Origin of the sequence: Phenylobacterium sp. Root700, assembly GCF_001429025.1 — a bacterium.
Lineage (GTDB): Bacteria > Pseudomonadota > Alphaproteobacteria > Caulobacterales > Caulobacteraceae > Phenylobacterium.
Genome location: NZ_LMHT01000026.1, coordinates 1 through 40,953 on the forward strand (window position 1 = coordinate 1; position 40,953 = coordinate 40,953).

At 67.9% G+C, this 40,953-nt stretch carries 42 protein-coding genes; 17 read left to right on the forward strand and 25 right to left on the reverse strand.

Going from position 1 to position 40,953, the window contains the following annotated elements:
- Positions 1–80: 80 nt before the first annotated feature.
- Both ASE02_RS13595 and ASE02_RS13600 read right to left on the reverse strand, forming a co-directional pair.
- Positions 81–536, reverse strand: a complete 456-nt coding sequence (locus ASE02_RS13595; RefSeq protein ID WP_056735078.1) for an SRPBCC family protein — start codon at positions 534–536, stop codon at positions 81–83.
- A gap of 87 nt (positions 537–623) precedes the next feature.
- Positions 624–1,409 (reverse strand): pseudouridine synthase, encoded by a 786-nt coding sequence (locus ASE02_RS13600; protein ID WP_056735079.1) that lies wholly within the window; start codon positions 1,407–1,409, stop codon positions 624–626.
- Positions 1,410–1,481: 72 nt separating this feature from the next.
- Here ASE02_RS13600 and ASE02_RS13605 point away from each other — a divergent pair, with 72 nt between their 5' ends.
- Both ASE02_RS13605 and ASE02_RS13610 read left to right on the forward strand, forming a co-directional pair.
- Positions 1,482–1,835, forward strand: coding sequence for a helix-turn-helix transcriptional regulator (locus ASE02_RS13605; protein ID WP_056735080.1), 354 nt, complete (start codon positions 1,482–1,484; stop codon positions 1,833–1,835).
- On the forward strand, positions 1,832–2,308 hold the full coding sequence (locus ASE02_RS13610; protein ID WP_056735081.1) for an SRPBCC family protein: 477 nt from the start codon (positions 1,832–1,834) through the stop codon (positions 2,306–2,308). Before ASE02_RS13605 ends, ASE02_RS13610 begins: the two co-directional genes overlap by 4 nt.
- 140 nt (positions 2,309–2,448) lie before the next feature.
- Here the strand turns inward: ASE02_RS13610 and ASE02_RS13615 are convergent, their stop codons facing one another.
- From ASE02_RS13615 to ASE02_RS13655, 9 genes are all read right to left on the reverse strand, one after another.
- Positions 2,449–2,730, reverse strand: a complete 282-nt coding sequence (locus ASE02_RS13615; protein WP_056735082.1) for an RNA-binding S4 domain-containing protein — start codon at positions 2,728–2,730, stop codon at positions 2,449–2,451.
- Entirely contained in the window at positions 2,727–5,261 is a 2,535-nt protein-coding gene (locus tag ASE02_RS13620) for a helicase-related protein (protein ID WP_056735083.1), read from the reverse strand. Before ASE02_RS13620 ends, ASE02_RS13615 begins: the two co-directional genes overlap by 4 nt.
- A 51-nt stretch (positions 5,262–5,312) precedes the next feature.
- A complete protein-coding gene (locus ASE02_RS13625; protein ID WP_056735084.1) occupies positions 5,313–5,603 on the reverse strand; it encodes a type II toxin-antitoxin system RelE/ParE family toxin in 291 nt (96 codons plus the stop codon).
- Positions 5,600–5,848, reverse strand: coding sequence for a type II toxin-antitoxin system ParD family antitoxin (locus tag ASE02_RS13630; protein ID WP_056735116.1), 249 nt, complete (start codon positions 5,846–5,848; stop codon positions 5,600–5,602). The genes ASE02_RS13625 and ASE02_RS13630 overlap by 4 nt, the downstream gene beginning before the upstream one ends.
- Positions 5,849–5,919: 71 nt before the next feature.
- A complete protein-coding gene (locus tag ASE02_RS13635; protein ID WP_056735085.1) occupies positions 5,920–7,743 on the reverse strand; it encodes a DUF885 family protein in 1,824 nt (607 codons plus the stop codon).
- A gap of 78 nt (positions 7,744–7,821) precedes the next feature.
- Positions 7,822–8,955: an ABC transporter permease gene (locus ASE02_RS13640; protein ID WP_056735086.1), complete on the reverse strand. Its 1,134-nt coding sequence runs from the start codon at positions 8,953–8,955 to the stop codon at positions 7,822–7,824.
- The gene (locus ASE02_RS13645) at positions 8,952–9,869 is read right to left on the reverse strand and encodes an ABC transporter ATP-binding protein (protein WP_056735087.1); all 918 of its coding nucleotides are present in this window, start codon (positions 9,867–9,869) and stop codon (positions 8,952–8,954) included. Before ASE02_RS13645 ends, ASE02_RS13640 begins: the two co-directional genes overlap by 4 nt.
- On the reverse strand, positions 9,866–10,840 hold the full coding sequence (locus ASE02_RS13650) for an HlyD family secretion protein (protein WP_056735088.1): 975 nt from the start codon (positions 10,838–10,840) through the stop codon (positions 9,866–9,868). Before ASE02_RS13650 ends, ASE02_RS13645 begins: the two co-directional genes overlap by 4 nt.
- Positions 10,837–11,481 (reverse strand): TetR/AcrR family transcriptional regulator, encoded by a 645-nt coding sequence (locus tag ASE02_RS13655; protein ID WP_056735089.1) that lies wholly within the window; start codon positions 11,479–11,481, stop codon positions 10,837–10,839. The genes ASE02_RS13650 and ASE02_RS13655 overlap by 4 nt, the downstream gene beginning before the upstream one ends.
- Before the next feature lie 243 nt (positions 11,482–11,724).
- Between ASE02_RS13655 and ASE02_RS13660 the strand changes: the two genes are divergently transcribed.
- Both ASE02_RS13660 and rpmB read left to right on the forward strand, forming a co-directional pair.
- Positions 11,725–12,294, forward strand: coding sequence for an OmpA family protein (locus ASE02_RS13660; protein WP_056735090.1), 570 nt, complete (start codon positions 11,725–11,727; stop codon positions 12,292–12,294).
- 359 nt (positions 12,295–12,653) lie between these two features.
- Entirely contained in the window at positions 12,654–12,953 is a 300-nt protein-coding gene (gene rpmB, locus ASE02_RS13665) for a 50S ribosomal protein L28 (protein WP_056735091.1), read from the forward strand.
- Between the two features lie 64 nt (positions 12,954–13,017).
- Here rpmB and ASE02_RS13670 read toward each other — a convergent pair whose 3' ends face one another.
- The 5 genes from ASE02_RS13670 to ASE02_RS13690 all read right to left on the reverse strand — a co-directional run bounded on the left by ASE02_RS13670 (position 13,018) and on the right by ASE02_RS13690 (position 20,398).
- Positions 13,018–13,986: an esterase-like activity of phytase family protein gene (locus ASE02_RS13670; protein ID WP_056735092.1), complete on the reverse strand. Its 969-nt coding sequence runs from the start codon at positions 13,984–13,986 to the stop codon at positions 13,018–13,020.
- Positions 13,983–15,932 (reverse strand): cobaltochelatase subunit CobT, encoded by a 1,950-nt coding sequence (gene cobT / locus ASE02_RS13675; RefSeq protein WP_056735093.1) that lies wholly within the window; start codon positions 15,930–15,932, stop codon positions 13,983–13,985. Before cobT ends, ASE02_RS13670 begins: the two co-directional genes overlap by 4 nt.
- 132 nt (positions 15,933–16,064) lie before the next feature.
- Positions 16,065–18,185 (reverse strand): ATP-binding protein, encoded by a 2,121-nt coding sequence (locus tag ASE02_RS13680; protein ID WP_082602066.1) that lies wholly within the window; start codon positions 18,183–18,185, stop codon positions 16,065–16,067.
- Positions 18,186–18,298: 113 nt separating this feature from the next.
- Positions 18,299–19,303 (reverse strand): cobaltochelatase subunit CobS, encoded by a 1,005-nt coding sequence (cobS, locus tag ASE02_RS13685; RefSeq protein ID WP_056735095.1) that lies wholly within the window; start codon positions 19,301–19,303, stop codon positions 18,299–18,301.
- A gap of 84 nt (positions 19,304–19,387) precedes the next feature.
- Positions 19,388–20,398, reverse strand: coding sequence for an AraC family transcriptional regulator (locus tag ASE02_RS13690; protein WP_056735096.1), 1,011 nt, complete (start codon positions 20,396–20,398; stop codon positions 19,388–19,390).
- 148 nt (positions 20,399–20,546) lie between these two features.
- On the opposite strand from ASE02_RS13690, the gene ASE02_RS13695 reads away from it, so the two are divergent.
- Positions 20,547–21,416, forward strand: a complete 870-nt coding sequence (locus ASE02_RS13695) for a TauD/TfdA family dioxygenase (protein ID WP_056735097.1) — start codon at positions 20,547–20,549, stop codon at positions 21,414–21,416.
- Here the strand turns inward: ASE02_RS13695 and ASE02_RS13700 are convergent.
- Both ASE02_RS13700 and ASE02_RS13705 read right to left on the reverse strand, forming a co-directional pair.
- Entirely contained in the window at positions 21,413–22,084 is a 672-nt protein-coding gene (locus tag ASE02_RS13700; protein ID WP_056735098.1) for a CDP-alcohol phosphatidyltransferase family protein, read from the reverse strand. The two genes, ASE02_RS13695 and ASE02_RS13700, sit on opposite strands and share 4 nt — an antisense overlap.
- Positions 22,081–22,479 carry a hypothetical protein gene (locus ASE02_RS13705; protein WP_056735099.1) on the reverse strand — a complete coding sequence of 133 codons (399 nt, stop codon included), beginning with the start codon at positions 22,477–22,479 and terminating at the stop codon, positions 22,081–22,083. The genes ASE02_RS13700 and ASE02_RS13705 overlap by 4 nt, the downstream gene beginning before the upstream one ends.
- A 124-nt stretch (positions 22,480–22,603) precedes the next feature.
- On the opposite strand from ASE02_RS13705, the gene ASE02_RS13710 reads away from it, so the two are divergent.
- Both ASE02_RS13710 and ASE02_RS13715 read left to right on the forward strand, forming a co-directional pair.
- Entirely contained in the window at positions 22,604–23,569 is a 966-nt protein-coding gene (locus tag ASE02_RS13710) for a phosphatidate cytidylyltransferase (protein WP_056735100.1), read from the forward strand.
- Positions 23,569–24,207 carry a 1-acyl-sn-glycerol-3-phosphate acyltransferase gene (locus ASE02_RS13715; RefSeq protein ID WP_056735101.1) on the forward strand — a complete coding sequence of 213 codons (639 nt, stop codon included), beginning with the start codon at positions 23,569–23,571 and terminating at the stop codon, positions 24,205–24,207. The genes ASE02_RS13710 and ASE02_RS13715 overlap by 1 nt, the downstream gene beginning before the upstream one ends.
- A 23-nt stretch (positions 24,208–24,230) precedes the next feature.
- Here ASE02_RS13715 and ASE02_RS13720 read toward each other — a convergent pair whose 3' ends face one another.
- Entirely contained in the window at positions 24,231–24,884 is a 654-nt protein-coding gene (locus ASE02_RS13720; RefSeq protein ID WP_056735102.1) for a J domain-containing protein, read from the reverse strand.
- A 53-nt stretch (positions 24,885–24,937) separates the two neighbouring features.
- On the opposite strand from ASE02_RS13720, the gene ASE02_RS13725 reads away from it, so the two are divergent.
- The 4 genes from ASE02_RS13725 (at position 24,938) to ASE02_RS13740 (ending at position 29,027) form a co-directional block, all read left to right on the forward strand.
- Positions 24,938–25,213: a BolA family transcriptional regulator gene (locus ASE02_RS13725; protein ID WP_056735117.1), complete on the forward strand. Its 276-nt coding sequence runs from the start codon at positions 24,938–24,940 to the stop codon at positions 25,211–25,213.
- Between the two features lie 96 nt (positions 25,214–25,309).
- On the forward strand, positions 25,310–25,816 hold the full coding sequence (locus ASE02_RS13730) for a 2Fe-2S iron-sulfur cluster-binding protein (RefSeq protein WP_235536696.1): 507 nt from the start codon (positions 25,310–25,312) through the stop codon (positions 25,814–25,816).
- Positions 25,813–26,766 carry a xanthine dehydrogenase family protein subunit M gene (locus ASE02_RS13735; protein ID WP_056735103.1) on the forward strand — a complete coding sequence of 318 codons (954 nt, stop codon included), beginning with the start codon at positions 25,813–25,815 and terminating at the stop codon, positions 26,764–26,766. The genes ASE02_RS13730 and ASE02_RS13735 overlap by 4 nt, the downstream gene beginning before the upstream one ends.
- Positions 26,763–29,027 carry a xanthine dehydrogenase family protein molybdopterin-binding subunit gene (locus tag ASE02_RS13740; RefSeq protein WP_056735104.1) on the forward strand — a complete coding sequence of 755 codons (2,265 nt, stop codon included), beginning with the start codon at positions 26,763–26,765 and terminating at the stop codon, positions 29,025–29,027. Before ASE02_RS13735 ends, ASE02_RS13740 begins: the two co-directional genes overlap by 4 nt.
- Here the strand turns inward: ASE02_RS13740 and ASE02_RS13745 are convergent.
- The 5 genes from ASE02_RS13745 to ASE02_RS13765 all read right to left on the reverse strand — a co-directional run bounded on the left by ASE02_RS13745 (position 29,024) and on the right by ASE02_RS13765 (position 33,675).
- A complete protein-coding gene (locus ASE02_RS13745; protein WP_056735105.1) occupies positions 29,024–29,401 on the reverse strand; it encodes a response regulator in 378 nt (125 codons plus the stop codon). The genes ASE02_RS13740 and ASE02_RS13745 overlap by 4 nt on opposite strands.
- A complete protein-coding gene (locus ASE02_RS13750) occupies positions 29,398–30,654 on the reverse strand; it encodes a sensor histidine kinase (RefSeq protein WP_056735106.1) in 1,257 nt (418 codons plus the stop codon). The genes ASE02_RS13745 and ASE02_RS13750 overlap by 4 nt, the downstream gene beginning before the upstream one ends.
- 77 nt (positions 30,655–30,731) lie before the next feature.
- Positions 30,732–32,021 carry an HlyC/CorC family transporter gene (locus ASE02_RS13755; RefSeq protein ID WP_369818564.1) on the reverse strand — a complete coding sequence of 430 codons (1,290 nt, stop codon included), beginning with the start codon at positions 32,019–32,021 and terminating at the stop codon, positions 30,732–30,734.
- On the reverse strand, positions 32,018–33,130 hold the full coding sequence (gene aroB, locus ASE02_RS13760) for a 3-dehydroquinate synthase (RefSeq protein ID WP_056735107.1): 1,113 nt from the start codon (positions 33,128–33,130) through the stop codon (positions 32,018–32,020). The genes ASE02_RS13755 and aroB overlap by 4 nt, the downstream gene beginning before the upstream one ends.
- Positions 33,127–33,675, reverse strand: a complete 549-nt coding sequence (locus tag ASE02_RS13765; protein ID WP_056735108.1) for a shikimate kinase — start codon at positions 33,673–33,675, stop codon at positions 33,127–33,129. Before ASE02_RS13765 ends, aroB begins: the two co-directional genes overlap by 4 nt.
- A gap of 69 nt (positions 33,676–33,744) precedes the next feature.
- Here ASE02_RS13765 and ASE02_RS13770 point away from each other — a divergent pair, with 69 nt between their 5' ends.
- The 3 genes from ASE02_RS13770 to lepB all read left to right on the forward strand — a co-directional run bounded on the left by ASE02_RS13770 (position 33,745) and on the right by lepB (position 36,891).
- Complete coding sequence (locus ASE02_RS13770) at positions 33,745–35,046, forward strand: hypothetical protein (RefSeq protein ID WP_235536697.1); 1,302 nt, start codon at positions 33,745–33,747, stop codon at positions 35,044–35,046.
- Complete coding sequence (locus tag ASE02_RS13775; protein WP_056735110.1) at positions 35,043–35,954, forward strand: site-specific tyrosine recombinase XerD; 912 nt, start codon at positions 35,043–35,045, stop codon at positions 35,952–35,954. The genes ASE02_RS13770 and ASE02_RS13775 overlap by 4 nt, the downstream gene beginning before the upstream one ends.
- A 94-nt stretch (positions 35,955–36,048) precedes the next feature.
- Positions 36,049–36,891: a signal peptidase I gene (gene lepB, locus ASE02_RS13780; protein WP_369818565.1), complete on the forward strand. Its 843-nt coding sequence runs from the start codon at positions 36,049–36,051 to the stop codon at positions 36,889–36,891.
- On the opposite strand, the gene ASE02_RS13785 is transcribed toward lepB, so the two are convergent.
- Complete coding sequence (locus ASE02_RS13785) at positions 36,888–37,730, reverse strand: hypothetical protein (RefSeq protein ID WP_056735112.1); 843 nt, start codon at positions 37,728–37,730, stop codon at positions 36,888–36,890. The two genes, lepB and ASE02_RS13785, sit on opposite strands and share 4 nt — an antisense overlap.
- Positions 37,731–37,926: 196 nt before the next feature.
- On the opposite strand from ASE02_RS13785, the gene ASE02_RS13790 reads away from it, so the two are divergent.
- Genes ASE02_RS13790 through ASE02_RS13800 form a run of 3 tightly spaced genes read left to right on the forward strand, consistent with a single transcriptional unit; the run spans position 37,927 to position 40,899 of the window.
- Entirely contained in the window at positions 37,927–38,889 is a 963-nt protein-coding gene (locus ASE02_RS13790; protein WP_056735113.1) for an acetyl-CoA carboxylase carboxyltransferase subunit alpha, read from the forward strand.
- Positions 38,890–38,932: 43 nt separating this feature from the next.
- Positions 38,933–39,853 (forward strand): N-acetyltransferase, encoded by a 921-nt coding sequence (locus tag ASE02_RS13795; protein WP_056735114.1) that lies wholly within the window; start codon positions 38,933–38,935, stop codon positions 39,851–39,853.
- A gap of 50 nt (positions 39,854–39,903) precedes the next feature.
- Positions 39,904–40,899 (forward strand): nitronate monooxygenase family protein, encoded by a 996-nt coding sequence (locus ASE02_RS13800; RefSeq protein ID WP_056735115.1) that lies wholly within the window; start codon positions 39,904–39,906, stop codon positions 40,897–40,899.
- The last annotated feature ends 54 nt before the right edge of the window (positions 40,900–40,953 follow it).

The window sequence follows — 40,953 nt, forward strand, 5'->3', positions numbered from 1 at the left end:
TCGCCGGCTTCGTCAGCGCCAAAGCCGACGCAGTTGTGTGAATCCCGTAGCCCAGCGGGGGAGGATCTGGTTGTTCGGGGTTAGCGCGCCAGGTAGGCGGCGAGGTTGCTGAGCAGTTCCTTGGTGCCGTGCTCGCGGAACTCCGGCTTGTCGTGGCCGTCGAAATAGGCGCCTTGCTCGGTATAGATCAGCCGGGTGCGTTCGCCGTCGGCTTTGAACTCGACCGTGGCGATGGAGACCGAGATCCGCGTCTGGTCCATATCCATCGTGTAGCTGAACGCGATGCGCCGATCGGGGACGATCTCCTGGTAGACGCCGTCATAGGTGTAGAGCGCGCCGCCCTCGGGGCCGCCCTTGTTCAATTCGCGCCCGCCGACCCGGAAGTCGAGCTGATAGCCGGGGTCCGGCTTGGCCAGGTTGCCAAACCACAGCGACTTGGCCTCCAGCGAGGCCCAGGCGGCGAACACCCGCGCCGGCGCGGCGTCATAGGTGCGGTCGATGACGAAGGTGGCGTGGCTCACGGTGCGTTCGGTCATCGTCTTCTCCTGTCAATTCGCTTAAGTGTTCACTTAAGTATGTGGTCGCGAAGAATTGGTCAAGCGACCGCTTCAGCGTTTTGGAGGTCAGGCCGGGCGGTTGTGCGCGACCGAGGCCTTCAGGAGCGCCGCGCGTTCCTCGGTCGCCAGGGGGCGCCAGCGGCCTTCGGGCAGGTCGCCCAGCAGCAACGGGCCGATGCGGACGCGCACCAGATCGACCACCCGCAGTTCGACCGCCTCGGCCATCCGCCGGATCTGGCGGTTACGGCCTTCCTTCAGGACGATGTTCAGCTTTTGATCGTGGATCTGCCTCACCTTGGCGGGGCGTAGCTGGCGGCCGTCGAGTTCAAGGCCATGGCGCAGCAGCTCCAGCTTTTTCGGAGTGATCACCCCGGTCAGCAGGACCATGTATTCCTTGTCGATGTTGGACTCCGGCCCGATCAGGGCCTTGGCCAGCACGCCGTCCTCGGAGAGCACCAGCAGGCCGCGAGAATCCCGGTCTAGCCGGCCCAGCGGCGCCAGGTTGTTATCCGCGCCCGGGATGACCCCGTTCTCGCCCCAGAGGGCGTCCTTGGTCAGCAGGCTCGAGGCCTCGATCTGATCGTCCTGCGGCAGGGATGAGACGATGCCGATCGGCTTGTGGATCACCACGCTCAGCATGGTCTCCAGGATCGCCTGGGCGCTGTCGTTCAGCACCAGGGTCTGGCCGCTCTCGATCTTGCGGCCGGCGTCGTCGACGCGTTGGCCGTCGATGAAGACCAGGCCCTTGCCGATCAACGCCTCGGCCTCGCGCCGAGAGCAGACGCCGCTCTGCGCCAGCCACTTGTTCACGCGTTGCGGTTCGGGGTCGTTGTAGGTGCGGGTCCAGGCCATGGCCCTGCATACGGCCCGCGCCGACGCTCGCCAAGCGCTTGCGGTTCGATGCCTGTGGTGATACTTAAGCGTATGCTAAACCAACGGCCCAATCTCGATCTGCTGTTCCAGGCCCTGGCCGACCCCGGTCGTCGCGGCATGGTGGAGCGTCTCAGCCTCGGGCCGGCGTCGGTCAGCGAGCTCGCCCAGCCGCTCGACATGACCCTGTCGGCGGTGGTGCAGCACCTGGCCATCCTCGAGGCCAGCGGCATCGTCCGTTCGGAAAAGGTCGGCCGCGTGCGCACCTGCCGGATGGAGCCCGGCGTGCTGAGCCTGGTCGAGCAATGGGTCAATGACCGCAGGACAAGCTGGGAGCGCAAGCTGGACCGGCTGGGGGACTTCCTGGCCGCCACCGCAGATCCGCAGGACGAAGGGAGCAAGTCATGACCGAACGCAGCGTGGCCCACGCCACCATCCACCTCGAGCGGGTCTATGACGCCGCCCCGGCGCGGGTGTTCGCCGCCTTCTCAGATCCGGCCGCCAGCGACCGCTGGTTCGTGGCCGCCGAGGGCTGGGAGATGACTGAATACGACCACGACTTCCGCGAGGGCGGCCGCGAGACCGGTCGCTTCGCCGTCAAGAAGGGCGACCCGGTCATCTACAACCAGACCCATTATCACCAGATCGTCCCGGACCAGCGGATCGTCTACGCCTACACCATGGCCCAGGAAGACACCCTGATGTCGGCCTCGATGCTGACCTTGGAATTCAAGGCCGAGGGCGGCAAGACCCGGCTGCTGCTGACCGAGCAGGGGGCGTTCCTGGACGGCGTCGACCAGCCGGCCAACCGCGAGGCGGGCTGGAGCGAACTGCTCGACAGCCTTGGCCGTGAGGTTCGTGGGGAGCTGGTGGGGGCCTGAGGCCATCATTTCCAAGATCGTCATCACCGGGCTGGTCCCGGTGATCCATAGACGCCGACCTTGCAGGCAAGGCCCGATGGACCGTGTTTATGGATGGCCGGCACGGGGCCGGCCATGACGAGCCTTGAGGGGAATAGGGGCTAACCCGCCTCCAAGGTCGAATAGAGCGCCCGCGCCTCGGCGGGCGGACCGCGGCGTTCGCCCAAGCCCTCGACGGTGACGGCGATCAAGCGGCCGCCGACTGCGAACACCAGCCGGTCGCCGACCTTCAGCGCCCTGGCGCACTTGTCGATGCGGGTCTCCGCGCCGGCGCGGGTCAGGCGGACCTTGCCCTCGTCCAGGTACTTGGCGGCCAGCGAGCGGGTCTTGAAGAACCGCGCGCGCCACATCCAGACATCGGCGCGGCAGGCGTCGTCGCTCATGCGCGCACGGCCTTGGCCTTGCGCCGCCGACGTGGGCGGCGGGTGGGAGCAGGCTGATCCTTCAGGGCCGCCAGGGCGGCGAAGGGCGAGTTGGGCGGCGGCGGCGTCACGGCTTGCGGCCTGGGCTTTTCGTTGCGACGCCGCCAGATCATCGGCTCGCCGTCCTTGGGCTTGGTGGTCGGCGCGAAGTTGAGGGCGCGCAGGATGTCGCGGGCCTCGCTATCGGACCAGCCAAGCTCCTCGCGGGCCTGGTCGGAAAGCTGACCCTGTTTCGGTGCGGCCCGCAGCAGATCATCCAGGCGTTCCAGGGCCTCGACCGGCACGGCGTGGCGACCGACCGCGCGCAGGCCGAAGGCGGCCAGAGCGACGGGCGGCGGCGGCGGATCGGGCAGCCGGCTGACGCTGCTCGGGGCAGGCCGCCAATCGCGTCCGGCGAAGCCTTGGGCGAAGGCCAGGGCCTGGGGTTTCAGCAGGGCCGGCAGATAGAGGCTGAAGTGGCCAAGCCGCACGCCCAGCGCCTTGAGGCCGCGTCGCTCGACCTGGCTCAGCGCCTTGGCCTCGACGCGCACCTGGTCGCGGTCGAGCACGCCGCCGGCCTCAATCAGCCGATAGGCGACGCCCCGCGCCAGGCCCTTGACCTTGCCGCTGGAGAGGGCGGCTTCGAGCCGGCGCAGGACGCCCAGCCGCTTGACCGCCTCGGCGGCGAGGAAGGCTTCCAGCCGCCGCGCCGCCCGCTCGCGGGCCGGGGCCGGGCCAAGCTCGCCATAGAGCCGGACCTTCGGGGCGAACGGCGTGCCGCCGGCGATCGCGCCCGCCGCCTCGCCATGCCAATGGACCACGCCGTCGGGCGTGAAGGTGAAGGCCTCGTCGGGCTCTGAGGCCAGCTTGCCGAGGCGCTTGGCGATCTCGGGGCCGACCGCGGCGACGGCGGCGGCGCGCAGGGCCTTTTCTTCCAGAACCGAGGAGCCTTGGGCGGGTTCGAAACTGACGCCCAGCAGCTTGCCGACATACTGCCCTTCGACCGTGACCGCGCCGTCGCTGGCGACCCCGGCCAGCATCTCGCTGCGGACATTGAGCGCGCGCATCAGGGCGCTGGTTCGCCGGTCGACGAACCGGGCCATCAGCTTTTCATGCAGGGTGTCGGAGAGCCGGTCCTCCAGCAGCCGGGTCCGTCCCTGCCAGCCGGCGGCGTCGGCCAGCCAGTCGGGGCGGTTGGCGACATAGGCCAGGGTGCGCACGCTGGCGAGCCGTGCGGCCAGGGTGTCGATCTCGCCGTCGGTGCGGTCCAGGTGGCGGTATTGTCCGGCGATCCAGTCCTCGGGGACCTTGCGGTTGCGGCTGGTCAGCCAGCCGAAGAACTCGCGCACCAGGCGGATGTGCTCCTCGCCGGAGGTCTTGCGGAAGTCCGGGGTCTGGCAGACGTCCCACAGCTTGATCAGCGCCTGGCGGTCGCGAACGCAGCGGTCGATGACCTCAGGTTCGCCCGCCACCGCGCGCAGGGTCTTTTCGTCCAGGGCTTCGGCCGAGAGCTTCAGGCCTTCGCGCGACGGCGGCGCGGCCAGCGAGCGGATCAGGTTGGGCAGCGAGGTGAAGTCGAGCTTGGCGTTGCGCCATTCCGCGCCAGCGATGGCGTCGAACCGGTGTTCCTCCACCGCCTCGATCAGGTCGGCGTCCATGTCCTCGCACTCGCCCGTGACGCCGAAGGTCCCGTCGCGGGTGAAGCGCCCGGCGCGACCGGCGATCTGGCCGATCTCCTGTGGGTGCAGGAAGCGGGTGCGCTTGCCGTCGAACTTACGCAGGCCGGCGAAGGCCACATGGTCGACGTCCATGTTCAGGCCCATGCCGATGGCGTCGGTGGCGACCAGGAAGTCGACCTCGCCGGACTGGTAGAGCGCGACCTGGGCGTTGCGGGTGCGGGGACTGAGCGAGCCCATGACCACGGCGGCGCCGCCGCGCTGGCGGCGGATCAGCTCGGCGATGGCGTAGACCTGGTCGGCGGAGAAGGCGACGACCGCCGAGCGGCGCGGCAGCCGGGTCAGCTTCTTGGGACCGGAATAGGTCAGGCGCGACAGCCGCTCGCGGGTGACGATCTCGGCGTCGGGGAGCAGCCGGCGGATCAGCGGCGCCATGGTCCCGGCGCCCAACAGCATGGTCTCGTACTTGCCGCGCGCGTGCAGCAGCCGGTGGGTGAAGACGTGGCCGCGCTCAGGATCGGCGCAGAGCTGGATTTCGTCCACCGCCAGGAACTCGACCTCGCGGCTCAGCGGCATGGCCTCGACGGTGCAGACGAAATACTGCGCCCGAGCCGGGACGATCTTCTCCTCGCCGGTGATCAGGGCGACGGAGGAGGGGCCGCGCAGCTTGACGATGCGGTCATAGATTTCCCGCGCCAGCAGCCGCAGCGGCAGGCCGATCATGCCGCTCGCATGGCCCAGCATCCGCTCGACGGCGAGGTGGGTCTTGCCGGTATTGGTCGGGCCGAGCACCGCCACCAGTCTCGGCGGCCCCACACCCGAGGAACGAGCACTCATACCAGGGAAAATGGGGCGGGAATCGCTCTGCGGCAAGCGGGGCCGCGGTCGTTACAGGTGTCGGTCGAAGTCCATGCGCTGGTGGAGGATGCGGACCACGTCGAGTTCGTCGCCACGCAGGCGGTAGAAGATCACGTGCGAACCCGCCGACAGCTTGAAGTACCCAGGCCGGACATGGTCGCAAGGGCGGCCTCGCCGTGGATCAGCGACAGCGCCTTCGATGGCCCGCTGAATGTCACGAATATAGTTCTCAGCCTGGGCGGCGCCCCACTGAGTCTGGGTATGGTCCCAGATGTTGTTCAGATCGCTCGCCGTCCTTGGCGACAGGACATAACGGTTCATCGCGCCGATGGGGCGCTGCGCTTGCTGGAGATGAACTGGTCAAAGTCGAAGGGCGTCGAGGCGCCGCTCTCTTCACCCTCGACGAGCGCTGCTCGAAGTGAGCCGAGTTGCGCTTCTCGTTCTTCAAGCAGGCGCAGGCTGGCCCGGACGACTTCGCTGGCCGAGGCATAGCGGCCCTTGGCGACCTCGGATTCGATGAAGCTGGCGAAGTGCTCCCCGAGGCTGATCGATGTATTTTTGCCCATGGCGACCATTGTACCAAAGATTGGTAATTTGGCCTAGTCCGGCGACGGCTGGCCGCCGCCGGACCCACGGTCTACCTCGCCGAGGCGATGTAGTTGTCGATCACCTGGTCCAGCACGGTCAGCGGCGTGCCGCCGGCCAGCAGGCCCGCATCGTGGAATTTGCGGATGTCGAACTTGCGGCCCAGCGCCTTCTTCGCGCGCTCGCGGCCGTTCATCCAGGTGATCTTGCCGACCATGTAGCTGCACGCTTGGCCTGGCCACACGCAGTAGCGTTCGATCTCGGTGATGGCGCTGCTCTCGGCGTCGCCGATGTTGTCGACGAAGTACTTCACCGCCTGCTCGCGGCTCCAGCGTTTGTGGTGCATGCCGCTGTCGACCACCAGGCGGACGGCGCGGAACATGGCGTCGTGGATCATGCCGATGTGGCCGAGTACGTCGTTGTCGTACATGCCCATCTCGACCGCCAACTGCTCGGCGTAGAGCGCCCAGCCTTCGCTGTAGCCGGAGAAGCCGATCACCTTGCGGATCAGCGGCAGGTCGCCGGCCTCGTTGTTGAGGGCGAGCTGCAGGTGGTGGCCGGGAAGCCCCTCGTGATAGGTGAGTGTCGGCAGGGTCCAGGCCGGCACCTCGGCGGTGTTGCGCAGGTTGATCCAGTAGATCCCCGGGCGTTTCCCATCGAGCGTGGGTGAGTAGTAGTAGCCGCCCGGCGCCCCGGCCTCGATGGCTGGGGGCACGCGGCGGATATCCAGCGGCGCCTTGGGAAGCTGGCCGAACCACTGCGGCAGCTTGGCGCTCACCACCTTCACCTGCTCGTTCAGACGGGCCAGCAGCTCTTCCTTGCCCTTGTCGGTGTTGGGATAGATCTGCTTAGGATCGGTCGCCATCGCGCGATAGCGCTCACCGACGCCGCCCTTGGTGTAGCCGGCCTTCCTCATCAGCACGTCGGCCTGGGCGCCCAGGCTGGCGACAAGCTCGAGCCCGGTCTTGTGGACCTCGTCGGGGGTGATGTTCGAGGTCGTGTAGTTGCGCAGGCCAAGGCGGTAATACTCGTCGCCGTCGGGCAGGCGCCAGCAGCCGGCGTCGTGTACCGCCTTGGCGCGCAGGCCTTCCAGCAGGGCCGCCTGGCGGGCCAGGGCCGGGCGGATTTTCTCGGCGTAGAGGCCCTGGGCCTGCGGCGCCCAGGCGCCGGCGATGTTCTTTTCCTTGGTCCGCCGCTCCAGGCTGACGACGACGGGCGCCTTGTCGGGCTCGGAGGCCAGGAAGGCCTTGAGCTGGGTCAGGGCCTTATCGAGGACGAAGTCGGGCGGCGTGACGCCCAGGGCCACGTCGTGACGAACCACGTCGACCTCCTGGTCGAGCAGGCGGCCGAAGGCCTCCACACGGGCCATATAGGCGTCGGCGTCGGCCTTGGTTTCGATGGTGTGCTGGGTGTCGAGGAAGTCCGGCATCTGCTGGTAGGCGCCGGTCAGCTGCGACAGCACATAGGGAGAGTTCACGCCCTGGCCGCCGTACTGGAAGCGCCGGTTGCCTTCGTCCTGGGTCGCCAGCACGAACTCGACGGTGTCGTAGTTCACCGCGTCCATACCGGAGAGCTGCTTGCGGTCGATGGCGCGCAGGGTTTTCAGGTCATGGGCGGTGTTGGCTTTGTTTTCGGCCAGCGCGGTCAGCGAGAAGTCCGACAGTTCCGACTTGGTCCAGGCTAGGTCGCCCTTGTCGAGACCCAGCATGGTCGGCAGCTCCGGGCTGCGCCGGAAGGTCTGGGCCATCGACGTGTCGAAGAAGGCGTACATCTTGGCGGCCTCGCCCGTGGGCGCGGCGGCGAGGGCGATCTTTGGAACGGCGGCGGCCGCGCCGAAGGCGGCGGCGGTCGCCAGGAGTTCACGGCGGCTTTGCATCGAAACGGGTTCCCCAACGGCGTAACAGTTTGAATCGCTGTTACACTGATCGCGGCCGGGGCTTCCCGTTAATTCGCGCTAATCTAGCGTGCGCCGGTAGCGCGCCATGGCCAGCGCCGTGACCACGCAGACGAAGGCGACCAGGGCCAGCAGCTCACGCCACATGTCCTCTATTCCCTGGCCCTTCAGCAGGGCTCCGCGAACAACGCGGAGGAAATGAGTGACGGGCACGATCTCGCCTAGCGCCTGGGCCCAGGCCGGCATGCCGCGGAACGGGAACATGAAGCCCGAGAGCAGGATCGAGGGCAGGATATAGAAGACGCTCATCTGCATGGCCTGCAGTTGGGTCTTGGCGACGGTCGACATCAGGAAGCCGAGGGCCAGCGAGCCGATGATGAACAGGCTGACGCCGAGCGACAGGCCCAGCCAGCCGCCGATCATCGGCACGTCGAACAGGAAACGCGCCAGCAGCAGGATGATCGCCGTCTGGATCAGGCCGACCACCACATAGGGCGCGAGCTTGCCGACCATCACCTCGATCGGTTCGACCGGGGTGGCGAGCAGGCTCTCCATCGTCCCGCGCTCGGCCTCGCGGGTGACCGACAGCGCGGTCATCATCACCAGGGTCATGGAGAGGATGACGCCCAGCAGGCCGGGCACGATGTTGTAGGAGGTGACGGCCTCTGGGTTGTAGCGCCGGTGGACCAGGACCTCGAACGGCGGCGTGGCGGCCGCCTTCGGCGCTAGCGCGCCTTTCATGTCGTGGGCCAGGGCCTGGGTAGGCAGGGCGGCCAGGGCCGCGACCGCCGCGCCGGTGGCCGAGGGATCGGTGGCGTCCACCTCGACCAGCATCTGGGCCTTGTCGCCGCGGGCCACCCGGCGGGTGAAGTCGCCGGGGATGGTGATGGCGAACTGAACCTCGCCGCGCCGCACCATGTCGTCCAGCTCGGCCGGGGTGCGGACCTGGGCGACCAGGTCGAAATAGGCGCTGTTCTTCAGGGCCGAGGTGATCGACCGGGCGAAGATGGTGTCTTCCTGCACCAGCAGGGCGGTGGGCAGGTGGCGCGGCTCGGAATTGATCGCATAGCCGAACAGCAGCAGCTGTACGACCGGCATGGCCAGCATCATGGCGTAGGTCAGTCGGTCGCGGGTGAGCTGCTTGAACTCCTTGATCATCACCGCCAGGACGCGGTTCGCCGAGAAGCCGTTCATTGGAAATTGTCCTGCGAGGTCTCCATCAGGCGGATGAAGACGTCCTCGAGGCTGGGCTCGATTTCCGTCCAGCGGTAGGGCGCGCGCCGATAGGGGGCGATGGCCGCCTCCAGCGCCGCGCGGTCGGTTCCGGACACGTGCAGCGATTGGCCGAACGGCGCGGCCATGTCGACGCCGGGCAGCTTGCCGATCTCGCCCGACAGCCGGTCGGCGCCTGGTCCTTCGCCGTTGAGGGTGATCAGCTTGGTGTCGGCGATGACCTGCTGCGCGGTCCCCCGCGCGATCAGCTGGCCGTAGCTGATGTACGCGATCTCGTGGCAGCGCTCGGCCTCGTCCATATAATGAGTGGAGACCAGCACGGTCAGGCCTTCGGCGGCCAGGGCGTGGATCTCGTCCCAGAAGGTGCGACGGGCCTTCGGATCGACCCCGGCGGTGGGTTCGTCCAGCAACAGCAGGCGCGGTTCGTGCAGGGTGGCGGTGGCCAGGGCCAGTCGCTGCTTCCAGCCGCCCGACAGCGATCCGGCCAGTTGCGCGCGGCGCTCGGTCAGGCCCAGGCGCTCCAGCGCCTGGTCGACCCGGTCCCTGCGCCGGTCCAGCCCGTGGACGCGGGCGGAGAACTGCAGGTTCTCCTCGACGGTCAGGTCCTCATAGAGCGAGAACTTCTGGGTCATGTAGCCGGCGCGCCGCTTGATGGCGCTCGCCTGCGTAATGATGTCGAGGCCCAGGCACCTGCCCGCGCCGCTGTCGGGGGTCAGCAGGCCGCAGAGCATCCGCAGGGTGGTGGTCTTGCCCGAGCCGTTGGGGCCCAGGAACCCGCAGATCTTGCCTTCCTCGACCTGTAGCGAGACGTCCTGCACGACATGCTTGTCGCCGAAGCTCTTGTTCAGCCCCCGGACATCGATGGCGAGGGTCACCGGACCGCTCCGATCGGCTGGACGTCCACCGGTTGGCCGGGGTTCAGCCGGACCGAGGGCTTGGCTTCCACCAGATAGACCAGCCGGTCGCGGACCTCGCGGCTGTAGATGACCGGCGGAGTGAACTCGGGCCGGGGGCTGATGTAGGTGATCTGCGCGCTCATTCCGGCCTGGCAGCCGTCGCAGCTGAACTTGACCGGCGCGCCCAGCCGGTAGCTGGAGATCGCCGGTTCAGGCACGAAGAAGCGCAGCTTGATCCTGTCGTCCGGCAGCAGGGCCAGGATCGGCTGGTTGGCGGGCGCCCATTCGCCTTTCTGGAAGAAGACGTCCTCGACGCGCGCGGGGCCGGGGGCGGTCGGCGCGATGTCGGCCAGCCGGGCGTCGGCGGCGGTCAGCGCGGCCCCGGCCTGCTGCACCCGGCTGTCGGCCGCGCGGATCTGATCCTCGCGAGACCCGAGCGCTGCGGCCTGGCGCTGGCGCTTGGCCGCCGCCACCTGGGCCTGGGCGGCGTCATAGGCGGCCTGGGCGTCGTCCAGCCGCGCCTTGGCGTAGATGCCCTTCTGCACTAGGGGGCGGATGCGGCGCAGGGTGGAGGCCGCATCCCGCGCCGTGGCCTCGGCGGCGGCGACATTGGCGTCGAAGACCGCCAGTTCGACCGGTCGCTGTCCCTTGCGGGCGTCGGCGGCTTGGGCCTGCGCGGTGTTGACCTCGGCGCCGGCCTGATCGCGCTGGGCCTTCAGTTGAGCCGGATCGACCACGAACAGCCGCTGGCCCGCGCTGACCTGATCACCACGCTGGACGAAGACCTGATCGACCCGGCCGGCGACCGGCGCGGCCAGATAGAGCGCCTCGCCCTCGATGTAGCCCGACAGGGTCGATGATCGCGAAAGGCGCGGCACGGCCCACAGCACGACGATCAGGATCAGGGCGAGCAGCAATAATCCGCCGACCAGCAGGCGTTGTGGCTTCATGACGCAGCTCCGCTTTTGGTGAGCATTCCGCGCAGCCAGAGCTCGACATGCTGCTCGGCCAGGGCGGGGATATCGATCGGCTCGGCGCCGACCGGCAGGAAGGTCTCGCGCCAGACGACGCCGACCAGCAGCGGCGAGATCAGCGAGATCGCATGCAGGCGCGGATCGCCCGGCCGCAGCTCGCCGCGCGCCTGGGCCGCGGCGATGGCCTGGGTCATGGCGGCGAGCGCCGGCCGCACCAGTTGGTCGTGCCAAGCCTGGGCCAATTCGGGGAAGTTGCGCGACTCGCCGATCACCATCTTCACGATGCCGCCGACCGGCGTGGTGGCGACGACGCCGGCGAGCACTTTCACCAGCCCCCGCAACAGATCAGGGAAGTCGGCGCTCGCATTGGCGAGGATGTTCTGGACGGCGCTGAGATTGGGCGCGACGCCCTGTTCGACGACCGCGCGGAAAATGTCTTCCTTGGTGGCGAAGTAGAGATAGATCGCGCCCTTCGAGACGCCCGCCCGCTTGGCGATGTCCTCCAGACGGGCGGCGGCGAAGCCCTTTTCGGCGAACACCTCCAGCGCCGCGGCCACGATCTCATCGGGGCGGTCGGCCTTGCGACGCTTGAATTTCGGCTGGCCGGCGGGAAGCATGGCGCGCTCTTAGATAACTGACTGGTCAGTTATTAGTGGTGTTAAAACGCACAACCTCACAATAGGTTTCAAGGGAAAATCGCTTGTGCCTTACGGCCAAGCTACGTCGTTTCCCTGCCGCAACCATGCCACCAAACGGCCGTTTTATCCGCCGAAGCCTGATTGCGAGTACGGCGGGGCCTCGGTTCAAGCGGGGTGCGCCGTGCATTCATTGTTGAATTTGACGACGGGAGAGGTCGCAAAATGATCGGTACGAAAACTCGGGGAATTTTGTTGAGCGCGCTGGCTCTGGGGGCGCTCGGCCTCGGGGGCTGCGCTACCAAGAAGTATGTGAACGAGCAGGTGGCCGTGGTCGACACAAGGGTCTCGACCAATGAGACCAAGCTGGGCGAGGTCGATCAGACCTCGCGCGACGCCCTGGAACGGGCGACCGCCGCCGGCAAGCTGGCCGAGGGCAAGTTCCTGTACTCGGTCGTGATGTCCGACGACGCCTTGAAGTTCCCCATCGGCAAGGCGACCCTGTCGCCCGAAGGCCAAGCCCGGCTTCAGTCCGTGGCCGAACGGCTGAAGGGTGAGAACAAGAACGTCTATGTGGAGATCCAAGGTCACACCGACGCGACGGGTTCGCCCGAGGGCAATGATCGTCTGGGCGCCGAGCGCGCCGAGTCGGTCCGTCGCTTCTTGAACGCCCAAGGCGTGGCGCTGAACCGTATGGCGACCATCTCGTATGGCGAGGCCGAACCGGTCGCCGCCAACAACACCCGCGACGGCCGGATGGCCAATCGCCGCGTGGTGCTGGTGGTCCTGTCCTAGGACACTGTAGAAATCGGAAGCCCCGCGGTTTCGCCGCGGGGTTTTTCGTACACGCTCAGCGAACTGCGTTTTTAGGTTAACGGGGCGTCGGGAGATTCGAGAACACGGGCGAAACGAATCATGACCGAATCAGCGACTCGGCGCGATTCAGTGTTTGTTCCCTACAATCTATTGTATCTCAACGACTTCGGACCACAAACGGGTTCGAGGGCCTTGAAGCGCAATTCAGCTCTTTCTGGCGCCCAGGCGGGTATGAATGTCGCCGCCGCCTTGACGCCGGACCGGGCTTTCGACTATATCGCCCGCTCTCTCGCGGGTCCTTCCCCGCGGCACATCCATTCTCGCGTAGGTCAGAAGCCATGTCGCGTCGTTGCGAACTCACCGGTGTCGGTCCCATGGTCGGCCACAACGTCAGCCATTCGAATATCAAGACGAAGCGTCGGTTCTTGCCGGCCCTCTCGCCAGCCACGCTCCAATCGGACGCGCTGGGTCAAACCTTCCGTCTGCGCATCACCAATGCGGCGCTGCGCACGCTCGACTTCCGCGGCGGCCTGGACGTGTTCCTGGTCGGCGCCCGCGACGAGCAGCTCTCGCCGCGCGCTCTGAAGATCAAGCGCCAACTGAAGGCCAAGCTCGCGACGCAAGCCGCAGCCGCCTAAGCGCAGCTACAGAACTTCGGAAAAGGCCGGTGGAAACACCGGCCTTTTTCTTTGGGCGAAACGCCTATTTCGACGGCTTCCAGTCGAAGGCCAGCAGCAGGGTCCGCTGCGAGCTTTGGAAGTTGTCGTCCGACAGCAGGTAGAATCGCACCGATCCGTCCTTGCGCGGGATGGCCGCCAGGGCCTCGTAATTGTCGACGGTCAGGGGCCGGGCCATGTCCAGGCGGGCGATTTCGCCGCCCGGGCCATGGATCTGCAGGCTGTTGCGGCTGCCGCGCACCGGATCCCAGGCGCGAAGCAGCCAGGCCATGCGCCCGCCCGGCAGCGGCCGCACCGCGACCACCCCGAATTCGGCAGGCTTGGCGATGGTTGGTCCCTGGACGCAGCCGCCCGACAGCCGGCAGGTCCAGGTCTCACCCGAATCCTCGCCGGCGGCGACATAGACGTCGGGGCCCAGGCTCGGTACGGCGCTCAGGGCCTCCATGCCGCCGTTGGCCGGGAACTGAGTTTCAGGCGAAGGGACCGCGCGCGGAAGGCCGCCGGCGGCGGAATAAAGCCAGACTCGGTGTCGCTGTTCGAAGCTGACCAGCCGGTCGCCATTGGCCAGCAGGGTCATGCCCTCGGCGTCGGCTTCCAGCTTGCCTTGCAGCGGCTTGCCATTGAGATCGCTCAGGACGCTCAAGGCCGCGTCGGTCAGGCCGGTCGGCCGACCCTTCGAATCGAAGCTAAGCCGCGCCGACAGCAGGTCGCCCTCGTCGCTGATCGCGCTCAATCGGCCGTCAGCCGAGATTTCCATGTCCGACAGGCCATGGAACCTGGCGGTATCGGGCGAGGTGAGGGCCAGGCCGCCGGCATAATGGAAGTCGCCGATGCGATTCTGGGCGGGATCCTGCGGATTGAGCGGCACGGCGACCGCCGCCACGACGATTCGATGGCCCGCGGCGACCGGCGCGGTCGGCAAGGGTGCGTGGACGGGGGCGCAGGCGGCGAGCGCCAGCAGGGCGAAGGCCGATCTCGCCCCCGCGAGCCTCACGCGACCGCTCTCCGGACTTCCTTGAAGGTCGATCTCCGCGCCGCGCCGCCCTGCGGCCCCTGGGTGCTGGGCGGCGGGGCCAACAGGTTGGCGTTCTTGCGGGTGACCCTGCGGACGTCCTCGTCGAACAGTTCGGCGAGCTGATCGACGATGACGCCGGCCAGTTGCTCCACGTCGACGATGGTCACCGCGCGGCGATAATAGCGGGTGACGTCGTGACCGATGCCGATGGCGATCAACTGGACGGGGCTCTTACCCTCGATCTCGGTGATCACGTCGCGCAGGTGGCGTTCCAGATAGTGGCCGGAGTTCACCGACAGGGTCGAATCATCGACCGGAGCGCCGTCGGAGATCACCATCAGGATGCGGCGGGCTTCGGGACGGCCGATCAGGCGCTGGTGCGCCCACATCAGGGCTTCGCCGTCGATGTTCTCCTTCAGAAGCCCCTCGCGCATCATCAGGCCGAGGTTGCGGCGGGCGCGACGCCACGGGGAATCGGCGGACTTGTAGATGATATGGCGCAGGTCGTTCAGGCGGCCGGGCTGGGCCGGCTTGCCGGCCTTCAGCCAATCCTCGCGCGATGAGCCGCCCTTCCAGGCCCGCGTGGTGAAGCCGAGAATCTCGGTTTTCACGCCGCAGCGCTCGAGGGTGCGGGCCAGGATGTCGGCGCAGACCGCGGCCACCATGATCGGCCGGCCGCGCATCGAGCCCGAATTGTCGATCAGGATGGTGACGACCGTGTCGCGGAACTCGGTGTCTTCCTCTTCCTTGAAGGCCAGCGAGGCGGTGGGGTCGGTGATCACCCGCGTCAGGCGCGCGACGTCGAGGATCCCTTCCTCCAGGTCGAAGGTCCAGGAGCGGTTCTGTTGGGCCATCAGCTTGCGCTGCAGCTTGTTGGCCAGGCGCGAGACCACGCTGGAAAGGCTGGCGAGCTGTTGGTCCAGATAGGCGCGAAGCCTCGTTAGCTCCTCGGCGTCGCAGAGTTCCTCGGCCGCCACCACCTCGTCGTGGGCGGTGGTGAAGACCCGGTAGGTCGCCTGCTTGGCGTCGCCCTTCATGTCCGGACGCGCGGGCTGTTCGCCCTCGCCCATCTCCGGCGGCTCGTCGGTGTCCTCGGCGTTTGGATCGTCCTCAGCCTGCATCATCTGGCTGTCGGCGTCCTCGCTTTCGCGATGGGTCGCGTCGTTCTCGTCCATCGAGGCCTGTTGCGGGGATTGGCCCTCGCCGTCGCCCTCGTCGCCGTCTTCCTGGCTTTCGGCCTCGCCGTCCTCGCTGTCGCCGTCCTCGTCGGACTGGTCCGGCGCGTCGGACAGGTCATCGCCCATCGAAAGGTCGCGCAGGATCGTGCGGGCGATCTTGGCGAACAGCTTCTGGTCGTGGGCGACGTCGGCAAGCTTGTCGAGATCGGCGCCGGCCTTGCTCTCGACCTCGGCGCGGAACAGGTCGACCAGGGGCCTGGCCATGGCCGGCGGCGGTTCGCCGGTCAGCCGTTCGCGCGCCATCAGCGCAACGATGTCGGCCATCGGCGGATTGGCCAGGGCTTCGAGTTGGTTCAGCGGCTTCTTGGCCCAGATCTGCTCGTGAACGACGCGCAGATTGTCCTTCACCCCGACCAGCGCATTGGCGCCGATCGCCTCGATACGGACCTGCTCCAGGGCGTCATAGACCGGACCGCCGAGCGCCGAGCCCGGGCGGCCCTTGGCGTGCGCGGCGTTGTCGTGGTGGGCCAGGCGCAGCGCCATCTGGTCGGCCAGCCCGCGAATGCGCGCGGCGTCCATCGGCGTCAGGTCGCGCGGCGGGTGCGGCAGCACCGCGCGGTTGCCGGACAGCTGGGGACCTTCGCCCGAATAGACGATCTCAAGGTCGGGCATTTCGGCCAGCGAGCGCGCCGCGTGGGCCAGGGCGCGCTTGAAGGGCTCGATGGGGCTTTCGGGGTTCTTGGCCATGGCCAATTCTCATAGCGCGGGTGGGCGAAGCGAGGGAAGGGTGACTTGGCGTCCACGGCGTAAGGAACGGCCTGTCGAACGCGGCGTTGCGGCTTTCCTGGCCGGCAGGAAGATCCAGATCGACCAAATCACCTATGGCGCGGAAGCGGTTCTCTCGACGGTTATCGCCTCGTCGGCGTCCAGCGCCGCCTCGATGGCGGCGAGCAGCTTGGCGCTCTCGATCGGCTTGGGGATGAAGCCGCTCATGCCGGCGGCGAGATACTCAGTCACCTGATGGCTCATCACATTGGCCGACAGGGCCAGGATCGGGGTCGCCGCCAGCCCGCGTTCGGCCTCCAGTCGGCGGATCGCGGCGGTGGCCTCGACGCCGTTCATCACCGGCATCTGCACGTCCATCAGCACGACCTCGAAGTTTCCCGCCGCAAAGGCGTCGACCGCCTCGCGCCCGTTGCCGACCAGGGTGAGATCGACGCCGAAGGGCTCCAGCAGGGCCGACAGAATCAGCTGGTTGGTGGGGTTGTCCTCGGCGGCCAGGATGCGCGGGGCCGCCTGGGAGCCGGACGCGCGCGCGGCGGCGGCGGTCGCGACGCGGCTGGCGGGGCGGGCCGGCGCGCGCCATTCCAGCGGCAGGTCGAAGGCGAAGGTCGAGCCCTCCGACATGATGCTGGCCACGGTCATCGTCCCGCCCATCAGGGCCACCAGCTCATGGCTGATCGCCAGGCCAAGGCCGGTGCCGCCGAATTTCCGCGTCGTCGAGGCGTCGACCTGGTTGAACTTCTGGAAGAGCTCTCCCTGCCGGTCGGGCGGGATGCCGATGCCGGTGTCGCGAACGGTCAGGTGCACGCCGGCCTCGGTGCGGCGCACGATGACCGCGACCTCGCCCTGGTGGGTGAACTTCACGGCGTTGGAGGCGAGGTTGGAGACCACCTGGCGCAGACGCGCGCCATCGCCCCACCAGATGCCTAGCGCCTCGTCGTCGATCCCGATCCGGAACGCGACATCCTTCTGGTCGGCGATGCCGGCGAAGGCGTTGCAGGCGGTATGGATCGCGGTCGCGAGATCGAACTCGTGATTGTCGATCTCCAGCTTGCCGGCCTCGATCTTGGAGATGTCGAGAATGTCGTTGAGCACGGTCAGCAGGGCCTGGCCGGAGTCGCGCACGACCTCCAGACGCTCGCACTGGGCCGGGCTCAGGTCCTCGCGCGCCATCACCTGGGTCATGCCCAGGATGCCGTTCAGCGGGGTGCGGATCTCGTGGCTCATATTGGCCAGGAACTGCGACTTGGCGACATTGGCGGCGGCCGCCTCGTCCCGGGTGCGGACCAGTTCGTCCATGGCCTGTTGCAGGCTGGCGTCGTTGGCCGCCAGCTCGCGGAAGATCATCCGGATCCGCGTGGCCATGGCCAGTCCGGCCAGCACCAGGAGCGTCACCGCCATGGCGAACAGCGGGACAGCGTTGCGCATGACGTCGACGCCGGGCTTCTTCGGCGTCCATCCCAGCTGGCCGATGGTCTCGTTGTTGACGCCGACCATGGGCAGGGCGGCGAGTTCCCGGGTCGTGGTCGAGGCCACGTGGCTGGCGGTGACGCGCATGTCGTTATTGAGGTCGGCGAGGAACTCGGCGTCGATCTTGCGTGCGGTGATCACCAGATAGTTCGGTCCCGGCCGCGGCGCGACCGAGCGGGTCTCGGGGATGACGTTCGAGATCGCGACCAGATAGAACCCGTCTCCGGAGCACACCACGCCGCTGTTGGCGATCAGGGCGCCGATGCCGTTGCGGAGCAGGACGTCGTCCTGGCGCAGGGTTTCCTCCTGCCGGACCGAGCTCACCAGCAGCGCGGCGTCTCTCAGGAAGGCGGTGGTTTCGGCCGGCGCGATACGCCCGTCGCCGCGCCAGGCGTAGACCGGGCGATCGTCGCTATCGAGCACAAGGCTCAACTCGTGACCCATATAGGCGGCGAAATAACCGCCGATGTAGAGGTCGGCCCACTGGTTATCGAAAGCCGGCGACAGCTTGGTGTAGGCCTCGTCCCAGATCGAGGCCGAGACGATGTGGCGGATCATCTCCCGCTCCGAACCACGGAGATAGTTCGAGATCAGGGCGCGTTCTTCTGTGACCTGCAGCCTGTCCACCGAGCGGGCGGTGTAGAACAGCAGGCCGAAGCTGCCGACCACGACAATGACGACGATCAGCGCCGCCAGCGCCACGATGCGGCGAACCGCGCCGCGGTTGTGAGGTAATTTCGAACTCATCGCATCACGCCCGACATGGATGTCGGTTGTGCGATAACGCAGCTATCAAACCGTGAAGACGGGCTGCGACATTTGCGTCGGGATCGCCCAGTCGGACGATCCCGCACGAAAATTCAGGCCACGCGGACCCGGGCGGTGCTTTCCGGCAGGTCCTGGCCGAAGGCGCGCTGGAAGAACTCGGCGACGGTGCCGCGCTCCAGCTCGTCGCACTTGTTCAGGAAGGTCATGCGGAAGGCGAGCGCGATGTCGCCGCCGAAGATCTCGGCGTTCTGGGCCCAGGTGATCACGGTCCGCGGGCTCATGACGGTGGAGATGTCGCCGTTCATGAAGGCGTTGCGGGTCATGTCGGCCACGCGGACCATGGCCGCGATGGTGCGCTTGCCCTCGACCGTGTCGTAATGCGGCGACTTGGCCAGAACGATGTCGGCTTCCACGTCGTGGGCCAGATAGTTCAGCGTGGTCACGATGGACCAGCGGTCCATCTGGCCTTGGTTGATCTGCTGGGTGCCGTGATAGAGGCCCGTCGTGTCGCCCAGACCGATGGTGTTGGTCGTGGAGAACAGGCGGAAGAACGGGTTCGGCCGGATCACGCGGTTCTGGTCGAGCAGGGTCAGCTTGCCCTGGGCCTCCAGGATGCGCTGGATCACGAACATCACGTCCGGACGGCCGGCGTCGTATTCGTCGAACACCAGGGCCACGGGACGTTGGATCGTCCAGGGCAGGATGCCTTCACGGAACTCGGTGACCTGCTTGCCGTCCTTCAGGACGATGGCGTCCTTGCCGACCAGATCGATCCGGCTGACATGGCTGTCGAGGTTCACGCGGATCAGCGGCCAGTTCAGGCGCGCGGCGACCTGCTCGATGTGGGTCGACTTGCCCGTGCCGTGATAGCCCTGGACCATCACGCGGCGGTCGAAGGCGAAGCCTGCGCAGATCGCCCGGGTGGTTTCCGGGTCGAACTTATAGGCGAGATCGATGTCCGGCACGTGGGCGTCGCGCTCGCTGAAAGCGGGCACGGTCATGTCCACATCGACTCCGAACGTGTCGCGAACCGACACCTTCTTGTCCGGAACCAGAGCGATCAGCTTGTCGTCTTGGGTATTGGCGAAAGAAGTCATGGCGGGCTTCGATTACAGGGTTACGGACGCAATGCAAACGCCAGTTTGCATGCTCGGCGGGCCTGTTGCGAGGGCGCCGCGACGTCAGGCGGATTCCGCGCCGCGCCGCAACTCCCGAGGGCCGGCGCCCCACCACGCCTTCACGGCGCGCGAGAAGGCGCTTTCCTCAGAATATCCAAGGCGTAACGCCAGTTCCGCCAGCGACAGGCGAGATTCGGTGAGCAGGATCATCGCCTCCCGCATCCGCGTCTCGTCGCGAAGCAGCGAGAAACTGACGCCGGCCTCGTTCAGCCGGCGCTGCAGGCTGCGGACCGACAGGCCCAGTTCGGCGGCGGCGGCCGGCGCGGACGCTGTGCGGAACCCGGTCCTGTGAATCACGGCCTGGACCTGGGCGCAGAGGGTCTCGCTGCGGTTCTGATCGTGCAGCAGGCTTTCGGCGTAGGCGGCGTTCAGCTCCAGCAGCCGGGGGTCGGCGCCAGGGACCGGGCGGGACAGGTCGCCCGCCGCGAAGATCACGCCGGCCCGGGCCTCGAACGTGACCGGCAGGCCGAGGAAGGCCTCGTAGCGCTCGCGCGGCGCCGGAGCGCCGTTCATCAGGATCATCCGCTGGGGGCGCACGCCGGTCGCGCCGAACACCGCGCGCCGGGCGGCCAGGGTTCCGAGCACCGATTCGACCTGCAGCCGGTGGATCTCGACGGGGGCGGGCGTCGGCACATAGGTCAGGCGCAGGGTGTCGCCCTCGCGGACGGCTCGATAGCCGCCGCTGTTGCTGACCAGTTGCTGGTAGCGCAGCAGCATCTCGATGCTGGCGCCCACGGTGGCGCTGTGGGCGACCAGGATGGTGATGACGTTGCTGGCCTGGAACGGCAGGCCGGCGCCGATCTTGAGCCCCAGCAGCGGATCGGGGTTCAGCGTCGCCGCGCGTCGCCACAGCCGCCGCACCGAGGCGACGTCGACCCGGGAATCGCGGGCCGCCGAACCGGCTTCGAAGCCGCGTAGCCCGTGGGTCAAGGCGCGCCGGTCCACGCCCTCGCGGACCAGGCCGTCGAGGGCGGCGTTCACCCAGCCGGCCATGATCGTCGAGGCGCCACGCATCGCGCGACTAGAGACCAGACGTCAGCGAGAGCCAAGTCCCGTGGCGCGCAAAGTCATGTCTTCGGCGCGCGAGATCAACCCGGCGGGGCTAGGCTGCGGCCAGAGAATGGGTGGGCGATCAAGCCGGCTCGACCCAGGAGGAAGCACCATGACCCAGGCCCTCGCCGCCGCGCCCGACATTGTCGTCACGCCCCAGCCCACCGGGTTCGGCGCGGAAATCGTCGGGCTCGACCTTTCCAAGCCCTTGAGCCCGCAGGTCCTGGCGCAGGTGAAGGCCGCCTGGGCGTCGCACTCGGTTGTGGCGTTCCCCGATCAGCCGCTGTCGCTGGAGGCGCTGGAGGCCTTCACCCAGGCGATCGGTCCGTTCGGGGTCGATCCGTTCATCGCTCCGATGGCCGGCCACCCCAACGTGCTGGAGCTGCGCCGCGAGCCCGATGAGAAGGCGACCAATTTTGGGGCTGGCTGGCATTCCGACTGGAGTTTCCAGAAGACCCCGCCCGCCGCGACCCTGCTGCGTTCCCAGGTCGTGCCCCCGGTCGGCGGCGACACCCTCTTCGCCGATTGCTCGCGCGCCTATGACGCGCTGTCGGATGCGATGAAGGCGATGCTGGCCCCGCTGCGCGCGGTGCATTCGGCGACCCGCGCCTACGGAACCCAGGGCGTCTTCGCCAAGGAGACCGAGAAGCGGACCATGGAGATCATCGTCTCGTCGGAGGCCGACAAGACGCTCAGCCATCCGCTTGTCCGCACCCATCCGGTGACCGGCCGCAAGGCGCTGTTCGTCAGTCCGACCTACACGGTGGGGATCGAGGGCATGACCCTGAAGGAGGCGCACGCCATCCTCGGCTTCCTGTTCGCCCACATGACCCAGGACGAGTTCATCTATCGCCACAACTGGCGCAAGGACATGCTGCTGATGTGGGACAACCGCTGCACCGTCCACCTGGCGGAGGGCGGCTATGACGGCCACCTGCGGGTCATGCATCGCACGACCGTCGCAGGCGATGCGCCGGTCTAGGCGGCGTTCCCCGCCAGTCGGGCCGCCAGGGTCCGAGTCCGGCGGGCGGCGGTCCAGATCGTGCCAAGCACGATGATCGCCAGGCCCACGACCAGGGCCTGGCCCCGCCAGCCCCAGAGCGGTTCGAAGGCCGCCACCGCGCAGGTGGCGGTCAGCGCCGCCATCCGGTGCGGCTTGGCCATCGGACCGGAAAAGTCGGCGGGGAAGCCAAGTCCTCGCCCGAGTTCGCGGATGTAGGCGGTCAGCACCGCCAGCACCGCGGCGGCCCAGCCGAGCGGCACGCCCAGCGCCAAGCCCGAGGCGCTTGCGCAGTATCCGGCGCCGACCAGGAACAGGGCGTCGGCGATGCGGTCGGGCAGCTCGTTCCAGATCGGACCGGAAGGCCCACCCTTGCCGTGCTCGACTGCGACCATGCCGTCCAGCAGGTTGCAGACCAGCCGCAGCTGGATGCAGACGCCGGCCCCGATCAGCAGCCCGCCACGGGCCATGCCAGAGGCGCTTCCGGCCATCACGAACAATGCGCAGCCGAGGACGGCGAACCCTACGCTGCCCGCTGAGATGGCGTCCGGGCTCAAGCCGGCGCGGGCGAGGGCGGAGGCCAGGCCCTGCGCCCAGGAGGCGCCGCGGGTCTTCAGCGGGCGACGGTTCTCAGGTGCGGGTTCGCTCATCGGACGGCCTTGGCTTGGCCGCGCGCGAGCGTGGCGGAATAGATGAAGGCGTAGAGGGTCGAGACCGACCACGGTACGGCGATGGTGCGCAAAATTTCCGGCGTCCCGATCAGCTTGTGGACGCTCACCAGCAGGAGCAGCACGGCCCCGGCGGTGATCGCCGGCGGCAGGACATAGTTGAGCAAGGCTGGAAACCGGCCGTTCATCGCCTCCAGCGCCCGCTTGAGCACCAAGGTGATCAGGCCCGAGAGCACGCCCTGCGATAGCGCCGGCAGCCAGGCGGCGGCCAGGCCGTGGCCGCTGTTGGCGAACAGGGCCCAACCGCCCATGGCCAGGAACGCGAAGCCGATGTGAGCGACGCTCGATCCGGCGAAATTGCGAAAGCTCGAGCCCAAATGCCTGCGCCGTCCCTCTTGCTAAGGGTGGGACCCTTGCTGTCATACACGCTACGGTCAAGGCGCGCGGAGAAGGGGAGTTCGGCTTTCCCTGCTCGCGCCGGTCGAGCGGGAACATGTCGGCATGGATACGATTACAGCCTTTTTCGCAGGACAATCGCTAGCCCTGCTGTGGGGGCTGGGCGGCGTGCTGGCGTTCCTGACCCTGGCGGTCGCCGTCACCGCCCTGCTGCCGATGATCAAGCCGGCGGGAGACTTCACCAACCTGCGCCAGAGGATCTCGTCCTGGTGGGTGATGATCGCCCTGTTGGCCGGGGCGTTGCTGATGGGCTGGCAGGCGGTCACGGCCCTGTTCGTGGTGATCTCGTTCATCGCCCTGCGGGAGTTCCTGTCGCTGGCCCCGGTGCGCCGAGAGGATCGCCTGATCGTGCTGGCCGCCTTCGTGGCCATGTTGATCAACTACCTCTTCATCGTCATCGACGACTACGGCCTCTACCGGGTGTTCATCCCGACCTACGTGTTCCTGATCATCCCGTTCCTGATGGCCTGCATCGGCCAGACGCGGGCCTTCCTGGCGACCACGGCGACCTTCCATTGGGCCATCGTCACCTGCGTCTACAACCTCGGATATATCGCCTTTCTGATGCGGACCCCCGCCAGCGAGGCGTTGCCGGCCGGGGCCGCTGGCCTGGTGTTCTTCCTGCTGGTCGCGACCGAGGCCAATGACGTGGCGCAGTACGTCTGGGGCAAGCTGTTCGGGCGCCGCAAGATCGTGCCCAAGGTCAGCCCCAACAAGACTTGGGAAGGCTTCCTGGGCGGCTGGCTCACCACAGGCCTGCTGATCTGGTTCGTGGGGCCGGTGTTCACCCCGCTGAGCGGGATCGGGCTGGCGGTCCTGGCGATCTTCCTCCCCGTGGCGGGCTTCGCCGGTGACGTGACCATGAGCGCCATCAAGCGCGACATCGGGGTCAAGGACACCAGCGCGCTCATTCCGGGCCATGGCGGGTTGCTGGACCGCGCCGACAGCTTGACCTTCACCGCGCCGCTCTATTTCCACATCCTGGCCTACTTCGCCCTGGGGCGCTTCTGATGCTCTGGTTCCGCCGCCTTGTCCTGGTTCTGATCGCTCGGCCGATCGCCCGCATCTTCACTGGCGCCGATATCGTCGGGCGCGAGCGGTTGCCGCTGAAGGGGCCGGCGATCCTGGTCGCCAACCATGCGAGTCATGTCGACACCATCCTGATGCTGACCCTCTATCCGTCCCGCGGGCTGGACCGGGTGCGGCCGGCGGCGGCGGCGGACTATTTTCTGCGCGGCGGGCTGATCAGCTGGTTTTCCAACACCATCATCGGGATCGTGCCGGTGGCCCGCGACAAGGCCGGGACCGGCGTCGATGTGCTGGCCCCGGTCCGTGAGGCGCTGAAGGCCGGCGATATCGTGCTGATCTTCCCGGAGGGCACGCGCGGCGACGGCGAGGCGATGTCAGACCTGAAGAGCGGCGTCGCCCGGCTGGCCGCCGACGTCCCGGAGGCGCCGGTCATTCCGATCTGGCTGCAGGGGGCGGGCCGGGTGCTGCCCAAGGGCGGTTTCGTCCCAGTGCCGATGAACTGCACGGTGCTGGTGGGCGAGCCGCTGCACTGGCAGGGCGACCGGGCGGCGTTCATGACCGAGCTGCGGGACCGGCTGGAGGATCTTCACGCCAAGGCTCCGCCGCAGCGCTGGGCCTAGCGACGCTTACGGCGAAGCGGCCCTTAGGCCATCTTCGCCTTCTTCAACGACTGGTAGGCCTTGATCACCCGCTGCAGCTTGTGCTCGGCCGAACGGTCGCCGCCGTTGGAGTCCGGGTGGCAGCGTTTCACCAGCTCGATATAGCGGGCGCGGATCGCGGGGCCGTCGGCGTCATCGTCCAGATCCAGGTCGGCCAGGGCGTTGCGTTCGATCTTGCCGATGCGGCGCGTGTTGGCCGCCTCCGGGCTCGCCTTGGGGCGCTGGCCGCCGCCGAACAGGCTGAACGGGTCGCTATAGCCCTGGCCCTTGCCGAAGCCGTGCGCGGCGGCTGCCGCCTCGCGGGAAAACTTGCTGGCCTTGAACTGCCAGGTCGGCCGGTCGCCGGACGCGCTCTGGGCCTGGCGCTGGCGGACCTCGCCTTCGCTCATGCCGGCGAAGAAGTTCCACTGCTTGTTATATTCCGCCGCGTGCGGCTGGCAGAACCAGTAGTGCTCGTTCAGCATGTCTCGGGATTTCGGCGCACGCGCCGTCGCCGCCACCCGGCATCCCGGATGATCGCAGGCCCGTTCTCCGGGCTTGAGCGCATAGACGTCGTCGGTTCGCGTCGCTTCCTCCGAGGAGGGGGGACGCACCCGGATATCGACGAACTTAGGCTTGTATTGAAACGCACCGGCCATGGCCTGATTATGAGGGTCCTGAGTTCGCTTTTCTAGAATTGAACATGAAGCCGATGGGCGCCATATTTGAGACCATCCACGACAAGCTCACTGCGGCGTTCTCGCCGACCCGCCTGGAGGTCCAGGACGACTCTGATCGGCATGCCGGTCATGCGGGCGCGACGCCGGGGGGAGAGAGCCATTTCAACGTGACTATTGAGGCCGAGGCCTTCGCCGGAACATCCAAGGTGATGCGCCAACGCATGGTCTACAAGGCGCTTGCGACCGAACTCGCCGGACCCGTCCACGCGCTGTCGGTCAAGGCGCTGGCCCCCGGCGAGGGCGCTTAAGAAAATTATGATCCGGCGGATCGGATGACAGACGCATCCGTTCCGCCCAATATCGAACGACAAGTGTGTGAGCGCTCACGCCTGGGGAGGCGAGATTTGAAGACGACGATCACGGTCAATGGACAGGCGCGGACGCTCGACGTCGATTCGCGCACAACCTTGTTGGACGCCCTGCGCGAGCATCTCGGGCTGATCGGCTCGAAGAAGGGATGCGATCACGGCCAGTGCGGCGCCTGCACGGTGCTGGTGAACGGCGCGCGGATCAATTCCTGCCTCTCCCTGCTGGTCATGCATGACGGCGACCAGGTGACGACCATCGAGGGGCTGGGCACGGCCGAGAACCTGCATCCGGTTCAGCAGGCGTTCCTGGAAAACGACGCCTTCCAATGCGGCTACTGCACGCCCGGTCAAATTTGCTCGGCCGTCGGCATGTTGCAGGAGGCGGCCGACGGTTGGCCGAGCCAGGTGATGGAGGACGTCGCCGCCCTGGTCGACCTGACCGAGGCCGAGATTCGCGAGCGGATGAGCGGCAACATCTGCCGCTGCTCGGCATATCCCCAGATCGTGGCCGCGATCCGCAGCGTGGCGGGAGACGCCGCATGAGGCCCTTCACCTATGAGCGCGCCGCCGACGCCCTGTCGGCGGTCAAGGCGGTGGCCGAGAACCCCGGGGCCAAGTTCCTGGCCGGCGGCACCAACCTGCTGGATCTGATGAAGCTCGACATCGAACGGCCCACCCACCTGGTCGATGTCGGCCGGCTGCCTTTCGCCGGGGTCGAGGAGGTCAATGGCGGCCTGCGGGTCGGCGGGGCCATGGTCAACAGCAAGCTGGCGGCTCATCCGCGGGTGCGTGAGCTATATCCGGTGCTGGTGCGGGCGCTGGTCTCCGGCGCCTCGGGCCAGCTTCGCAACAAGGCGACGACGGCGGGAAACCTGCTGCAGCGGACCCGCTGCGCTTATTTCTACGACACCACCAAGCCCTGCAATAAACGCCAGCCTGGCTCGGGCTGCAGCGCCCTGGAGGGCGTGCACGGTTCGCATGACGCCATCTTCGGCGCCAGCAAGGCCTGCATCGCCAGCCACCCCTCGGACATGGCCGTGGCCCTGACGGTGCTCGGCGCCAGCGTCGAGACCCTGACGCCAAGCGGCGCTTCGCGAACCCTGGCGGTCCAGGATCTGCACCGCCTGCCCGGCGACACCCCCCAGGTTGAGACCGATCTGGCGCCCGGGGAGCTGATCACCGCCGTCCTGCTGCCGCCGCCGCCGGAGGGCGGGCAGGTCTATCGCAAGGTTCGCGGCCGAGCCTCCTACGCCCACGGCATCGCCAGCGTGGCGGTGGCGGGCGGCCGGGTCGCGCTGGGCGCCGTGGCGCACAAGCCCTGGCGCGCGGCCCATATCGAAGACGCGCTGGCGGCCGGCGCATCGGCCGTCGAGGCGGCCGAGGCTGAGCTTTCCAAGGCCGACCGCAGCGACCGTAACGCCCTGAAGATCGCCCTGGTCGGCCGCCTGGCCGCCGCGGCCATCGAAGAGTCAAAGACCCGGAGGACCGCATGAGCTCCGTCAAGGATTGGGCCGCGCCCAACCCCATCACCGAAAATCGCGGCGGGCTGATCGGCAAGGGCGTCGATCGTTATGAGGGCCGGCTTAAGGTCACCGGCTCGGCGCCCTACGCCTATGAAGTCGACGCGCCCTCGCGGCCGGCCATCGGCTACATGGCCACCGCCGCCATCGCCAAGGGCAGGATCGCCCGCATCGACACCAAGGCCGCCGAGGCTTCGCCCGGCGTGCTGCTGGTCTGGAGTCACCTGAACGCGCCGGCCCAGGCGCCGCGCGGGACGCGGGCCAATCCGCGTAGCCAGCGGCCGTCCAATCCGGTGCTGGCCAGCGACCGGATCGAGAACTTCGGCCAGACCGTGGCCTTCGTGGTCGCTGACACCTTCGAAAACGCGCGGGCCGCCGCGAACCTGGTCGAGATCGAGTACGCCGCCGAACCGGGCGTGGTCGATTTCGTCGCCAGCCTGGACCAGGCCGATCAGCCGCCCGGCGAGGAGGACGTCCATATCGGCGACTTCCCGGCCGCCTACGCTGCGGCGCCGGTGAGCGTCGACGAAACTTATGAAAGCCCGATCCAGAACCACGTCCAGATGGAGCCCTGCGCCACCACCGCCTGGTGGGATGGCGACAAGGTCACGGTTCACACCTCGATCCAGATGGTGAAGGGCGGCCAGCACGCCCTGGCCGAGACCCTGGCGATCCCGTCGGCCGATGTGCACCTGCTGACCCGCTACATCGGCGGCGGCTTCGGCGGGAAGGGCCAGGCCTATGACGACCTGATCCTGGCGGCGCTCGGCGCGCGGGCGCTGGGGCGGCCGGTGAAGCTCGCCTACACCCGTCAGCAGATGTTCCACGGCACCATCCACCGCCCGGCGGTGAGCATGCGGGTGCGGCTGGGCGCACAGCCCGACGGGCGGCTGACGGCCTTCGCAGTCGAGGCCACGACCCATTGCGCCCGCAACGCCATCTTCACCGAGCACGCGGCCAATTTCTCGCGCAACCTCTACGCCGCCCCTAACCGTCTGACTGGCCACCGGCTGGTGAAGATGGATCTGCCGGGGGCAGGGCCCATGCGGGCGCCGGGCGAGGCGCCGGGCATGCTCAGCCTGGAGTGCGCGATGGACGAACTGGCCGAGAAGCTGGGCCTCGATCCCATTGAGCTGCGCATCCGCAACGAGCCGGAGGTCGACCCTGAGACCGGCAAGCCGTTCTCGGTCCGCCAACTGGTCCGGTGCATGCGCGAGGGCGCGGCGCACTTTGGCTGGGAGCGGCGCAAGGCGCAGCCGCGCCAGGTTCGCGACGGTCGCTGGCTGGTCGGGATGGGAATGGCCGCGGCGATCCGCGGCAACTTCCTGCTGCCGGCCAAGGCGGGCGTGCGCATCGACGCCGACGGGATCATCACCCTGCGCCAGGGCATGACCGACATCGGCACCGGCACCTATACGATCCTGGCCCAGATCGCCGCCGAGACCATGGGCGTGCCGATGGAGCAGGTGAAGGTCGAGATGGGGGATTCCGATTTCCCGCCGGCCCCCGGCTCAGGCGGGCAGTTCGGCGCGGCGACGGCCGGGTCGGCCGCCTATGACGCCGGCATGAACCTGCGCAAGGCGCTGACCGAGCTTGCGGTCGGCGACCCGAATTCGCCGCTCTATGGCGGGCCGGCTGAGTACGTGACCTTCGAGAACGGCAACATCGCCATCGAGAACCGCAGCGAGACCCTGGCGGCCCTGGTCGCCCGCGCCGCGCCGGAGGGGGTCTATGTGGAGGGCTCGATCTCGCCCGCCGCCGACGCTCGCGACTATTCCCAGCATACGTACGGCGCTCACTTCGCCGAGGTCGGGGTCGACGTCGTCACCGGTGAAGTCCGCATGCGGAAGATGTTCGGCGTCTTCGCCGCCGGCCGCATCCTCAACGCCAAGACAGCCAAGAGCCAAATCACCGGCGGAATGATCTGGGGCGTCGGCACGGCCCTGACCGAGAGCAATGTCGTGGACCCGCGCTACGGCTCGTTCATCAACCAGGACATGGCGGGCTACCTGGTGCCGGCCCATGCCGACATCGTCGATCTGGACGCCGTCTTCCTTGACGAGGCCGACGACAAGGCCAACCCCATGGGCATCAAGGGCGTCGGTGAACTGGGGATCTGCGGGGCGGGCGCGGCGGTGGCCAACGCGATCTACAACGCCACCGGGGTGCGCCTGCGGGACTATCCGATGACGCCGGAGAAGGTGCTGGCGGGGATGCTGGCGGTCGGGCTCTAGCCGACCTTCAGCCGCAGTTCGCCGAGGATGCGGGCGAGGTCGCCTTCGCGGAACGGCTTCTGTAGGACCGGGGAGCCTTTGTCGGCTTCCCGGAGGCCGGCGTCGCCGTAGCCGGTGGCGAAGGCGAACGGCGCGCCCTTGGCCCGCAGCAGGTCGGCCAGGGGAAAGATCGGCTGGCCGCCGAGGTTCACATCCAGGACCGCGCAGTCGAGTTCAACGGTGTTGGCGAGCTCGATCGCCTCGTCCAGCCGCGAGGCCGGCCCGATAACCTTGCAGCCCAGATCCTCCAACATGTCCTCGATCAGCATCGAGACCATCATCTCGTCCTCGACGACAAGGACACGGAGACCGGCGAGATCAGGTAGTCCCGTCATTCTGAAGACTCCAAGTCCTGCAAGGGCAGCTCCATACGACAGGACACGCCCGATGGATCATAGTCCAGTTGGACGCGTCCAGCGAGTTCGCCGGCGAGGCCCCGTTCGAGCAACCGGCTGCCGAAACCGCGACGCACCGGCTTCGAAACGCTTGGGCCGCCGGACTCCACCCATTCGATCACCAGGTGTCGATCAGCTTCCTGGCCTTCCAGCCGCGAACTCAGGGCGACATGGCCCGACGGCGTCGAGAGCGCGCCGTATTTCAGCGCGTTGGTGGCCAGCTCGTGGATCGCCATGCCGAGCGCCACCGCCGCCTTCGGATTGAGCCGCAGGTTCCGGTCGCCCTCCAGGGTGAAGCGCGGGCCGCCGCCCTGACGGCCGCCGCCGTGCGGGCGCAGCTCGGCGGCAAAGATGTCGTGCAGGCTGGCGCCCTGCCAGTTTTCGGCGGTCAGCAGGTTGTGGGTCTGGGACAGCGCCATGAGGCGGGCCTCGAAGGCGTCGCGGAAGCCTTCGACATTGTCGGCGTTGATCAGGCTCTGGCGCGCGATCGATTGTACCGATGCAAGCGTATTTTTCACCCGGTGGTTGAGTTCGTTGAGCAACATCCGCTGGCGTTCGGCCGCCAGCCGCCGCTCCTCCACCTCCTGGCGGGCCGCCTGATGGAGCCGGACATTCTCGATCGCCACGGCCGCCTGAGCCCCGACGCCGGCCATCAGGTGCTCGAGCCGCTCGCTGAAGCGGCCAGGCTCCGGATGCCCGAACAGCAGCGCGCCGAGGACCTTGCCGGATCGCGAAACCACCGGCACGCCGAGATAGCTGCGCACCGGAAGATGGCCGTGCGGCATGCCGTGATAGGGCGCGCTATGGCCGTATCGCGGGTCCCGGGTGATATCGTCGGACCGCAAAATCCCTTCGCCGTTGAAGGTTGGCGCGAAGATCGCCGTCTTGCGGACCATGGGGAAGTGGTCGAAGGCCGAGCGCGGCGCGCCTGAGAGGGTGTAGAGGGACAGCGCCTCGTCTTCCCCGATCTGGTCGGTATAGAAAAACGCTCCGAAGGCGGCGCCGGTCAGTTCGACCCCGCCGTCGACCACGGTCTGCACCACCTGCTCCAAGGCCCCGCCGGCGCCGATGGCCGCGGCGATCCGGTTCAAGGCGTCGGCCCGCACGGTTTCCTCAGCGAGCGCGGCGCGCGCGTCTGCGAGGCGGGCCTCAAGCATCTTGAGGTCGACAGTCGAGGTGTCGGAAACGGTCACCTGTATGGGCGCTCCCTGGGAAGAGTTCACAACCGAAAGTCGTTTTTGCATCTAGGTCAAGACCTTAGAAACCAAAACTAGGTCTCGGCGGCTTCCTGACGTGGCGAAACGCGCAGGGCGGTGATCTGATTTCGCTCGCGTTTGACCACCTGAAATCTGTGGCCGTGGAAGGTCCAGGTCTGCCCGACCTTGGGGATAGTCTGGGCCTCGTGGATCACCAGGCCGGCCACCGTGACGGCGTCATCGTCGGGCAGATCCCAGTCGAGCGCCCGGTTCAGATCGCGGATGGCGACCCAGCCGTCAACCATCACCGAACCGTCCGCCTGCCGACGAACGCCTTCCAGGGCCCTGTCGTGCTCGTCTTCGATTTCGCCGACGATCTCCTCGAGGATGTCCTCCAGGGTGATCAGGCCCTGCAACGCGCCATACTCGTCCACGACCAGGGCGAAGTGGATCTGGCGCTTCAGGAAGGCGCCCAGCTGGTCCTTCAGACTGGTTGTCTCGGGGATGAACCACGGCTCGCGGGCGATGCCGGGGATGTCGAGCTTGTCCAGTGAGCCGCCCGACGCGGCCATGGCCGCCAGCAGGTCCTTGGCGTGGAGGATGCCGACGACGTTCTCGGGCTCGTCACGATAGAGCGGCACGCGGCTGTGGCCGGTCTCCAGCATCTCGGCGACCAGTTCGCGGGCCGATTGGCCAGCGTCGAGCATTGAGATCGACCGGCGGTGGACCATCACCTGGGTGACGTCCATCTCGGCCAGGTCCAGCACCCCGCCCAGCATGTGACGGTCGCGGCTTTCCACCAGGCCTTCGGAGTGGTGGTACTCCACCGCGCCGCGAATTTCCTCGTGCGCGGCCAGCACGTCGGTCTCCATCGACAGCTTGATGCCGAACGGGCGCAGGGTCTGGCGCACCACCCACTGGGCGCCGTTGGCCAGGGGGCCGAAGATCCGCACCACCCAATAGGTCGGGATCGACAGGGCGCGGGCCACGTCGTCGGCGCGGGCGATGGCCAGGGTCTTGGGCAGGATCTCGCTGAAGATGACGATCAGCACGGTCATCACCGCGGTCGCCAGCAGCGCGCCGACCGGGCCGGGGAAGACGGCCGACAGCGCCGCGGTGGTCAGGGCCGAGGCGCCGATGTTGATGACGTTGTTCGACAGCAGGATGGCGCCGATCATCTTCTCCTGATCGGCCATCATCTTGTTGATGCGCTTGGCGGCCCGGTCGCCTTCGCGTTCGAGCTGGTGCATCCGGCCGCGGCTGGCGGCGGTCATCGAGGTTTCGGCCGCCGAGATCAGGCCTGAGAGACTGAGGAGGACGACCAGCGCCGGCGCCAGGCCGGCGAGGACGGCGACGATCGTCACGGGAGCGCCCCTTCGGAGACCAGGAAGTCACGCACGGCCTGCGCGTTCACGTCCTTGGCGACGAAGGCGTCGCCCAGCGCGCGGGCGAGGATGAAGGTCAGCTTGCCGCCTTCGGCCTTCTTGTCCTGTCCCATGTGGCGAACCAACTGGTCGGCCCCGAACTGGCCGGAGGAAACCTGCGTCAAGCGGGTGGGCAGACCGACCGCGGCGATGGCGGCCTCGGCGCGCTGGGCGTCCTGGCTGTCGCAGAGACCTTGGGCGGCCGAGAACCGGAAGGCGATGGCCGAGCCGGCGGCCACGGCCTCGCCATGCAGCAGGGCTTCGCCATAGCCGGTCTCGGCTTCCAGGGCGTGGCCGAAGGTGTGGCCGAGGTTCAGCAGGGCGCGGCGGCCGGCTTCCTTCTCGTCCTCGACGACGATCTCGGCCTTCATCTCGATGGACCGGGCGACGGCGTAGGCCAGGGCGTCCGGCTCGCGGGCCAGGACGGCGGGGCCGTTGGCCTCCAGCCACTCGAAGAAGGCGAAGTCGCCCAGCAGGCCGTACTTGATGATCTCGGCGTAGCCGGCGCGCATCTCGCGGTCAGGCAGGGTTGCCAGCACATCCAGATCGGCCAGGACCAGCTTGGGCTGATGGAAGGCGCCGATCAGGTTCTTGCCGCGGGCGGTGTCGATGGCGGTCTTGCCGCCGACCGAGGAGTCGACCTGGGCTAGCAGGGTGGTCGGGATCTGGATGAAGTCGATCCCGCGCTTGTAGATCGCCGCCGCGAAGCCGGCGAGGTCGCCGACCACGCCGCCGCCGAAGGCGATGATGATGTCGCCGCGGTCGAGTTCCAGCTCCAGCAGCCGGTCGGAGACGTCGGCCAGGCCTTCCCAGCTCTTCGACGGCTCGCCCGGCGGCACCACGATGGCGTCCGAGGCGATGCCGGCGGCGCTCAACGCCGCGGTCAGCCGCTGCCCGTGCAGCGCCCAGACCGTGGCGTCGCTGACGATGGCGGTGCGCATGTTCTTGAAGAACGGGGCGAGGATCGTTCCGGCCCGGTCCAGCAGGCCCTCGCCGACCACGACGTCATAGGCGCGCTCGGCCAGACCGACGCGGACGGTGCGGCTCATGGGTTCTGTCCCTGCAGGTGGGCGGTCAGCGCCTGGATCACCTGGTCGACCGTGACGTGGTGGGCGGTGTCGCCGGTTTCCACCACGACATCGGCCTCGGCGTAGATCGGATAGCGGACGGCGGCCAGTTCGGTCAGGACCTCCAGCGGGTCCTTGCCGGTGATCAGCGGGCGGTTGTCCTTGCGACCGACCCGGCGGACCAGGACCTCGAGGTCGGCCTTCAGCCAGACCGAGATCGAGCGTTCCTTGATCAGGGCGCGGGTCTCGGGGGTGATGAAGGCGCCGCCGCCGGTGGCCAGGACGTGGGGCGGATCTTCCAGCAGCCGGGTGATCACTCGGCGCTCACCTTCGCGGAAGGCAGGCTCGCCCAGGCTGGCGAAGATTTCCTTGATCGAGCGCCCAGCGGCGGCCTCGATCTCGACGTCGGCGTCCTTGAAAGGAAGCTCAAGCGCGTTGGCCAGGCGGCGGCCGACGCTCGATTTGCCGACCCCCATCAGGCCGACAAGGGTGATGGTGCGGGCGCGTAGCGGTGTGTAACGGTCCATGAACGGCGAAGGTCTACACGAGCAAAGTCATTCGCGCCAATTTCGTGGATGGGGCAAGACGAGGTGATGATGGGCCGGAGACTTCTCAGTGTGGCGCTCGGCGCCCTGGCGGTCTCCACCGCCGCGCTCGCGCAACCGGTGGAAGTGGCGACGCTGAGCGCCCCGGACTTCTTCTCGAACGGCGCGCGCGATACCGGGCTGGGACCAGATCTCTGGAGGCGCGCGTCGGCGCAAACCGCCCGGACGGTGATCCCGATGCTTGGCGCCAAGCCGCTGTCGCCGGCCGCCCAGGCCCTGGCGCGGCGCGTGCTGGCCACCGGCGCGAGCGGTCCCGAAACCGCCGGCCAGGACCCGGAACTGGCCGGCGCGCGGATCAACGCCTTGATCGCCCAGGGCGCGGTGAAGGACGCCGCGGCGATCCTGTCGCGGACCGCGAACCTGGATCGGAGCCCGACCTTGGCCCAGGCCGGGGCCGAGGCCGCCCTGCTGGCTGGCGACGAGGAGCGCGCCTGCGATCTCGCCGAGGGGCTCACGGCCGGCCGGGAAGAGATCTACTGGCTGCGGCTGCGCGCCTATTGCCAGCTTCGCGCCGGGCAGGCCGGCCCGGCTCAACTGACCTTCGATCTGGCGCAAGGGGTGGCGCGCGACGCCGTCTATGGCCGGTTGATGGGCGCCAAGCTCGCCGGTGGCGGCGATCCTGGCGCGCCGTCGCTGCGCAACGGTCTGGACTATGCGTTGTCGCGGGGGCTCGGCCTCGATGTCGCCTCCGCCAAGCCTTCGCCGGCGATGGCCGCCGCGTTGCAACCGACCGATCCTGGTCCCGCCGTCTGGACGGTCGAGGGCTCGGATCAGATTCACACGGCCATGGCGGCGGTTGCGGTTGGCGACCTAGCTGGGGCCCAGACCCAGCGCGCCAGCCTCACCGCCGACACCGTCGCGGTGAACGATCTGGCCTTGCTGGACGCGTTGATCAGCGCGGCGTCGGGCAAGCCGGACGGTCCAACGCTCGACCGGTTGGTCGAGCGGGGCGGGGCTGGCGAGGCCAAGACGCGCGGCAAGATGCAGAACGCCGCCATCCTGCTCGCGGCGCTGGGCGCGCCGATGACGCCGCAGGCGCGCGGCGAGTTCGCGAAGTTCACCGCCGCCGAGCCCGGTAAGGCCACGGTCGCCCGGGGATTGGCGCTGGATCTGGCCGGCGCCGAGCGGGTTCCTGGCGAGACGGCGCTGCTGGCCCTCTGGATGTCCGCCGACGCCGGAGCCGCCGGTCCACCGGTGGGCGACCGGGCCCGGATCATTCGGGCGTTGAAGGCCGCCGGCCTGGAAGACGACGCGCGCGCCTTTGCGGTCGAAGGCCTGCTGGCGCAGCGATGAGCGGCGCCGGCTGGGTCGAGGCCTTCCTCGAGATGATGGCGGTGGAGCGGGCCTCGGCCAAGAACACCCTGACCGCCTATGGCAAGGATCTCGTCGACGCCCAGGCCTTTCTTCGCGCCCGCAAGAACAGCCTGGCCCAGGCGAGCGCTGAAGATATCGAGGCCTATTTCAACGCCCTCAGCGACCGGGGCTTGTCGCCGGCCACCGCCGCGCGGCGCCGGGCCGCGGTCCGTCAGTTCTACCGCTTCGTGCTGGGCGAGGGCTGGCGCGCCGATGATCCTTCGCGCCGGGTCGAGGCGCCCAAGAAAGGCCGCCCCCTGCCCAAGGTGCTGAGCCGCGAGGAGGTGGACAAGATCATCGCCGCGGCCTCGGCCCGCGACGGCGGCCAGGGCCTGCGGCTGGGCTGCATGGTCGAGCTGGCCTATGCGTCGGGCCTGCGGATCTCGGAGCTGACGGCCCTGCCGCTGGCGATCCTGGCGCGGGACCCGGCCTATCTGATCGTCAAGGGCAAGGGCGGCAAGGAGCGGCTCGCCCCGCTGAACACGGCGGCCCGCGCGGCGGTGAAGGCCTATCTGGAGGTCCGCAAGGTCTTCCTGCCCAAGGGCGACGCGGCCAATCCGTGGCTGTTCCCTTCGCGCAGCAAGGCCGGGCGGCTGACGCCGCGCCGTTTCGCCCAGCTGCTGGATGAAGCCGCCGCCGACGCCGGGATCGATCCAGCGCGGGTCAGCCCCCATGTCCTGCGCCACGCTTTCGCCACCCACCTGCTGGAAGGCGGGGCCGACCTGCGGGTCGTTCAGAAGCTGCTGGGGCACGCCGACATCTCGACCACCCAGATCTACACCCACGTCGCCGGAGACCGGCTGCGCGAGGTGATCGAGACCAAGCACCCGCTGGCGAAGAAGAGCTGAGACCTTCCGCCAACCGTGCAGGTTCTTGGATTTTTTGTAACGAGCCAGGTCGGGGAAACCTGATTAGCCTTTCGCCGACAGCGTGGAGATCGATGTGACGTCAGCCAGGATGGCGAAACCCGGGACGGGCTTCGCCAGCGAGTTCTCCGAGATCGCCAAGACGATCGCCATCGCCCTGGCCATCGCCTTTGTTCCCCGCATGGTGGTCTGTCAGCCGGTCACCATTCCGTCGAGTTCGATGGAGCCGACGCTGCTGGTCGGCGACTACGTCATCATTTCGAAGTTCCCCTACGGCTGGAGCCGCCACTCGGTGCCGTTCAGCCCGCCGCTGGGCGAGGGGCGGATCTTCGCCCAGGCTCCGAAGCGCGGCGACATCGTGGTGTTCAAGGCGCCGAGGGATGGGCGGACCGATATTATCAAGCGCCTGGTCGGCCTGCCGGGCGACCGGATGCAGGTCGTGCAGGGCGTGCTGCAGATCAACGGCCAGCCCGTGAAGCAGGAGCCTGGGGCGACGAGCCTGGAGGATGGACCGGCCGGCGGGGCGATCCGCGTGTCGCAGTTCCGCGAGACCTTGCCCAACGGCCGGAGCTTCACGAGCCAGAACTACGGCCCCGATACGCCGGCGGGAAACACCGGGGTCTATCTGGTGCCGGCCGGCTGCTATTTCATGATGGGCGACAACCGCGACAATTCGCTCGATAGCCGTTTCGATCCTGGCCAGGTTCGGACCGGCGAAGCCTCATGCCCGTGGAACAGCGATCTCGACCGCTACCTCCCGCCGGAAGTGGGCATGGGCTTCGTGCCGTTCGACGACCTGGTGGGCCGCGCGGATATGGTGCTGTTCTCGTGGCGGCAGGGCGCGTCGTTGCTCAAGCCATGGGCGGGCCTTCGCCTGGACCGCATGTTCCACAAGCTCGGCGCCCCGACCACGACCTAGCCGGTGATGCGATAGCGCCCATCGCCGTCAGGGCAGACCCGGACATAGCGATATTCGTCGCCGTTGACCGGGGCCGGCGCCAGGCGGCAGCGCTGGCGGTTGTAGTAGCTGTAGTCGTACTGACCCGAACGCCGCCTGCGGTCATAGCTGCTCTCGCGGTACGGCGTGGTCTGGTCGTAGCTGTAATAGTAGCCGCGATCGTCGCACTTGGCCGAGGCCCTGCCGACCCCGACGCCGACCGCGCCGCCGACCAGGGCGCCCAGCACCGAGCCCTCGGTGCGGGCGTTGCGGGCCGCGACATTTGAGCCCAGCGCCGCGCCGATCAGGGCGCCGATGACACCGCCGGCGACCGAGTTGGTGCTCTGGCGGCCCTGGCAGGGATCATAGCGGCCATAGGACGGGTTCTGGCCATACTGGTTTGAGTTCCAGACCGGCGGCGGGCCGTAGGCGCGTTGGTAGGCGCCGTAGCCATAGCGCTGGTCGTAGTCGCGCCGGGCGCGCTCGTAGTCGCCGGCCCGGCGGTCGAAATCGGCGCGGCTCTCATAGGAGGTGTTGGCGCCGTAGCGGTTCTGATCATAGCCGTCGTCCCAGGTGGGCGCGGCGCCATAGGCGCGGGCGTAGGCCCCTGATCCATAGCGGCGGTCGTATTGGTCGCGTTCGCGTTCGTAGCTGTCGCGGCGGACCTGATAGTCGCGCAAGGCCGCATCGTAGTTGGAGCGGTCGGCCTGATAGTTCTGCATGTCCTGCTGATATTGCTGGGTCGGCGGGTACTGGGCGAAGGCCGGCGCGGCCATGGAAAGCGCGGCCGTCGCCGCCAGGGCGATCTTGATCGTGCGCATGTTGAGCTCCTCGAAACCTCGTCCCCGCGGCGCTGGTTTCTCCAGGCGTCGGTTCAACCTCGACTATGAAACGCCGTTATTTGAACGCGGTTGCACGCAAGCCTGAACCTTGGCCCGTTCCTCGCACTTGTTAGGCGCAAGGTTCGCGCCTAATTTCCCCCCCTTCCGCAAACGGAACGCAGAGAAGATTCCTCGTATGGCCGCACACTATCTCGAGTTCGAGCGCCCTATCGCCGACCTCGAAGCGAAGATCGAGGAGCTGTCCAAGCTTTCCGAAACCACGGGTTCGGGCGCATTGGACGCTGAAATCGAGGCCCTGCGCTCGCGCGCCCAGGAGGTTCGCCGCCAGGCCTATTCCAAGCTGGACGCCTGGCAGAAGACCCAGGTCGCGCGTCATCCCGACCGGCCGCACTTCATGGACTACGTGAACGGGCTGATCGACGAGTTCGTCGAGCTGCGCGGCGACCGCAAGTTCGCCGACGATCAGGCGCTGATGGGCGGCCTCGGCCGATTCCGCGGCCAGCCGGTGGTGGTGATCGGTCACGAGAAGGGCCGCGACACCGTCAGCCGCGTGAAACACAATTTCGGCTACGCCCGGCCCGAGGGCTATCGTAAGGCCATCCGCCTGATGGAGATGGCCGAACGCTTCCACCTGCCGGTGATCAGCTTCGTCGACACTCCCGCCGCCTATCCGGGCGTCGGCTCGGAGGAACGCGGCGTGGCCGAGGCCATCGCCCGTTCCACCGAGAAGTCGTTGATGCTGAGCGTGCCGATGATCGCGGTCATCACCGGCGAGGGCGGTTCCGGCGGGGCGCTGGGCATCGCCTGCGGCAACCGGGTGCTGATTCTGGAGCACGCGGTCTATTCCGTGATCCCGCCCGAGGGCGCGAACTCCATCCTCTGGCGCGGCGCCCGGACCGCCGAGGAAGCCGCCAAGGCGATGAAGATCTCGGCCCAGGACCTGATCGGCATGAAGATTGTCGACCGGATTATTCCCGAACCGGCCGGCGGCGCGCATTCCGACAAGGACGCCGCGATCAAGTCGGTGGGCGACATGGTCGAGGACGAACTGGCCAAGATCGCCAAGTTCAGCCCCGACGAACTGCGCAAGCAGCGCGCCGACCGATTCTACGCGATCGGCCGTTCGGGCCTGCAATAGGCTGAAGGTTTGACGGCTGCGCGCGGCGCGTGCAGCCTTCCGTATGACCACGGTTTCCAGCCGCGACTACGCCGGCCCCGCCGATCTGCGCGCCATGCAGGTCCTGGCGCAGAGGCTCTGGAGCCGGGCGAGCTATCATCACGTTGGCGATCTGGCCTGGCAGCGGTTCGAGCATCTCGGACGTGAGCCAGCCTGGCGCACCCGCATTTGGCGGGACGGCGAGGCGGTGGTCGGCTGGGCGTGGCTGGTCGAGGCGGGACACTTCTATTTCCAGGTCGATCCGGCCTATTCGGTGCTGTTCGATGAGGTCTTCGACTGGATCGAGGCTGCGAGCGACGCCTCGGCGCTGTCCACCGGTGTGCTGGAGAACCAGCCGGACCTGATCGCCGCGCTCCAACGCCGGGGCTACCAGGCGGGCAGCGACGCCTATCCGTTCAATCTCAAGACCGCCCGGACGCTTGAGCGCCTCCCGCCCCTGGTCTTGCCGGAGGGTTACCGGGCCGCGTCGATGGCGGAGCTGGGCGATCCCGACGCGCGGGCCCTGGCCCATCGCAACGCCTGGAGCCGGATCGCCGGGCGCGAGGACATGCCGCCCAGTTTGTCCCGGGTCACCGGCGAGAGCTATCGCAACGTCATGGCCGCCTGGCCCTACCGCAGCGATCTGGACTGGGCGATCGTCGCGCCGGACGGCCGTTGGGCGGCCAATTGCTGCATTTGGCTGGACGGCGCCAACCAGGTCGGTGAACTGGAACCGGTTGGAACCGACGCCGATTTCCGTCGTCTGGGCCTGGGCCGGGGCGTCTGCATCGCGGCCCTTCACGCCCTGCGCGAGACGGGGGCGGATCAGGCGATCGTCACCTGCCGCGGGGACGAGGCCTATCCCGCGCCTCGCAAGCTCTACTTCGAGCTCGGGTTTGAAACCTATACGCGCTCATATGTCTATCGCCGCAAACGGCTTGCCTGACCCTGCGTCTGCGGGTTCAGTGTCTTCCAAACAATCGTTTGGAGGGCGTCATGGCCTTGAAGACCCGTTTCACCGAGCTCGTGGGCGTCGAACATCCGATCGTGCAGGGCGGCATGCAGTGGGTGGGGCGCGCCGAGCTCGTGGCCGCCGTGGCCAACGCCGGTGGGCTTGGCTTCATCACCGCCCTGACCCAGCCGACGCCGGAAAAGCTGCGCGAGGAGATCGCCCGCTGCCGGACCCTGACCGACAAGCCGTTCGGCGTGAACCTGACCATCCTGCCGGCCATCACCCCGCCGCCCTATGCCGAGTACCGTCAGGCGATCATCGATTCCGGGATCAAGATCGTCGAGACCGCCGGCAACAAGCCGGCCGAGCACGTCGAGGAATTCAAGAAGCACGGCGTCATCGTCATCCATAAGTGCACCTCGGTCCGTCACGGCCTGTCGGCTGAACGGATGGGCGTGGACGCGATCTCCATCGACGGCTTCGAGTGCGCCGGTCACCCGGGCGAGGACGACGTCCCCGGCCTGATTCTGATCCCGGCCGCGGCCGACAAGATCAAGATTCCGATGATCGCCTCGGGCGGCTTCGGCGACGCGCGCGGCCTGGTCGCGGCCCTGGCGCTGGGCGCCGAGGGCATCAACATGGGCACCCGCTTCATGGCGACCAAGGAAAGCCCGATCCACGAGGCCATCAAGCAGCAGATCGTCGCCAACGACGAACGCGCCACCGACCTGATCTTCCGCACCATGCACAACACCAGCCGGGTGGCCCGCAACGCCGTCAGCCAGCAGGTCGTGGCGCTGGAGCGTCAGGGCGCCAAGTTCGAGGACGTTCGTGAACTGGTGGCCGGCTCGCGCGGCCGCAACGTCTACGAAGTGGGCGATAACGACGCCGGTATCTGGTCGGCCGGCCAGATCCAGGGCCTGATTCACGACGTGCCGTCGTGCGAGGAACTGATCCACCGCATCGTCCGTGAAGCTGAGGAAATCATCCACGGCCGCCTGGCGCGCTTCGCGCCCAGCAAGCAAGCCGTCCCGGCCTAGGTGGAATCGACATTCAGCGCATCCAGATGAGTGTGGCGGCGAGGTGGATGAAGC

Excerpts from the sequence above, each read along its gene's own strand:
- ASE02_RS13650 (WP_056735088.1), bottom strand. The coding sequence starts at position 10,840 with ATGAAGCCACAACGCCTGCTGGTCGGCGGATTATTGCTGCTCGCCCTG.
- ASE02_RS13630 (WP_056735116.1), bottom strand. The coding sequence starts at position 5,848 with ATGGGCAAAAATACATCGATCAGCCTCGGGGAGCACTTCGCCAGCTTC.
- ASE02_RS13770 (WP_235536697.1), top strand. The coding sequence starts at position 33,745 with ATGGGCCGGAGACTTCTCAGTGTGGCGCTCGGCGCCCTGGCGGTCTCC.
- ASE02_RS13765 (WP_056735108.1), bottom strand. The coding sequence starts at position 33,675 with ATGGACCGTTACACACCGCTACGCGCCCGCACCATCACCCTTGTCGGC.
- ASE02_RS13615 (WP_056735082.1), bottom strand. The coding sequence starts at position 2,730 with ATGAGCGACGACGCCTGCCGCGCCGATGTCTGGATGTGGCGCGCGCGG.
- ASE02_RS13725 (WP_056735117.1), top strand. The coding sequence starts at position 24,938 with ATGGGCGCCATATTTGAGACCATCCACGACAAGCTCACTGCGGCGTTC.
- ASE02_RS13710 (WP_056735100.1), top strand. The coding sequence starts at position 22,604 with ATGGATACGATTACAGCCTTTTTCGCAGGACAATCGCTAGCCCTGCTG.
- ASE02_RS13715 (WP_056735101.1), top strand. The coding sequence starts at position 23,569 with ATGCTCTGGTTCCGCCGCCTTGTCCTGGTTCTGATCGCTCGGCCGATC.
- ASE02_RS13740 (WP_056735104.1), top strand. The coding sequence starts at position 26,763 with ATGAGCTCCGTCAAGGATTGGGCCGCGCCCAACCCCATCACCGAAAAT.
- ASE02_RS13735 (WP_056735103.1), top strand. The coding sequence starts at position 25,813 with ATGAGGCCCTTCACCTATGAGCGCGCCGCCGACGCCCTGTCGGCGGTC.
- ASE02_RS13695 (WP_056735097.1), top strand. The coding sequence starts at position 20,547 with ATGACCCAGGCCCTCGCCGCCGCGCCCGACATTGTCGTCACGCCCCAG.
- ASE02_RS13795 (WP_056735114.1), top strand. The coding sequence starts at position 38,933 with ATGACCACGGTTTCCAGCCGCGACTACGCCGGCCCCGCCGATCTGCGC.
- ASE02_RS13640 (WP_056735086.1), bottom strand. The coding sequence starts at position 8,955 with ATGAACGGCTTCTCGGCGAACCGCGTCCTGGCGGTGATGATCAAGGAG.
- ASE02_RS13605 (WP_056735080.1), top strand. The coding sequence starts at position 1,482 with ATGCTAAACCAACGGCCCAATCTCGATCTGCTGTTCCAGGCCCTGGCC.
- ASE02_RS13595 (WP_056735078.1), bottom strand. The coding sequence starts at position 536 with ATGACCGAACGCACCGTGAGCCACGCCACCTTCGTCATCGACCGCACC.
- ASE02_RS13635 (WP_056735085.1), bottom strand. The coding sequence starts at position 7,743 with ATGCAAAGCCGCCGTGAACTCCTGGCGACCGCCGCCGCCTTCGGCGCG.
- ASE02_RS13790 (WP_056735113.1), top strand. The coding sequence starts at position 37,927 with ATGGCCGCACACTATCTCGAGTTCGAGCGCCCTATCGCCGACCTCGAA.
- ASE02_RS13610 (WP_056735081.1), top strand. The coding sequence starts at position 1,832 with ATGACCGAACGCAGCGTGGCCCACGCCACCATCCACCTCGAGCGGGTC.
- ASE02_RS13775 (WP_056735110.1), top strand. The coding sequence starts at position 35,043 with ATGAGCGGCGCCGGCTGGGTCGAGGCCTTCCTCGAGATGATGGCGGTG.
- cobS (WP_056735095.1), bottom strand. The coding sequence starts at position 19,303 with ATGACTTCTTTCGCCAATACCCAAGACGACAAGCTGATCGCTCTGGTT.
- ASE02_RS13680 (WP_082602066.1), bottom strand. The coding sequence starts at position 18,185 with ATGAGTTCGAAATTACCTCACAACCGCGGCGCGGTTCGCCGCATCGTG.
- ASE02_RS13600 (WP_056735079.1), bottom strand. The coding sequence starts at position 1,409 with ATGGCCTGGACCCGCACCTACAACGACCCCGAACCGCAACGCGTGAAC.
- cobT (WP_056735093.1), bottom strand. The coding sequence starts at position 15,932 with ATGGCCAAGAACCCCGAAAGCCCCATCGAGCCCTTCAAGCGCGCCCTG.
- ASE02_RS13690 (WP_056735096.1), bottom strand. The coding sequence starts at position 20,398 with ATGCGTGGCGCCTCGACGATCATGGCCGGCTGGGTGAACGCCGCCCTC.
- ASE02_RS13620 (WP_056735083.1), bottom strand. The coding sequence starts at position 5,261 with ATGAGTGCTCGTTCCTCGGGTGTGGGGCCGCCGAGACTGGTGGCGGTG.
- ASE02_RS13800 (WP_056735115.1), top strand. The coding sequence starts at position 39,904 with ATGGCCTTGAAGACCCGTTTCACCGAGCTCGTGGGCGTCGAACATCCG.
- ASE02_RS13655 (WP_056735089.1), bottom strand. The coding sequence starts at position 11,481 with ATGCTTCCCGCCGGCCAGCCGAAATTCAAGCGTCGCAAGGCCGACCGC.
- ASE02_RS13700 (WP_056735098.1), bottom strand. The coding sequence starts at position 22,084 with ATGAGCGAACCCGCACCTGAGAACCGTCGCCCGCTGAAGACCCGCGGC.
- ASE02_RS13720 (WP_056735102.1), bottom strand. The coding sequence starts at position 24,884 with ATGGCCGGTGCGTTTCAATACAAGCCTAAGTTCGTCGATATCCGGGTG.
- ASE02_RS13745 (WP_056735105.1), bottom strand. The coding sequence starts at position 29,401 with ATGACGGGACTACCTGATCTCGCCGGTCTCCGTGTCCTTGTCGTCGAG.
- aroB (WP_056735107.1), bottom strand. The coding sequence starts at position 33,130 with ATGAGCCGCACCGTCCGCGTCGGTCTGGCCGAGCGCGCCTATGACGTC.
- rpmB (WP_056735091.1), top strand. The coding sequence starts at position 12,654 with ATGTCGCGTCGTTGCGAACTCACCGGTGTCGGTCCCATGGTCGGCCAC.
- ASE02_RS13625 (WP_056735084.1), bottom strand. The coding sequence starts at position 5,603 with ATGAACCGTTATGTCCTGTCGCCAAGGACGGCGAGCGATCTGAACAAC.
- ASE02_RS13660 (WP_056735090.1), top strand. The coding sequence starts at position 11,725 with ATGATCGGTACGAAAACTCGGGGAATTTTGTTGAGCGCGCTGGCTCTG.
- ASE02_RS13785 (WP_056735112.1), bottom strand. The coding sequence starts at position 37,730 with ATGCGCACGATCAAGATCGCCCTGGCGGCGACGGCCGCGCTTTCCATG.